The sequence below is a fragment of the Agromyces sp. NPDC058126 genome (genome assembly GCF_042884595.1).
In the GTDB taxonomy this organism is placed as follows: Bacteria; Actinomycetota; Actinomycetes; order Actinomycetales; family Microbacteriaceae; genus Agromyces.
Window position 1 is genome coordinate 671,459 of the sequence record NZ_JBHVTS010000001.1, and the last position, 57,671, is coordinate 729,129.

General features: G+C 70.1%; 34 protein-coding genes and 1 riboswitch (2 of these 35 running past the window's edge). Of the genes, 21 read left to right on the forward strand and 13 right to left on the reverse strand.

The window, feature by feature from the left end:
• Positions 1 to 30 carry the 5' end (the start) of a bifunctional diaminohydroxyphosphoribosylaminopyrimidine deaminase/5-amino-6-(5-phosphoribosylamino)uracil reductase RibD gene (gene ribD / locus ACFVTR_RS03080; protein ID WP_387034634.1) on the reverse strand. The gene continues 1,035 nt to the left of window position 1, outside the view, so the window shows 30 of its 1,065 coding nt (coding positions 1-30); its start codon is at positions 28 to 30; its stop codon lies off the left edge, out of view.
• A gap of 87 nt (positions 31 to 117) precedes the next feature.
• Positions 118 to 263, reverse strand: a riboswitch (FMN riboswitch).
• A gap of 89 nt (positions 264 to 352) precedes the next feature.
• A complete protein-coding gene (locus tag ACFVTR_RS03085) occupies positions 353 to 1,354 on the reverse strand; it encodes a sugar-binding transcriptional regulator (RefSeq protein WP_387034636.1) in 1,002 nt (333 codons plus the stop codon).
• A gap of 116 nt (positions 1,355 to 1,470) precedes the next feature.
• Here ACFVTR_RS03085 and ACFVTR_RS03090 point away from each other — a divergent pair, with 116 nt between their 5' ends.
• The 3 genes from ACFVTR_RS03090 (at position 1,471) to glpK (ending at position 5,750) form a co-directional block, all read left to right on the forward strand.
• Positions 1,471 to 3,237 carry an FAD-dependent oxidoreductase gene (locus ACFVTR_RS03090; protein ID WP_387034638.1) on the forward strand — a complete coding sequence of 589 codons (1,767 nt, stop codon included), beginning with the start codon at positions 1,471 to 1,473 and terminating at the stop codon, positions 3,235 to 3,237.
• Between the two features lie 224 nt (positions 3,238 to 3,461).
• The gene (locus tag ACFVTR_RS03095) at positions 3,462 to 4,178 is read left to right on the forward strand and encodes an MIP/aquaporin family protein (RefSeq protein WP_376942460.1); all 717 of its coding nucleotides are present in this window, start codon (positions 3,462 to 3,464) and stop codon (positions 4,176 to 4,178) included.
• 57 nt (positions 4,179 to 4,235) lie between these two features.
• A complete protein-coding gene (gene glpK / locus ACFVTR_RS03100; protein ID WP_387034639.1) occupies positions 4,236 to 5,750 on the forward strand; it encodes a glycerol kinase GlpK in 1,515 nt (504 codons plus the stop codon).
• Between the two features lie 145 nt (positions 5,751 to 5,895).
• On the opposite strand, the gene ACFVTR_RS03105 is transcribed toward glpK, so the two are convergent.
• The 5 genes from ACFVTR_RS03105 to ACFVTR_RS03125 are packed head-to-tail and all read right to left on the reverse strand — an operon-like array spanning position 5,896 to position 10,449.
• Positions 5,896 to 6,696 (reverse strand): HAD family hydrolase, encoded by an 801-nt coding sequence (locus ACFVTR_RS03105; protein WP_387034641.1) that lies wholly within the window; start codon positions 6,694 to 6,696, stop codon positions 5,896 to 5,898.
• Entirely contained in the window at positions 6,693 to 7,259 is a 567-nt protein-coding gene (locus ACFVTR_RS03110) for a GNAT family N-acetyltransferase (protein ID WP_387034643.1), read from the reverse strand. Before ACFVTR_RS03110 ends, ACFVTR_RS03105 begins: the two co-directional genes overlap by 4 nt.
• A gap of 11 nt (positions 7,260 to 7,270) precedes the next feature.
• On the reverse strand, positions 7,271 to 8,284 hold the full coding sequence (gene trpS / locus ACFVTR_RS03115; RefSeq protein ID WP_387034644.1) for a tryptophan--tRNA ligase: 1,014 nt from the start codon (positions 8,282 to 8,284) through the stop codon (positions 7,271 to 7,273).
• A 40-nt stretch (positions 8,285 to 8,324) separates the two neighbouring features.
• On the reverse strand, positions 8,325 to 9,164 hold the full coding sequence (locus ACFVTR_RS03120) for an exodeoxyribonuclease III (RefSeq protein ID WP_387034646.1): 840 nt from the start codon (positions 9,162 to 9,164) through the stop codon (positions 8,325 to 8,327).
• 10 nt (positions 9,165 to 9,174) lie between these two features.
• Positions 9,175 to 10,449 carry a YhjD/YihY/BrkB family envelope integrity protein gene (locus ACFVTR_RS03125; RefSeq protein ID WP_387034648.1) on the reverse strand — a complete coding sequence of 425 codons (1,275 nt, stop codon included), beginning with the start codon at positions 10,447 to 10,449 and terminating at the stop codon, positions 9,175 to 9,177.
• Positions 10,450 to 10,928: 479 nt separating this feature from the next.
• Between ACFVTR_RS03125 and ACFVTR_RS03130 the strand changes: the two genes are divergently transcribed.
• From ACFVTR_RS03130 to ACFVTR_RS03145, 4 genes are all read left to right on the forward strand, one after another.
• Positions 10,929 to 15,110 carry a hypothetical protein gene (locus tag ACFVTR_RS03130; protein ID WP_387034650.1) on the forward strand — a complete coding sequence of 1,394 codons (4,182 nt, stop codon included), beginning with the start codon at positions 10,929 to 10,931 and terminating at the stop codon, positions 15,108 to 15,110.
• 208 nt (positions 15,111 to 15,318) lie between these two features.
• The gene (locus ACFVTR_RS03135) at positions 15,319 to 17,784 is read left to right on the forward strand and encodes a hypothetical protein (RefSeq protein ID WP_387034652.1); all 2,466 of its coding nucleotides are present in this window, start codon (positions 15,319 to 15,321) and stop codon (positions 17,782 to 17,784) included.
• Positions 17,785 to 18,156: 372 nt separating this feature from the next.
• Positions 18,157 to 25,308, forward strand: coding sequence for a DUF5979 domain-containing protein (locus tag ACFVTR_RS03140; RefSeq protein WP_387034654.1), 7,152 nt, complete (start codon positions 18,157 to 18,159; stop codon positions 25,306 to 25,308).
• Positions 25,309 to 25,594: 286 nt separating this feature from the next.
• Entirely contained in the window at positions 25,595 to 35,476 is a 9,882-nt protein-coding gene (locus ACFVTR_RS03145) for a hypothetical protein (protein WP_387034656.1), read from the forward strand.
• Between the two features lie 124 nt (positions 35,477 to 35,600).
• Here ACFVTR_RS03145 and ACFVTR_RS03150 read toward each other — a convergent pair whose 3' ends face one another.
• Genes ACFVTR_RS03150 through sdhC form a run of 4 tightly spaced genes read right to left on the reverse strand, consistent with a single transcriptional unit; the run spans position 35,601 to position 39,050 of the window.
• Positions 35,601 to 36,362: a succinate dehydrogenase iron-sulfur subunit gene (locus ACFVTR_RS03150; RefSeq protein WP_387034658.1), complete on the reverse strand. Its 762-nt coding sequence runs from the start codon at positions 36,360 to 36,362 to the stop codon at positions 35,601 to 35,603.
• A 2-nt stretch (positions 36,363 to 36,364) separates the two neighbouring features.
• Positions 36,365 to 38,176 (reverse strand): succinate dehydrogenase flavoprotein subunit, encoded by a 1,812-nt coding sequence (sdhA, locus tag ACFVTR_RS03155; protein ID WP_376941128.1) that lies wholly within the window; start codon positions 38,174 to 38,176, stop codon positions 36,365 to 36,367.
• A gap of 7 nt (positions 38,177 to 38,183) precedes the next feature.
• A complete protein-coding gene (locus ACFVTR_RS03160) occupies positions 38,184 to 38,615 on the reverse strand; it encodes a succinate dehydrogenase hydrophobic membrane anchor subunit (RefSeq protein WP_157422406.1) in 432 nt (143 codons plus the stop codon).
• Between the two features lie 12 nt (positions 38,616 to 38,627).
• A complete protein-coding gene (sdhC, locus tag ACFVTR_RS03165; RefSeq protein ID WP_022888266.1) occupies positions 38,628 to 39,050 on the reverse strand; it encodes a succinate dehydrogenase, cytochrome b556 subunit in 423 nt (140 codons plus the stop codon).
• A 173-nt stretch (positions 39,051 to 39,223) separates the two neighbouring features.
• Between sdhC and ACFVTR_RS03170 the strand changes: the two genes are divergently transcribed.
• From ACFVTR_RS03170 to ACFVTR_RS03220, 11 genes are all read left to right on the forward strand, one after another.
• Entirely contained in the window at positions 39,224 to 40,342 is a 1,119-nt protein-coding gene (locus ACFVTR_RS03170; RefSeq protein WP_387034661.1) for a mannose-1-phosphate guanylyltransferase, read from the forward strand.
• A gap of 21 nt (positions 40,343 to 40,363) precedes the next feature.
• Positions 40,364 to 41,422, forward strand: a complete 1,059-nt coding sequence (locus ACFVTR_RS03175) for a BMP family protein (protein ID WP_387034663.1) — start codon at positions 40,364 to 40,366, stop codon at positions 41,420 to 41,422.
• Between the two features lie 188 nt (positions 41,423 to 41,610).
• Positions 41,611 to 42,696, forward strand: a complete 1,086-nt coding sequence (locus ACFVTR_RS03180; RefSeq protein ID WP_387034665.1) for a BMP family protein — start codon at positions 41,611 to 41,613, stop codon at positions 42,694 to 42,696.
• Between the two features lie 161 nt (positions 42,697 to 42,857).
• A complete protein-coding gene (locus ACFVTR_RS03185) occupies positions 42,858 to 44,375 on the forward strand; it encodes an ABC transporter ATP-binding protein (RefSeq protein WP_387034667.1) in 1,518 nt (505 codons plus the stop codon).
• Positions 44,372 to 45,709 (forward strand): ABC transporter permease, encoded by a 1,338-nt coding sequence (locus ACFVTR_RS03190; protein WP_387034669.1) that lies wholly within the window; start codon positions 44,372 to 44,374, stop codon positions 45,707 to 45,709. The genes ACFVTR_RS03185 and ACFVTR_RS03190 overlap by 4 nt, the downstream gene beginning before the upstream one ends.
• 5 nt (positions 45,710 to 45,714) lie before the next feature.
• Positions 45,715 to 47,013 (forward strand): ABC transporter permease, encoded by a 1,299-nt coding sequence (locus tag ACFVTR_RS03195; protein ID WP_387035373.1) that lies wholly within the window; start codon positions 45,715 to 45,717, stop codon positions 47,011 to 47,013.
• 60 nt (positions 47,014 to 47,073) lie between these two features.
• Positions 47,074 to 47,490 (forward strand): cytidine deaminase, encoded by a 417-nt coding sequence (locus ACFVTR_RS03200; RefSeq protein WP_387034671.1) that lies wholly within the window; start codon positions 47,074 to 47,076, stop codon positions 47,488 to 47,490.
• Complete coding sequence (locus ACFVTR_RS03205; RefSeq protein WP_387034673.1) at positions 47,487 to 48,791, forward strand: thymidine phosphorylase; 1,305 nt, start codon at positions 47,487 to 47,489, stop codon at positions 48,789 to 48,791. Before ACFVTR_RS03200 ends, ACFVTR_RS03205 begins: the two co-directional genes overlap by 4 nt.
• Before the next feature lie 93 nt (positions 48,792 to 48,884).
• Entirely contained in the window at positions 48,885 to 50,006 is a 1,122-nt protein-coding gene (locus tag ACFVTR_RS03210) for an adenosine deaminase (protein ID WP_387034675.1), read from the forward strand.
• A gap of 67 nt (positions 50,007 to 50,073) precedes the next feature.
• A complete protein-coding gene (locus ACFVTR_RS03215; RefSeq protein ID WP_387034677.1) occupies positions 50,074 to 50,529 on the forward strand; it encodes a PTS sugar transporter subunit IIA in 456 nt (151 codons plus the stop codon).
• Positions 50,526 to 50,810 (forward strand): PTS sugar transporter subunit IIB, encoded by a 285-nt coding sequence (locus tag ACFVTR_RS03220; protein ID WP_387034679.1) that lies wholly within the window; start codon positions 50,526 to 50,528, stop codon positions 50,808 to 50,810. The genes ACFVTR_RS03215 and ACFVTR_RS03220 overlap by 4 nt, the downstream gene beginning before the upstream one ends.
• Positions 50,811 to 50,990: 180 nt before the next feature.
• Here ACFVTR_RS03220 and ACFVTR_RS03225 read toward each other — a convergent pair whose 3' ends face one another.
• Both ACFVTR_RS03225 and ACFVTR_RS03230 read right to left on the reverse strand, forming a co-directional pair.
• Entirely contained in the window at positions 50,991 to 52,715 is a 1,725-nt protein-coding gene (locus tag ACFVTR_RS03225; RefSeq protein ID WP_387034681.1) for a phospho-sugar mutase, read from the reverse strand.
• 26 nt (positions 52,716 to 52,741) lie between these two features.
• Complete coding sequence (locus ACFVTR_RS03230; RefSeq protein ID WP_387034683.1) at positions 52,742 to 53,569, reverse strand: purine-nucleoside phosphorylase; 828 nt, start codon at positions 53,567 to 53,569, stop codon at positions 52,742 to 52,744.
• 84 nt (positions 53,570 to 53,653) lie between these two features.
• Between ACFVTR_RS03230 and ACFVTR_RS03235 the strand changes: the two genes are divergently transcribed.
• From ACFVTR_RS03235 to ACFVTR_RS03245, 3 genes are all read left to right on the forward strand, one after another.
• Entirely contained in the window at positions 53,654 to 55,084 is a 1,431-nt protein-coding gene (locus tag ACFVTR_RS03235) for an NAD(P)H-quinone dehydrogenase (RefSeq protein ID WP_387034684.1), read from the forward strand.
• Between the two features lie 45 nt (positions 55,085 to 55,129).
• The gene (locus tag ACFVTR_RS03240; protein ID WP_387034686.1) at positions 55,130 to 56,629 is read left to right on the forward strand and encodes an APC family permease; all 1,500 of its coding nucleotides are present in this window, start codon (positions 55,130 to 55,132) and stop codon (positions 56,627 to 56,629) included.
• Between the two features lie 130 nt (positions 56,630 to 56,759).
• Positions 56,760 to 57,671: the 5' portion of a flavin monoamine oxidase family protein gene (locus ACFVTR_RS03245; protein WP_387034688.1), read on the forward strand. Its footprint extends 540 nt past the window's final position; only the first 912 of its 1,452 coding nucleotides appear in the window; the start codon lies at positions 56,760 to 56,762; its stop codon lies beyond the right edge, outside the window.

Sequence of the window (57,671 nt, forward strand, 5' to 3'; positions counted from 1 at the left end):
CGCAGCCGCCTGTTCGTCAGCGCTCGCCATTCCTCGTCCTCGTGTCCAAGGCTCCGGGAATGCTCGGCTGGTCCCGCGGTGTCGCCACCGCGTCGTCGGCGGCGCGCAGCGCAGCCGACACGTGCCGCCTCCCATCCGGACTTTCACCGTCGGTACCGGAATTCCACCGGTTCAACCGTGCACATTCGACCTTGCGATCGAACGCGCCCGGCTCGCGGACTGTCACCGCCGGCTCGGAATTACACCGACCCCGGAGCACGTTTCTCGTGTCGATTGTAGGTCAACGCACGGGACGCCGTCCTATTCCCGGTTCACCGGCCTTCGACCACGAGGTGGGATGGCGCGTGGCGGATCAGGCGGCGGGCTGCTCGACGAGGGCCCGGGCGGTGCCCTCGTCGACGATGAGGTCGGTGATGAGCCCGGCGGCGAGCGCCCCGCGGAGGCCGGCGAGCTTCGCGCGGCCCGAGACGACGCAGATGCGTCGCGGCGCACGCCGCAGGGTCGCGAAGTCGGGGCCGGTCGCGCGGGCGTTCAGTGCGATGCCGTCGGTCGAGCCGTCGGCGCGGTAGAACACCGTCGCGACGTCGCCGACCGCACCGTCGCGGCTCAGGTCCTCGTAGTCGGCGCGCTCGAGGTAGCCGCCCTGGTAGACGTGGCTCGGCACCTCGGCGAACGGCGAGCCGATGCCGAAGAGCGCGAGGTCGAGCCGGCCCTGGAGGTCGAGCAGGCGCTGCGTGGAGCGTTCGCGCCAGAACGCCTGCTTCGTGGCCGGCTCGTCGAAGAACGCGGGCACCGGGAACTGCTGCACGCGCGCCCCGAACGCGTCGCCGAACCGGCGCAGCAGCTCGCTCGCGTAGACGATGCCGGTCGTGCGCAGGTTGCCGGCGCCGTTCAGCTGCACGATCTCGGAGTTGTGCGTCGCCTTCGGCACGAGGTGCCGGCTCATCGCACCCATGGTCGATCCCCAGGCGAGGCCGACGGTGAGGTTCGAGTCGATGAAGCGGCCGAGAATCCGTGCAGCCGAGAGCGCGACGCGGTCGAGCCGGTCGACGTCGCTCGCGTGGTCGGGCACCGGGATGACGTGCGCCTGCACCTCGAAGCGCTCGAGGATCTCCTGCTCGATGCGGCTCGGGAGGTCGAGCGGGGAGTGGATCGAGATCTCGACGAGCCCGCTCGCGCGGGCGTGGCTGAGCAGCCGCGACACCGAGGAACGCGAGGTGTGCAGCTCGTGCGCGATGGCGTCCATCGTGAGGTCCTGCATGTAGTACAGGTGCGCTGCGCGCAGCGCGTCACGGGTCTTTCCCGGCACCGCCTCGTCGACGTCGATCGTCGCGAGGATCTCCTTGTCGATCATGGCTCCCACTCTGCACATATGTTCACGCGGCTTGCAAGTTCGTGCTGCCGTGTTCACGATGTATTCATCCACACCCGGCAGGCTCACGCAAGCCCGCCTTCTCCGAGAGGACAGCGATGTCAACGCAATCGACGAACCAGCACCGCCAGGAGCACCACGGCGGAGCACCGTCGACCCGGGAGGAGATCGCAGCCCTCCGCGCCCGCCCCGAGGCATCCGTGCTCGTGATCGGCGCCGGCATCAACGGCATCGCGACCTTCCGCGACCTCGCCCTGCAGGGCGTCGACGTCGTGCTCGTCGAGCGCGGCGACTTCGTCTCCGGCGCCTCCTCGGCCTCGTCGCACATGATCCACGGCGGCATCCGGTACCTCGAGAACGGCGAGTTCCGCCTCGTCAAGGAGTCGGTGGAGGAGCGCAACAGCCTCATCCGCATCGCGCCGCACTACGTCAAGCCGCTCGAGACGACCGTGCCGATCTTCTCGACCTTCTCCGGCATCCTCTCCGCGCCCCTGCGCTTCCTCACGCACAAGTCGGGCAAGCCCACCGAGCGCGGCGCCGCGCTCATCAAGGCCGGCCTCACGATCTACGACGCCTTCTCCCGCGACGGCGGCTCGGTGCCGCGCCACCGCTTCCACGGCCGGAAGCGCTCGCTCGCCGAGCTCCCCGCGCTGAACCCGGGCGTGAAGTACACCGCCACCTACTACGACGCGAGCATGCACGACCCCGAGCGCCTCGCCCTCGACGTGCTCTTCGACGGACTCGCGGCAGGGCCGCACGCCCGGGCCGCGAACTACCTCGAGGCGATCGGCCACGACGCCGCAGGCGTCCGCCTCCGCGACACGACCACAGGCGAGGAGTTCTCGATCGCGGCCGACGTCGTCGTGAACACCTCGGGCCCCTGGACCGACCTCACGAACGCCGAGCTCGGCCACGAGACCCGATACATGGGCGGCACCAAGGGCTCGCACATCGTGCTCGACCACCCCGAGCTGCACGCCGCCACCGCCGGACGCGAGATCTTCTTCGAGCACGAGGACGGGCGCATCGTGCTGATCTACCCGCTCAAGGGCAAGGTCATGGTCGGCACCACCGACCTCGAGCACGACATGCGCGAGCCCGCGATCTGCACCGAGGAGGAGGTCGACTACTTCTTCGACCTCATCGCGCACGTTTTCCCAGCGATCGCCGTCGACCGTTCGCAGATCGTCTACCGCTTCTCGGGCGTGCGCCCGCTGCCGCACCACGACGAGACGCAGCCGGGCTTCGTCTCGCGCGACTACCGCATCGAACGGGCGGATGCCACGGGCCGCCCCGGCACCACGGTGCTGAGCCTCGTCGGGGGCAAATGGACCACCTTCCGCGCGCTCGCCGAGCACCTCTCGGACGAGGTGCTCGCGCTCCTCGGCGCGGAGCGCACCGTGTCGACGAAGGGCCTCGCGATCGGCGGCGGAGCGGGCTACCCCGCGAACGACGACGCCCGTCGCGTCTGGCTCGTGTCGCACGGCGACGAGGTCGGCCGCCTCCGCGCCGACGAGCTGCTCGAACGCTACGGCACCCGCGCCGCCGCCTTCCTCGCCGAGGTCGAGGGCGAGCAGGACGAGCCGCTCGCGCACCACACCGGCTACAGCCGCCGCGAGATCGCCTGGCTCGCGCGGGGCGAGCGCGTCGTGCACCTGCAGGACCTGGTGCTGCGGCGCACGAGCATCGCGTTCACGGGTGCGCTGACCGCCGAGCTCCTCGCCGAACTCGGCGAGCTCGCGGGCGCCGTGCTCGGGTGGAGCGCCGAGCGTCGCGCCGAGGAGATCGCGGCGACCCGCACCCTGCTGGCCGAGCGCCACGGGGTCGCGATCGGCGAGCTCGCCGGCCTCGCGCCGGTCGAGTAGCTCCGCGTCTCGGACCCACCGTCGGTCGCGGCAGGGTGCGGTCGCGCCCGTGCGGCGGCCGATGGGGGCGGATCGAATCTGCACGGATGTGCACCCGGAAACGCCGTGCATCGGCCATTTCGGCGGATACGTTTCATCGGGGCCGATCGGCTCGCTCTCTCAGAAAGAAGGTCAACGTGGACAATCTCGGTCTCGTGTTCCTGTCGGAAGTCGTCGGCACGGCGATGCTGGTCCTGCTCGGCTGCGGCGTCGTCGCGAACGTCGCCCTCGCGAAGAACAAGGGCTTCGGCGGCGGGTTCCTCATGGTCAACATCGGCTGGGGCCTCGCGGTCTTCGCCGGCGTGATCGTGTCGTACGCCTCGGGCGCCCACCTCAACCCGGCCGTCACCCTCGGTCTCGTCGCGAACGGCGCCACCGAGTTCGGCAACGCCGCGGCGGGCATCCAGGTGCCCGTCGGCGCCGTCTCGGTGCTCACCTACATCGGCGCCCAGATGATCGGTGCCTTCCTCGGTGCGATCTTCTGCTGGCTCGCGTACAAGCAGCACTTCGACGCCGAGCCCGAGGCCGCCAACAAGCTCGGCGTGTTCTCGACCGGCCCCGCCATCCGCTCGTACGGCTGGAACCTCGTCACCGAGATCATCGGCACCTTCGTGCTCGTGTTCGTCATCATCGGCTTCACGAACGGCGGCACCCCCGCCGAGCTCGGCGCGATCCCCGTGGCCTTCCTCGTGATCGCGATCGGCGCCTCCCTCGGCGGCCCGACCGGCTATGCGATCAACCCGGCCCGTGACCTCGGCCCGCGCATCGCGCACGCCATCCTGCCGATCAAGGGCAAGGGCGGCAGTGACTGGTCGTACTCGTGGGTGCCGGTCGTCGGCCCGATCATCGGCGGCGTGCTCGCCGGCCTCGCCGCGGTTCCGCTGCTCCCGATCCTCGGCTGAGCCCGAGGCATCCACCCCTCACCCCTCACCATTCACTGACAGCAACGGAGTTCTCAGATGGCTGACTACGTACTCGCGATCGACCAGGGCACGACCTCGTCGCGCGCGATCATCTTCGACAAGGCCGGATCGATCGTCTCGACCGGGCAACTGGAGCACGAGCAGATCTTCCCCAAGGCGGGCTGGGTCGAGCACGACGCCGCCGAGATCTGGCGCAACACGGGCGAGGTGATCGGCCAGGCCCTCGGCAAGGCGAACCTCACCCGTCACGACATCGCCGCGGTCGGCATCACCAACCAGCGCGAGACCACCGTCGTGTGGGACAAGACGACCGGCGAGCCGGTCTACAACGCGATCGTCTGGCAGGACACCCGCACGCAGTCGATCGTCGACCGCCTCGCGGCCGACGGCGGCGTCGAGCGCTTCAAGGCGAAGGTGGGCCTGCCGCTCGCGACCTACTTCTCGGGCACCAAGGTCGTCTGGATCCTCGAGAACGTGCCGGGCGCGCGTGAGAAGGCCGAGGCCGGCGACCTGCTCTTCGGCACGACCGACAGCTGGGTGCTCTGGAACCTGACCGGCGGTGTCGACGGCGGCGTGCACGCGACGGATGTCACGAACGCGAGCCGCACGATGTTCATGGACCTCGAGACCCTGCAGTGGGACGACGAGATCCTCGGCATCTTCGGGGTTCCCCGCTCGATGCTCCCCGAGATCAAGTCGTCGTCGGAGGTCTACGGCACCGCGAACGAGCACTCGCTGCTGCGGGAGACCCCCATCTCCGGCATCCTCGGCGACCAGCAGGCCGCGACCTTCGGCCAGGCGGCGTTCGCGACCGGCGAGGCGAAGAACACCTACGGCACCGGCAACTTCCTCATCTTCAACACGGGCGAGGAGATCGTCCACTCGAAGAACGGCCTGCTCACGACCGTCGGCTACAAGCTCGGCGACCAGCCGGTGCACTACGCGCTCGAGGGCTCGATCGCCGTCACCGGTTCGCTGATCCAGTGGCTGCGCGACAACCTCGGGCTCATCTCCTCGGCCGCCGAGGTCGAGGAGCTCGCGAAGTCGGTCGAGGACAACGGCGGCGCGTACTTCGTGCCCGCCTTCTCGGGCCTGTTCGCGCCGTACTGGCGGCCCGACGCCCGCGGCGCCCTCGTCGGCCTCACTCGCTTCGTGAACAAGGGCCACATCGCCCGCGCCGCGCTCGAGGCGATCGCGTTCCAGACGCGCGACGTGATCGAGGCCGTGAACGCCGACGCCGGCGTCGACCTGACCGAGCTGCGCGTCGACGGCGGCGCCACCGCGAACGACACCCTGCTGCAGTTCCAGGCCGACATCCTCGGGGTGCCGGTCGTGCGCCCGGTCGTCGCCGAGACGACCGCGCTCGGCGCGGCGTACGCGGCCGGCCTCGCGGTCGGCTTCTGGTCGAGCCTCGACGAGCTCGCCCAGAACTGGCAGGAGGACAAGCGCTGGACCCCGTCGATGGACGAGGCCGAGCGTGCGCGACTCGACCGCAACTGGAAGAAGGCCGTCTCGAAGACCCTCGACTGGGTCGACGAGGACGTCCTCTGATCTGAAGCACGTCCACCGCGGGTTACGGTGGATTCACGGGCCGGGCGCATGGGGGTGCGCTCGGCCCGTCTTCGTCGTGCGGGTCGCTGATGCGGCCCGAGCCCGCGGGCGAGGGTCGCTCGGGCGCGTCGCCGTCTCCGGCGCTTCAGCCTCGCAGGCGCGGCGCGAGCGCCGCGGGAAGCTCGTCGAGCGAGGCGATCTCGATGACGCCGGCCGCCGCGGCCTCGGCAGCCTCGTCGGCGCTCGGCTCCACGCCGAACCGGTTCAGCCAGACACCGACGAGTCCGGCCCGTGCCGCACCGATCGCGTCGGTCGCCAGGCGATCACCGACGTAGGCGGCCCGGGAGACCGGACGCTCCGCGGCGAACCGGGCGACCGCGAGCTCGAAGATCTCGGAGTCGGGCTTCGTGACGCCGACGGCGCCGGAGGCGATCACGTGCCCGAAGCGCTCGCGGATGCCGAGGCGGTCGAGCTTGGCGAGCTGGAAGTCGAGTTCGCCGTTCGTGATGATGCCGATGCGCACCTCGGGGATCTCGTCGCCGAGGCGATCGATGGCCGGCAGCGCATCGGCGTGCAGGGTCCACGACTCGCGGTAGCGCTCGAAGTAGCGGTCGAACCACGCCCCGGCCGCGAGTTCGTCGAGCTCGTCGCCGTGCGCGAGGGCGAAGTCGCGGGCGCGGGCCCGCCGCTGCCCCTCGAAGGTCAGTCGCCCGGCGAGGTACTCGTGGTAGTGCTCCTCTTCGAGCTCGTGCCAGAGCTGCTGCGCGGGTGCATCGTCGCCGACGTATGCGCGCTCGCGCATGTGGAGGGCGATGCCGGTCGCGACCGCCTCGCGATGGGCCATCAGCGTGTCGTCGAGGTCGAACAGCACGAGGGGCGATGCTGGGCTCACCGTCGGCGTCGCGGCCGTCTCCGCAGGGTCGGCGGCGTCGTCGGACGAGGTCATGCCGCGCCGCCGAGGAGCGGCGCCCAGCTCTCGAGGGCGTTGGCCGCAGGGATGCGGCCGCGCTCGGCGGACCAACCCTCGAGGTCGGTTCCGTCACGCCCCGGCACGGTCGTCGCGGCCGTCGTCGTGTTGCGGAATCCGCCGGCCCGGGCGACCATCGCCGAGGCGACGTTGCCCGCGTTCGCGCGCCAGGTGACCGTCTCGGTGCGGGGCAGCTCGGCGAAGGCCCACTCGCACACCGCGGCGAGGGCTTCGGCCGTGTACGCCGACCCGCGATGCTCGGCACCGAGCCAGAAGCCCACCTCGCGGCCGTCGGCACGGAGACTGATCACGCCGAGCAGCGGGCCACCCGATTCGGTGCGGATCGCCCAGGTGAGCTCGCTGCCCGTCTGCCACGCCGAGGGCACATGCTCCGTGAGGAATCCTCTCGCATGCGTCTCGGTGTACGGCCACGGCGTGGTGAGGAACTGCTCGAAGAGCGGGTCCGTGCAGTACTCGGCGACGCGCACGACATCGCCCTCGACCGGGAGGTCGAGCACGAGTCGTGCGGTACGCAGGACCACGGGCTGCATGGTCAGCGCACGCGCCGGAGGAAGCCGATGCGGTCGTAAACCGTCGCGAGCGTTGCCTCGGCGACCTCGCTCGCGCGGTCGGCATTGACGCCGAGCAGGCGGTCGAGCTCGGCGGGGTCGTCGAGCAGTTCGAGCGCCCGTGCCCGGATGGGTTCGAACTCGGCGACGACGACCTCGGCGAGCGCCTTCTTGAAGTCGCCGTAGCCGCGGCCCGCGAACTCCTGCTCGAGCTCGGGGATGCTGCGGCCCGAGAGCACGGAGAAGATCGTGAGCAGGTTCGAGACGCCGGGCTTGTGCTCGCGGTCGAAGCGGACCTCGCCGTCGGTGTCGGTGACGGCGCGCATGATCTTCTTCGCGGTGACCGAGGGCTCGTCGAGCATCCACAGGATGCCCGCCGGCGTGTCGCCCGACTTCGACATCTTCGACGTCGGGTTCTGCAGGTCGTAGATGCGTGCGGTCTCGCGCTGGATCGCCGGCTCGGGCAGCACGAAGGTGCCGGCGCCGAAGCGGGCGTTGAACCGGGTCGCGAGGTCGCGGGTGAGTTCGACGTGCTGCTTCTGGTCGTCGCCGACCGGGACGATCTCGGTCTGGTAGAGGAGGATGTCGGCCGCCATGAGGACGGGGTAGGCGAAGAGGCCGACGCTGGTCGCGTCAGCACCCTGCTTCTGCGACTTGTCCTTGAACTGGGTCATGCGCCCGGCCTCGCCGAAGCCCGTGATGGTGTTGAGCACCCATGCCAGCTCGGCATGCGCGGGCACGTGCGACTGCACGTACAGGGTCGAGCTCGACGGGTCGATGCCGGCGGCGATGTACTGCGCCGCGGTGCGGCGGGTCTTCTCGCGGAGCTCGGCAGGGTCCTGCGCCACGGTGATGGCGTGCATGTCGACGACCGAGAAGAAGGCGTCGTGCGTGGACTGCAGCTCCTTCCACTGGAGGAGGGCGCCGATGTAGTTGCCGGCGTGAAGCGAGTCGGCGGAAGGCTGCATGCCCGAGTAGAGGCGGGGCTTCTGCGTCATGGGGAGTTCCTTCGAAGTTTGCGGCCGCGGTGCGGCAGGGTCAGATGGCGTAGTCGACGACGACGGGGGCGTGGTCGGACCATCGCTGGTCGTACGCGGCCGCCCGGTCGATCGTGTAGCGCTGCACCGTCGCCGCGAGCGCGGGCGTCGCGAGCTGGTAGTCGATGCGCCAGCCGGTGTCGGTGTCGAACGCCTTGCCTCGCTGCGACCACCAGGTGTACGGCCCGGGCACCTCGCCCGCGTCGCGGCGGCCGAGGTCGACCCAGCCGAGCCCGGCGCCCGCGTTGTAGGCCTCGTCGCCCTCGGCGCCGACGAAGCGGTCGAAGTACGCGCGCTCCTCGGGCAGGAAGCCGGCGCGCTTGACGTTGCCCTTCCAGTTCTTGATGTCGAGGGTGCGGTGACCGACGTTGAGGTCGCCCACGACGACCGCGAGCTCGGAGTGCTCGGCGAGCTTCGGCAGGCGCTCGACCATCGCGTCGAGGAACTTGAACTTCTCGACCTGCTTCGGCGTGTCGACCTCGCCCGAGTGCACGTAGGCCGAGACGACGGTGATGACGCGGTCGCCGACCTCGTAGTCGGCCTCGAGCCAGCGCCCGGCGGTGTCGAAGTCGGTGGCGCCGAGCTCGACGCGGTGGATGTGGGCGCGGCGTCGGCTGGCGATCGCGACCCCGGCGCGACCCTTCGCGGTCGCCGGGTCGTGCAGGATGTCCCATTCGTCGCCGAGCAGGCCCTGCAGGTCTTCGGTCGAGGCGCGGACCTCTTGAAGGGCGAGAATGTCGACGTCGCGGCCGGCGAGCCACTCGCCCATGCCCTTGCGGAATGCGGCTCGCACTCCGTTCACGTTGACGCTGGCGAGACGGAGGGGCTTCGCGGAGGGCATGCCCTCGATCCTACGGGAGCCCCCCGACACCGTTCGTCGTCCCAGGGCCGCCGTCCGCTTCGAGCTCGGCGAGCTCCTGCTCGGCCCGCGCCAGCCGGCGCTTGGCCGGCAGACGGTCGAACCAGTTCGCCGCGGCGAGCTCGTTGCGGGCCTCCCGCACCCGCACGCGCGCCGCGGTCAGGATCGCCTCCCGCTCGCGCTCCCTCGCCTCCTGGGCGAGCTGCTCGGGAGTCACCTTCCGGAGCGTCTCGTGCGCATCCGCGGCCTCGACGGCGATCCAACTCGCGGCGACGAGGATCACGATGCTCGCGAGGTGGAACCAGAGGAGCAGCGCGATGAAGACGGCGAACGTCGCGAGCAGCGGGTTGCGACTCGCGCTCGACACGAGAAGCCCGCTGAGCATCTGCATCGCGGAGAGCGCACCGGAGCCGAGGAGCGAGCCGACCCACATCCGGCGCCACGGCATCGCCGCACCCGAGAGGAACCGGAACATCACCGCGAGGGCGAGCGTGTCGATCACGAACACGACGACGATCGCGCCCGCCTGCACGAGGAACGCCTCCCAGCCGCCCGCGTCCTCGATGCCGAGCGAACTGAACACCCATGAGATGAACGAGGTGGTCGCCACCGACAGCACGGAGGCGAAGATGAGCACGGCGCCGAAGCCGAATCCGGCCAGGAAGTCCCTCGCCTTGAGCAGCACGTACGCCCGGGTGTCCTTCGGCAGCCCGAAGATCGAGCGCACCGAGAGCCTGGCGTAGGTGATCCAGCCGATGGCCGTCCAGATGAGGCCGATGACGGCGATGGCACCGGTCCACCCGAGCACGCCTGCGCTCGCCTGCGCGATCTGGGTGAGCTCGTCGTCGGAGATGACGGCCTCGTCGCCGGAACCGACGAGCCCGGGCGCATAGGTGTTCACCAGCGTGATGAACGCATCCATCGTCTCCTGGTTGCTCGTGAGCCAGATGCCGGCGACGGCGAACACGACGTAGATCGCGGCGAAGCTCGCGAACAGCGCCTGGTAGCTCAGCCCGGCCGAGAGGATGAAGCCGTTCCGCGCGAGGAAGTGCCGCCACACCCGGACCGGGAAGAGCGCCATCGTCTTCTGGGTGAGCGTGTTGACCCTGCTGATCGGCTCCTCGAAGCGTTCGAGGATGGGCTGGCTCACGGCGTCGAAGCGCTCCTTCGCGGAGGGCGGGCGGCCGTCGAGATCGAGCGGGTCGGCCGCCGACTGCACGTCGGACTTCGCCGCTCCGTGTGGAGGTCTCGACCCGCGCTCGCTCACGCTCCAACCCTAGCGATCGGGGCGGGGACCGAGGCGGAGGCGCTCGAGGGTCGGTCCGCGCCCGGAAGCCCTCGCCCCGGGCGACGGTCTTCGCCTGTCGTCACGGCCTCGAACCCCCGGTCGCCGGATCGCGGGATCGCCGGATCGCGGGCGAAGCATGTCGGCCTTTCGGGGGACATCGCCACCGCGATCCCGTCGGTGCGTCATCGCCGAGAACGGCGCCGAGAAGCGGGACGGAGCGGATCGGCGGAGACCTGCGCGGCTCGTGCCGTACCCCGCGAACTGGGGGACACCAGGTGGTGAGAATTCCTTGAAATCGGCCGAAACGTGCGAGGAGACTGGTGCCGCCGAGTTGAGAGATTCTCGATTCGGCCTGACCGCACCCGAACGTGGAGTCTGAAATGCACCGCAAACTGCGCACTCGTTCCGCTGCTCGAACCGAAGAATCGGCGGCCCCGCCGCCACCGCGGATCAGGGCGATGCTCGCGGCGCTGACGGTCGGTGCGCTGGTTGTCTTCAGCGCTCCGACGCTCGCCGCGGCCGACGAACTCGCGACGCCGCCGGCGGCGGGCGACGAGGCGGTCGTGCAGGCCGAGGAGGCGACGGCGGAACCCGAGGCCCCGCCCGCGGAGACCGCGCCGCCGACGGAGGAGGCGCCCCCCGCCGAGGAGGAGACGCCCCCCGCCGAGGAGGCCGCGCCCCCCGCTGAGGAGACCGCCCCGCCCGAGGAGCAGCCCGTGGAGGAGCCGCCCGCTGAGCAACCGGTCGCAGCCCCCGAGGCGGCCCCGGCGCCCGCGCCCGTCGACTGCATGGCGATCCCGATCGGCAACGACGACCGGAGCGCGCGCGACGCGTGCCTGGCCGAGCAGCAGGCGGGCCTGCGGAGCCTCGCCGCCACTGACTCGCCGGAGCCGGCGTCCAACCCGGATCTGCCCGACAGCTGCGGACTCGACTTCGCCCTCGTGCTCGACAAGTCGGGCTCGATCGGCGACGGCGGCATCGCGGACCTGAAGGACGCCGCCGACGCGTTCACCGAGGCGTTGAAGGACACGGGCTCCGAGGTCTCGGTCACGGCGTTCGACCAGGACGCGAACCTGCTGCAGTCGGCGATCGCGCTCACGAGTGCGAACCTCGCGACGATCCAGGGCTCCTACAGCGGACTGGGCTCCGACGGCTGGACGAACTGGAAGCGCGGCCTCGAGGTCGGCCTCGGCTCGTTCGGCGGGTTCAGCGACCCGCCCGTCGAGCTCACCATCGTGATCACCGACGGCAATCCGAACACGGTCGACCCCGACAACGGGGGCGAGTTCCCCGACGGCTCCCCGGGGGCGCTCGACCCGGCGATCCTCCAGGCCAACGCCATCAAGGGCACCCCGTCGCACGTCTTCGTCGTCGCGGTCGGGCCCAACGTCTCACTCGGTCCGATCGAGTCGATCTCGGGCGGAACCGAGTTCGACGGATCGAACATCGCGACGGCCGACTACATGACGTCGACGAACTACTCGAGCCTCGCCGATGACCTCCAGCTCGTCGCCAAGGCGCTCTGCGGCGGCAACGTCGTCATCCACAAGCAGGTCGGGGCGGCGTTCCCCGGCGTCGCAGGCGGGGCGGGCTGGGAGTTCTCGACCGCCACCTCCGACGTCGACCCGACGAGCGACACCACGGATGCCTCCAGCCAGACCGACCCCTACGAGGTGACCGGTTTCGCGGTGGAGCCCGACCCGCCGGCGCGCCAGGTCGTGTTCTCCGAGACGGCGAACGGCGGCAGCGTCCTGACGGGCGCCCGATGCGGCACCTCGCCGAATCTCGAGGACGCGGTCGCGGTGCCGTTCGACACGGGCGCCCGGACCTTCACGGCCACCGTCGAGAAGGAGGAGACGACCCACTGCTGGGTGCTGAACACCTTCGCGCCGAGGTGGCTCGCGTGGAAGACGGTCGATCCGGCCGACGGTTCGACCGTCGAACCGGGGCAGGACGTCACCTACACCCTGCACGCGCAGAACGACGGCGTCGTGCCGGTGACGGGCGCGGAGCTCGTCGACGACCTGAGCGACGTGCTCGATGACGCGACAATCCAATTGCCGCTCCCGGCTGGTGCCGATCTCGTGGGGACCGCGCTGACCTGGTCGATCCCGGATCTCGGTCCGGGCGACACCGCAACCCTCTCGTTCACCGTGCAGGTCCACGATGACGCCTTCAACAGGGTGCTCGTGAACGTGGTCACGCCCGGCGACAACGGGCGATGCCCCGAGGACGTGAAGTCGGCGGCGCCCGTCGACGACTGCACCACGCACAACCCGACGCCCGACATCGCGATCGACAAGAACGTCGTGCAGACCGACCTCGATGTGGCGACCGGCGAGTGGACGCTCGGCTACACGCTCGACGTCGAGAACACGGGGCACGTCGACACGGCCTACGACCTGTCGGATGCCACGGACTTCGGCGCCGGCATGACGATCTCGGCCATCGAGTACTGGGAGCCGGGTGAGGATCCGACCCTTCCGGGGCATTCGCTGACCGGCCCGTTCGATCCGGTCGCCGAGTACCTGCTGGCCACCGACGTGCCCATCGCGGTCGGCGCCACCGACAGCTGGCTCATCCGCGTCACCGCGACCATCGACGACGACGGCATGCCCGAGTACGGCTGCGACGGCGAAGATGGCGGCGGATTCTCGAACACCGGCATCGTCACGATCGGCACGGGGTCGAAGGAGGACACCGCCTGCGACGCCCCCGGGCGCCTGACGCTCATCAAGACCGTCGACAACGAGCAGGTCCAGGACATCCCGGACTTCCCGCTCGCGGTGCCGAGCGACTGGCTGCTGAAGGCCGAGGGCCCGGTCACCGTCGAGGACCCTGGCGCCGACGAGCCCGGCACGAGCTACCTCGTGCCGACCGGATGGTACGACCTCAGTGAGCGGCCGAACCCCGACTCCGACAACCCCTACATCGACGACGGCACCTACGTGCCCGGCGAGTGGGTGTGCGACGACGAGGGCGGGAACGAGGAGCTCCAGAAGGCGGAGTCCGACGGCGAGGTCTTCGTGCCCGCCGGCGGCGAGGCAACGTGCAGCATCGTGAACACCGCGGATCCGGCCGACCTCGGCATCGTGAAGGACTACGAGCTGCCGGAGGGCGTCGAGGCGATCGACAACACCGACCCCGAGGCATCCGAGTTCTGGTTCACCCTGACGGTGACGAACCACGGACCCGACGTGCCGGGCGCGCTCGTGACCGACACGCTGCCCGACACGCTCGAGGTGATCAGCGGCATCGAGATCGACCCCGTCGATCCGAACTGGACCGCGTCCTTCGCGGGCAACGAGTTCTCGGCCGAGTACAGCGGCGTGTACGCCGCCGGTTCGGTCACCGAGTTCCGGTTCCAGGTGCGGTTCCTCGGCGAGCCGATCGGGCCGCTGCCCGAGAACCCGGAGGTGCCGCCCGAGCCGGTGCCGGCCGAGCCCGTCGTGAACGAGGCGTGCGTCGCCATCGTCGTGCCGGACACCGAGCCGCCGGCGGACGCCGCCGCGCTCGCCGCAGTCGACGACCCGGTGCTGCCGGTCACCGACGCGAACCCCGCCAACGACTGCGACGACACCACGGTGCCGACGAAGGCCATGCAGGCGAACGCCTACGTGCAGTGCATCAACGACGTGCCGTGGCTCTACCACAACGTCATGACGGCCGGACCCGTGACCCCGTCGGACATCACCGTCACGTGGACGCCCGACCCGGTGTTTTACCCCGACGCGGAGCCGATCGTCATGACGATCCCGTGGGAGGAGCGCAACGGCCGGCTCCTGTGGCCGTACGGCGAGGTGAACGACGAGGGCATCTCGATCGGCTGGCCGGGATGGCGCCTGGCCGAGCCGGGGGACGTCGTCGGAGAGGGCACGATCGTCGACTCGTGGGAGAACATGGTGAAGGACTCGTCGCTTCCGAGCTACGCGTTCGCCGACCAGCTCCACCCGATGACGATCACCTTCGAGATCAACCCGAGCCAGTCGGTGCTCGCGGTCTACCCGCAGGCGACCCCCGCCTGCGCGGTGACCCGAGAGGCCGGGCCGTTGATCGAGAAGACCTCGAGCGTGACCACGGCGAAGCCGGGCGACACGTTCGACTACACCCTGTCGGTCACCAACCCGGGCCTCGGCTCGACCAAGGCGATGGAGCTCTTCGACGAGATCCCGGCCGACCTCAAGGTGAACTCGATCACCACGCCGCCGGCCCCCGCGTTCCCCCGTTGGGACGACTGCGAGGTCACCGGCAAGGACTCGGCCGGCTACGGCGGCACGCTGCACTGCATCCTGAACGGGCAGATCGGCGGTACGAGGCCGGATGCCCCTGATGTGGTGCTCTCCGTCACGCTGAATCCGAAGTCGAACTCGTCGAGCATCGTCAACACCGGTGAGATCTGCTGGAACGACCTGCCCGACGACCAGACGGCGGCGGCAGCCGAGGGTGCGATCCCGCTCGATCCGGCGGAGCCGATCCTCTGCGACGACTCCTCGGTCACGGTGACCGTGCCCGGCTCGTCGATCGCGAGCACCGGCTTCGCGGGCGGCCCGTTCGTCTGGATCGCGACCGGAATGCTCCTCGTGGGCGGCGTCGCCGTCGCCTGGGTCGTGATCCGGCGCCGCCGCGCCGGGGGAGTGTAGGCGGTTCGGGTCGAACGGGGGATGCCGCGGCGCGACGTGCGCCGCGGCATCCCCCGTTTCTCGGCGGAACCCGCTTCGAACGGGGTACCCCGCGTTCAGGGGTGATAGCTGAGAAATCCTTGTTTCGCGCCCGCGGCGCGGCGCAGACTGGCAGTGCTGACCCGGTTTTCACCCGAGCCGGCTCCCACCTCGAGGTCTGGAGCTTGTCATGCACCGTCATCAACCTGCCCATCGCGCCGAGCGTCCGGCTCACGGCCTCCGCGCCGGGCTCGCCGGACTCACGGTCGGCGCACTCGTGCTCTTCGGGGCGCCCGCGCTCGCCGCGGCGGACGAGCTGCCGCCGAGCGCGGAGGTCACGGCCACGGAGCCGGCAGCCGAGCCGGTCGCGGAACCTCCCGCCGAACCGGTCGCCGAGCCCGAGCCGGTCGAGGAGCCCGCAGCCGAGCCCGCCGAGCCGGCGGCCCCCGCACCCGAGCCCGCGGCGGCGGCCGAGCCGCCCGCGGCCGAGGCGGCGGCACCCGCACCGGCCGCGCGAACGGTGGCGCCGACGGGTGACGAGAACGGCGGACCCCCGGTCACCACCATCCCCGAGTGGAAGGACCATGTGGCCATCTGCCACGCGACGAGCAGCGAGTCGAACCCGTACGTGTTCATCTCACCGAGCGTGCGGTCGATCATCGACCCCAACGGCGACCCCGACGACCCGACCGATCCCACGCACGCGCACTCCGAGCATCAGGACGGTCGCGACATCATCCCGGTGTTCGACTACTTCGACAAAGAAGGGGTCCAGCATCACTTCCCGGGGCTCAACACCACCAAGACCGAGATCACCGAGGAGGACTGCAACCCCGCGCCGCCGACGATGAAGCTGAGCGCGGAGATCTGCACCGAGGCCGGAGGGACCCCGCCGCCGGTGAAGGTCGCGCTCCTCGGGCTGCTGCTCGGATTCGACTACACGCTGAGCGTGTACAAGTCGGGCACCGATGAAGTCATCGACTCGGTCACGTTCAGCGACGTCCTCGATCACGACTTCGCGCTGGGGGCGGGCAGCTACGACGTCGTCCTCCATCGAGTCGGCGACGATACCGAGAACGACCTCGTGAAGACGATCACCGTGCAGCCGTGCCCCCGGGTCCCGGTGCCGCACTGGTTCCTGCAGAAGTGGTCGACGCCCACCGACGGCGCGGTCGTCGAACCCGGCGACCTCATCGTGTACACGCTCCAGGCCTACAACGACTCGGACGCCACGGTGACCGGGGCGACGGCGTTCGACGATGTCAGCGACGTGCTCGACAACGGCAGCATCGTCGACCTCGGCGCGGGACTCTCGGGCCCGGTGGGCGACGTGCTCACCTGGGCGGTGCCCGATCTCGGGCCCGGTGACGTCGCCATGGTCTCGTACACCATCGAGGTGGGCGAGGATGTATTCGGCGAACTGCTGCACAACGTCGTCACGCCCGGCCCCGGCGGCGAGTGCCCGAGCGAGGAGGAACCCGCGCTCGCCGCGAACGCGGTCGCCGTGGACGACGACGTCTGCGTCGTCGACCACCCCGTGGTCGACATCGACCTCGTGCTCGAGAAGGACGAGGCGACCGAGGGCGACGAGCCCGTCGACTCCGGCGAGGACGACGTCATCACCTACACGCTGACGATCACGAACAAGGGCACCGACCCGGCGTACCGCAGCCTCGTCACCGACCTCCTGCCCGACGGGGTGACGTACGTCGACGGCTCGGCGGTGATCTCGCCGAACCCGGGCGAGTGGGACCCGGTCGAGGTGGCGGACGGTGTGCTCACCGTGCAGCACAACGGCTGGATCTTCCCGGGGGACCAGATCACGATCACGTTCGAGGTCACGGTCGGCGAGTTGGCGCAACCCGCGCCCGACCAGCCGATCCCCGATCTCGTGAACGGCGCCTGCGTCGCGAGCGAGGCGTACCCCGAACCCGAGGCGCCGTCGATCGCCGCTGCCGAGGTCGAGGCGGCCGAGCCCGGGTTCGACTCGAATCCCGACAACAACTGCGACGACGCCGAGACCCCGGTGAAGGCGATCGGACTCGTCGGACTCGCGCAGTGCGTCAACGACACCCCGTGGTTCACCTACTCGATCACGCCGTTCAACATCAGCGACCCGGGAGCCAATCCCATCTCGCTGATCTGGTGGACGCCCGAGGCCTTCGCGAATCGCGACCCCTCGATCCCGGCCGATGACGTCGCGGCGCTCCTCGCCGACGGTGCCTCCCAGGTCGATCCGATCGCCTACCCGGCCGGGTGGGTGAGCGGCGACACCATCTCCGGACAGCAGCTCTGGCCGGGGGCGGAGGTCGACGCGGACGGCAACCCGACCGACTGGCCGGGGTGGACGCTGCTGCCCGACGGCACCTGGATCCTCGATCCGAGTGCGCCGTTCTACGACCTGCGGGCCGAGGCGGTCGTCGAGATCCGGATCAACCCGTCGAACGACGCCGACGTGGTGTACCCGCCGCCGACGCCGAACTGCAACGCGGCGCCGGACCAGCCGTCGCCGCCGCCGTCGACGCCGTCGTCGACGCCGGCTGGCCTCGCCGAGAGCGGAGTCCGGACCTCCGCGATGCTGCCCCTCGGTGCGATGCTCGTGCTCCTCGGAGCTGCGGCGATCGTGCGCGGGCTTCGGCGTCCTCGCGAGAACTGAGTCGATGAGTCGGATGCCCCGCCGGGAGCGATCCCGGCGGGGCATCCGTCGTGCTGGCGGTCGGGTGCCCCGGCCGAGGGCGTGAACGGGTCCGAGGCAGGGGAGCATTCGAACGCATCGGCTTTGTCCCCCATTTTGCGCTCATCAGGGGAATAATCTGTCCCCCAAACCTGAGGATCCCCCCGTTTTGGTGCCAGTGGGCCCCTGTTTCGGGCCCGTGCCCCGATGCGAGGATGAGCGCGAACTCGTACCCGCGTGTTCACCGGTTCGCGGAAGCGGACCACCGGGGATGCGTGCCCGCGCACCCCAGGCCCGGTCGCCCGGGCCGGAACAGCCGGAAGCTCACCCGCTTCCGAAACCCGAAGGCTGATGATGAACGTCACGCGATCCCACCGCACCCGTTCCACCGACCAGGCGACCGGACGTCGCTCGTTGAGGCACCAGGCGAGGCGGGCGAGACAGCGTCTCATCAGCGCGCTCGCGATCACCGGGCTGCTCGCGACGGGCGGTGCCGTCTTCATGGCGATCGCGCCGGCGACCTCGGCCGCGGCGGCGACGCTCGGGTCGATCTCGACGAGCTTCGAGATCGACGGCAACACGGCCGGGGCGAACGACTGGGGCGGGGTGGTGGGATCGACGCCGAAGCCCGCGTACACGACCGCATCCGGGCACCAGTCGAGCGGGATCCTCGCCGCGCAGCGCTCCGCGGACAGCGGGGCGACCCTCGGCTCTCCCGGCACCTGCGGCGCCACCGAGACGCTGAGCGTGTTCCCGGGCGGCGCGAAGATCGACGACAACCCGTGGAAGAACCTCATCACCAACTCGGCGAACGCGAAGGGCGACGCCTGCACCGGCGGCTCGGCGTACGAGGTCGTCACGGTCAACGGGGTTCAGCACACCATCTTCTACGCCTACTGGACGCGCCTCTCGGGCAACGGCGACATGACCTCCTACGAGGTCTTCCAGGGGCCGGCCGCCGGACGGTCCGACGACTACCTGGTCGAGTTCAACTACGACCCCTCGGGCAGCCCGACCACCTCCATCCGCGTGCTCTCGTGGGACGGCAACAGCTGGGAGCCCATCGGCAGCCCGGTCGTCTACCAGGCCGCGGTCGGCGGCAACACCGACACCAACACGAGCGGCACCGACGCGACCTTCGGTGAGATGGCGGTCGACCTCACGGCCTCCGGGCTGCTGCCGCCCGACGGCACCTGTCGTTCGTTCCTCGACTCGGGCTTCATCACCCGCACCGGCAACAGCGACACCGCCACCCTGCAGGACCAGCTCGTGTCGTCGAACCCGATCACCCTCACGAACTGCGGCAGCCTCGTCGTGAAGAAGGCCGGCACCCCGCAGGGGGCGCCGAACGCCTCCTTCAACTACGCGGTCACCCGAACCGGCGGCGGGCAGGTGCACGACGCCACGCTGACCGGCCCGACCGACACGGTCGCCGGCAACAACGGCCTCGGTGCGGCGATCGGCCTGGGCGACACCCACAACTGGGGCAACGTGTTCGCCGGCAACGACTACAAGCTCACCGAGGCGACGCCGCCGTCGCCGTGGGCGTTCAAGCAGACCACGTGTTCGGTCACCAACCCCGCGAACGGGCAGGTCGAGTCGACGACCGACGGCAGCTTCAAGCTGTACATCGGCGCCACGACCACCTGCACGATCGAGAACGTCACCTCGGGCGTGAAGATCACGAAGGCCGCCGCGGGCGACCCGGCGACCTTCGACTTCACCGTGACCGGGCAGCAGGGCAACGTGCAGGTTCCGGGCGGGCAGAGCTCGCAGGTCTTCTACTACACGCCCGGCAGCAACGTCGACATCACGGAGATCGCCGAGCCGGGCACGCCCCAGTGGAACCTCAAGTCGATCGTCTGCGACGCCGACGGCGACGGTGACGGCGACGTGTTCCTCGCGACCGCGACCGCGAAGCTGAAGACGATCGCCGGCCAGGTGCTCAACTGCACGTTCACCAACGAGCAGGACGGCCAGATCAAGATCATCAAGAACGTCGCCGGCGACAACGGCACGTTCAGCTTCACCACGACCGGCGCCGACCTCTCGGGCTTCGACCTCACCACCGTCGGCGGCACCGCGACGAAGCTCTTCGACAGCGTCGCTCCCGGCGCCTACACCGTCACCGAGACCACCCCGGCTCCGTTCTACGACCTCACCAACCTGACGTGCGTCGAAGACGTCACGGGCGACTCGGTCGTCTCGATCGCCCAGGGCAAGGCCACGATCACGGTGCAGCCGGGTGAGCTCGTGACCTGCACCTACACGAACACGCAGCGCGGCAACATCATCGTCACGAAGCAGACGAACCCCGACGGCTCCGCCCAGGAGTTCGACTTCACCCTCACCGGGCAGAGCGGCTTCGTGCTGAAGGACGGCCAGTCGAAGGCGTTCAACAACATCGTCCCCGGCGCGTACACGCTCGCCGAGCTCGCCGAGGCCGGCTGGGACGTCACGAGCATGACCTGCTCGGGCGAGACGCCCACCGCCGACTCGCCGATCGGCATCACGCTCTCGCCGGGTGAGACCGTCGAGTGCACGGTGCTCAACACGGCGACGAAGGGCAGCGTGACCGTCGAGAAGAAGGTCGACGGCGTGCCCGACGGCTACGACTGGTCGTTCCCCATCTCGATCAGCCCGGTGCCCGGCGGCCAGCAGGGAACCATCAACGCCACGGACGACGACCCGATCGTCGAGTGGAAGGACCTCGACGTCGGCACGACGTACACCCTCACCGAGGGCGACCTCGCCGGCTGGGACGAGGGGACGATCACCTGCGAGGGCATCGACGACGAGTCGGATGACCCGGGCTTCCAGTTCACCGTCACCCCGGGCCTCTCGCTCGAGTGCGAGGTGAAGAACGTCGCCGAACCCGGCGAGGTGAAGGTCACGAAGACGGTCGACGGCGTCGCCGACGACACCGAATGGGAGTTCGACCTCACGATCGACCCCGCCGACGGCGTGAAGCCGAGCGCGACGCAGACCGTGTCGGGCACCGGCAACACGAGCGACACCGTCACCTGGACCGACCTCGTCGTCGGCGAGGAGTACACGATCACCGAGGACCTGCCCGCTGGCTGGACCGGCGGCGTCGTCGAGTGCGGCCCCGACTCGAACCCCGGCAAGCCGGGCGACCAGTTCGTGGTCACGCCGGGCTTCTCGCTCGAGTGCACGGTGAAGAACGAGGCGGAGCCCGCCTCGGCGAAGGTCACGAAGACCTCGGTCGGCGCGGCCGGCAGCTTCACCTTCGTGCTGACCCCGATCGACCCGGCCGGCGCCCCGATCGAGCAGATCGTCACCACCCCCGCCGGCGGCGGCGTCGGCGACACGACGTTCACCGACCTCGTGCCCGGCACCACCTACTCGCTCGCCGAGAAGGACCCGGGCGCCGGATGGGTCGTGGGCGAGCTCGTCTGCGAAGTCACCCACGCCGGCGACGACACCGCGGAGTCCGTCGACGAGTCGGGCTTCACGGTCGAGCCGGGCGACGTGTTCGAGTGCGACATCACGAACACGGCCAAGGGCAAGATCATCATCGTCAAGAACATCGACGGAGCCGACGGCACCTTCCAGTTCACGGGCACGTGGCCGTGGGCCGGCAACCCGTCGATCGGATCCTTCGGCGTGACGACCGCGAACGGCACCGGCGCCAGCAGCTACGACAACGTCGTGGCGGGCAGCTACAGCGTGACCGAGCTGCTGACGAACACGCACGTCGGTGAACTCGTCGGCTGCGTCGAGTCCCGTGTCGGGGGCGCCGACAACGGCTCGTCGATCGACCAGGTGAACCCGCTCAAGGGTCGCATCGACCTCGATCCGGGCGAGACCGTCGTCTGCACCTACTCGAACACCGAGCTGTCGACGATCATCGTCGACAAGGTGGTGCCGGGCGTCGGAGAGATCCCGGGCGGCGCGACCCAGGCGTTCCCCTTCACCTTCGCGGGTGACGGCGACGACCAGGAGTTCTCGCTCACCGACGGCGACGACCCGCAGGCCTTCGGCTCGCTCCTCCCCGGCGGCTACACGGTCACCGAGGGCGACACGGCGAACTGGGACCTCACCGGTCTCGAGTGCACGCCGCCGGACGGCGTCGACACCGAGGGCGCGACGGCGAGCATCGAGCTCGCGGCCGGGCAGACGGTGGTCTGCACGTACACGAACGCCCCGGAGACGGGCGACGTGACGGTGCGCAAGATCGTGAAGGGCGTGCCGCAGGGCTACCCCTTCGACTTCGAGATCACGATCTCGCCCGCGGTCGGCGCGCAGCCGGCGACCCAGCACGTGACCGAGGCGGACTCCAGCGTGAGCTGGACCGACCTCGTGGTCGGCGAAACCTACACGCTCACGGAGGGTGACGAGTCGGGCTGGAACGAGGGCGACTTCATCTGCAACGGCGGCGACCTCGAGGATGCCGACGACGAGCTCGCCGGCTTCCAGTTCGAAGTCACGCCCGGCCTGTCCATCAGCTGCACGATCACGAACGAGGCGGTGCCCGGCGAGGTCACCGTGACCAAGCACGTGACCGGCGTCCCCGACGGCTTCGAGTGGTCGTTCCCGCTCACGATCGCCCCCGCCGACGGCGTGCTGCCGCAGGCCGAGCAGACGGTGACCGGAGTGGGCAACGTGACCGACAGCGTCACGTGGACGAACCTGAAGATCGGCACCGTCTACACGGTGACCGAGGGCGAACTGCCGGCGGGCTGGTCGGGCGGCACGGTGACGTGCACCGACTCCGACCCGCAGACGGCGGGCAACCAGTTCGTCGCGACGCCGGGCGCCACGCTCAGCTGCGACGTGACGAACGACGTGGTCCCGCCGACCGGACTCATCACGAAGGAGCTCGTCTCCATCGGGCAGAACGCCGAGGGCACGTGGGACCTCGTCTACGAGGTGAAGGTGACCAACCAGAGCCCGGTCGCGCCGCTCGTCTACGACCTGCAGGACCAGCCCTTCTTCGGGGTCGGCATCGTGATCAACGACGCCGAGGCCGAGGGGCCGAGCGACGACGCCGCCGACTGGGATCCGACGGCATCGAACTACGTGCTCGCCGATGACGAGTCGGTGCCGGCCTCCGGGACGGACACCTACACGATCACGATCAACGCGACCGCGGGCGAGGAGGTCTACGAGACCTCGCAGGACCAGTGCCAGGAGGGCGAGACCACCCAGGGCGGCTTCCGCAACACCGCGTTCCTGATCGTCGGCGACGGCGAACCGCAGCCGGCCACCGACTGCGACGAGCCCGGCCGCACGACGGTCACGAAGGAGCTCGTCGGCAGCCCGGTGCGCGGCGACGACGGCGACTGGACCGTGACCTACGAGGTGGTCGTCACCAACGAGAGCGCCACGCAGGACCAGTACTACGACCTCGAGGACGACCTCGGGTTCCCGGCGGGCGTCGAGATCGTCTCGGCGACCGCGACGAACGACGCGGGCTTCGACACGTCGGCCTGGAACGGCGACTCCGTGACGACGCTCGCCGACGACGCGGTGATCCTGAAGTCGGCGGTCCACACCTACACGGTCGTGGTCGTGGCCGACGTCGACGAGATCACGGTGATCGATCACGTCACCTGCGAGGCGTCGACCAGCGGTCGCGGCTTCTTCAACGAGGCGGTGCTCGACAACGGCACGATCGTGACGAAGGTCGACGACTGCGACACCATCCCGGTCGGCCGGCTCACGCTCGAGAAGCACGTCGACCTCTCGGCGTTCGACGGCATCGACCTCGCCGACCTCGGGCTCGGCGACCTCGAGCAGCTCGCACCGAAGGACTGGCTGCTCACGGGCACCGGCGCCGACGAGAGCGTCGCGGTGCTCGGGCACGTCGGCACCGTGTTCACCCTTCCCACGGGCGAGTACGGCCTCTCGGAGGAGCCGACGGCCGAGGCATCCACCCACCCGCTGCTGAAGTACTTCTTCAGCCAGGGCTGGATCTGCGACCGCGACGGCGAGGGAGACGACACGGCGCTCGTCGAGGTCGGCGAGCTCACGAGCTGCGACCTCACCAACAAGGCCGAACTCGTGGACGTCGGGATCGAGAAGAACTACGACCTCAGCGGTCTGCCCGACGACGCGATCGAGGGCGGTGACGAGTTCGACTACGTGCTCACCGTGACCAACCACTCGAGCATCGACGTCGAGGAGCTCGACGTCACCGACCTGGTCGACCCCGAGCTCGAGGTCGCGGGCCCCGCGACCTTCGAGGGCGTCGGCACCTGGACCGAGCAGCCGACGGTCGGTGACAACGAGTTCGCCGCACACGGCGTCGGACCGTTCGAGCCGGGCGATGTGGCCACCATCACGATTCCGGTGCGGCTGCCCGAGCCCGAGCCCGTCGAGACCGACGTCGTCGGCCCCGACGACCCGGCGCCGCCGACGCCCGAGATCGAGATCGGCGACGTGCCGAACGAGGCGTGCGTCGCGATCACGGGCGGCGAGGGCGTGCTCGAGGATCTGATCGAGGCGAACAACTGCGACGACGTCGAGGTGCCGCGGAAGGCCATCGACCCGGCCGCGTTCGTGCGATGCATCGCGGATGTCCCGTGGCTGTACTTCAACGTCGCGGCGAGCGAGCACGTCGAGCCCGGCGACATCACAGTCACCTGGACGAGCGCCGACGGCACGCTGACCAAGGTGCAGACGGTGCCCTGGGAGAAGCGCAACGACCGGCTCCTCTGGCCGGGTGCCGCGGTCGACGAGAACGGCGTGCCGTTCGAGTTCCCCGGATGGCGCCCGATCACCGAGGAGGACCTCACGAACCCGCCCACGCCGGGCACCCGGTTCGGCGACCTGATCCTCGACGAGACGGTGCCGACCTACCCCTGGCGCGACATGGAGAACCCGGCGACGATCACGTTCTCGGTGAACCCCTCGCAGTCGGTGCTCGCGGTGTACCCGCAGGCGCTGCCCACCTGCGCGATCGATCGCGAGCCCGAGGTCGACATCCTGAAGACCGCGAGCGTCGAGGAGGCCAAGCCCGGCACGAACTTCGAGTACACGCTCGAGGTCACCGCGACGGGCACCGGCTCGGCCGAGCCGGTGGAGATCTTCGACGAGATCCCGTCGCACCTCCGGGTTGACGACATCACGACGGCACCCGCTCCCGCCTTCCCGCGCTGGGAGGACTGCCAGGTGACCGGTCAGGACGCCGAGGGCTATGGCGGACTGCTGCACTGCGACCTGCTCGGGGTGCTCGGTCCGAACTACCCCGAAGCCCCGCCCATCGTGCTCGACGTGCACGTCGACCCGGCGACGAAGGCGACGAGCGTCGTGAACACGGGAGAGGTGTGCTGGCAGAACGCCGACGACACCTCCGAGGATCCTGTGGTCGTCTGCGACGACTCGACGGTGACCGTGCGGATCCCGCAGCCCATGGCCGCCACCGGATTCGGCGGTGAGCCCGTCGTCTGGGGCGCTGCAGGACTGGTGCTCCTCGGCGGACTGCTCGTCGCCGCCGGCATGGTGATCCGCCGGCGCAGGCAGGGCGCACACGTCGCGTGAGTCGGTGAGGGCGCACTGAAGCCCTGGCGAACGGGGGTCGGACCATCGAGGTCCGACCCCCGTTGGTGTGTCCCCCGAATGGGGGAAGTCGAGTGATCGTCGAGTACCCCGCTTTCGGGTGACACTTCTCTTGAATCCCTGATCAACAGCGATATAGCACAGGAGGATGCCCCCCGTTTTGGTGTCATTGTCCCCCTATTTGTCCCCCGAATCCTCTGGTTGACTCGGCGCAATTGCGCGATCTGTGCCACCGTGCGCATCACCCGATCACGAAGGTTCGAGAACCATGGACAGCTTGCTCGACCCGTTCCGCTCCGACCGCAAGCCCGGAGGACGTCGCGCCCGACGCCGCCGCCAGGAGCGACGAAGCCGATCGCTCCGCGCGACCATCGCCGCCGTCACCGCCGGTGCGATGCTCGCGATCGGGCTGCCCACGATGGCCTTCGCAGCAGGCGAGGCATCGGACGGGACGGCGCCCGAGTCGGCGCAGGTCGCGAGCGAGTCGGTCGAGCCCGGGACGGGGGAGAGCACGGCGCCGAGCGAGGAGCCCGCGGCCGAGGAGCCGCCGGCCGAGGAGCCTACGGCGGAGGAGCCGCCGGCCGAGGAACCGCCGGCCGAGGAACCGCCCGCAGAGGAGCCGCCGGCCGAGGCACCGCCCGCCAAGCCGGCGCCGGCCGAGCCGGCGCCCGCTCCCGAGGCCGCCGAGCAGCTCGTCGCGCCGATGGCGGTCTTCCCGGCCGACACGGCGGACTGTACGACGAACTGCGGCAACCTCACCATCACCAACGTCGTCTCCGGAGGACCGGCGACGGCGAGCCAGTGGACGCTGCACGCCGTCCGCTCGAGCAACAGCGACAACTACAACTTCACCTCGGGGCAGACCCGGCCGGTGCCGCGCAACAACACCTACACGCTGTTCGCCGACAACGGACCTGCCAACTACACGACGACGTTCGAGTGCACCACGGGCGGATCGGGCAACAACGACCCCGACTGGGACGAGGGTGACCGAACGGTCACCTTCAGCAACACGAACGGCAGCCCGACCCAGAAGTTCGCGAACTGCACGTTCACCCAGACGTACTCGGGTCCCGCGACCATCAACGTCCAGGTCGGTGGGGCACGTACCGGCATCTCGAGCGTCGGCGGTCTCGGCGGAGTGACCCTGCAGCTCTACACCGACAATGGCGGCTCGTTCGGCTCGATCATCAACCAGCCGTGGGCGACCTGCACCTCGACCGCCGCCGGCGTCTGCAGCTTCGTCGTGCCGAACGCCAACAACTCCAACTTCTGGGTCGCGCAGGCGACTCCGGGCGTCCCGGCCGGCTGGTTCTCGAACGACACGCTCGCGACCGGCACCTCGCCCACCTCCGCGGACTACCGATTCCGCATCGCCGACGTCGACGCAGGCGAGACCCTCAGCTCGCTGAGCGACTTCATGATCGCCACGGGCAACACCGCGAACAACGCCTCCGGCGGCATCTGGCAGAACTCGCTCGCGAATCCGACCAGGGCCCAGCAGTGTGGCGTGCGAATCGCGCTCGTCATCGACCTCTCCGGCTCCGTGGAGCCCAACTTCGCCGACCTGAAGGACGCCGCCAAGGGCTTCGTCACCGCCCTGCAGGGCACGCCCTCACAGGTCGGCATCTTCACCTTCAACAACGTCGCGCCCGCGAGCGTCGGCGGCAACCTGGGCATCACGCCGGTCTCGACGGTCGGCGGTGCGAACACGGTGCGCAACCACATCGACAGCTTCGGCACCCCCAGCGGGGCGACGAACTGGGACCGCGGCATCTACCAGGTCGCAACGAGCGGTACTCAGTACGACATCGCACTCGTGCTCACCGACGGTAACCCCACGGTCTACGCGAACAACGAGGGCCCGGGCAACCGCACTCGATTCCGCGAGGTCGAGAACGGCGTGTTCTCGGCGAATGCCGTGAAGGCGCTCGGCACACGTGTCATCGCCTTCGGCGTCGGCAGCGGCGTCGGGGGCTCGCCCGACAACCTCGTGGCCATTTCCGGCAGCCAGCTGAACTCCGACTACTTCCAGTCCGCGAGCTACGACCAGGCTGGAACCATCCTCCGCAACCTCGCGCTCGGCGCCTGCCAGGGATCGGTCTCGGTCGTCAAGCAGGTCGTCTCGAACACGAGCACGGGCGAGCAGAAGACGGGCCAGACTCCGGCGGGCGGCTGGACCTTCACCGCTGAGCCCACGACCGGCGGCATCACTCCCGCATCGCAGTCGGGCGTGACGGCTGCCGGCACCGGAGCCGTGAACCTCCCGCTCACCTTCGCGGGCGGCACGACCTCGGGCACCGTCAAGGTCACCGAGGACCCGCAGGGCCACAGCATCGTCACATCGGGCGGCAAGAACGCCGTCTGCACGGACGTCGCGACCGGGAACGCGATCACCGTGACGAACGAGACGAACGGCTTCTCGGTCCCCGTCAGCTCGACGCAGGCCGTCACCTGCACAGTCTGGAACCGGCCACCGCTGCCGCAGTCGACGTACAGCGTCAACAAGGTCTGGGTCGTGAACGGCGTGACCTACCAGAACGGTCAGCAGCCGATCGGCCTGACGGCGCAGCTCACCGTCGGCGGCGCGAACGCACCGTGGGTGACGCCGCAGGGGCCGGTCCCGGCCAACACCGTCGTGTCGCTGAACGAGACGACGAGCGTCGGTTCGCGGGATCTCTGCCGCATCACCGACAGCAAGGTGACCCTCGCGAACGGCAGCGCACCGGCCAACGGGGCCCTGCCGTACAGCGCCACGCTGCAGCCGGGTGACAACACGTACACCATCACGAACACCGTCACCTGCGACTCGCAGCTGACGCTGAAGAAGACCGTCTCGAACGGCCCGGTCGCAGCGTCGGCGTGGAACCTCGACGCAGTGGCCCCTGGCGGGGCACTCGCCGGACCGAACGGCGCCACCGGCAGCCCCGGTGCGACGGCATTCGTGACCCCGAACGTCACCTACCCGCTCGTGGAGACGGGTGACCCGCGCTACGTGCAGACGCTCGGCCTGAACGCCGTGCCGATCCCGCCCGCCACGGGCAGCTGGGACTGCGTGCAGGTGAACGCGGGCGGCACGGTCGTCCCCGGCTTCGCCGACGGCCTCAACGGCGGCGTCACGGTTCCGCTGGGCTTCCGGGTGCAGTGCACCGCGGTCAACCAGACCGCGTCCCTCACGCTCATCAAGAACGTCGACAACGACCTCGGCATCGATGCCGATCCGAGCGACTGGACGCTCACCGCGACCCCGAACGCGCCCGCGATCCCGGGCCTCGACGCCCAGGACGCGACCACGGGCGAGACCGTGTACCTGCGCCCCGGCAAGGCGTACACGGTCTCGGAGAGCGGCGGGCCCGACGGCTGGACCCAGACGAGCGTCATGTGCCGCACGTCGCCGAACGGCCAGTACGTCGAGACCGACCAGATCACGCTCCCCGCGCTCGGGCAGGGCACCTGCGTCATCTCCAACGACCCGATCGCCCCGACGCTCGAGCTCACGAAGATCGTGACCGGCGACGTCGCCCCCGCGAACGAGTGGACGCTGAGCGCGAGCCGCGCCGACGACGACCAGGTCGTCGCGAGCGGTGACGGCACCACGGGCGTCGTGGCGGTTCCCGCAGGCGTCGCCTTCGAGCTCGCGGAGAGCACCGATCTGCCGAATGCCGACCAGTTCGGCCCCGGCGCGTGGCTCTGCTCGCTGAACGGCGGCCCGGACATCCCCGGCCCGAACGTAGCCGCGCTCGGCGCCGGCGACGCGGTCGAGTGCACGGTCACCAACACGCTGAAGCCGTTCACCCCGTCGATCACGAAGACGGCGGCCGTGCCGACGCCCAACGCGGACGGCTCGTGGACGATCGCCTACGACATCGTCGTGACGAACCCGAGCGCCTTCCAGCCGATCGACTACATCCTCTCCGACCAGCTCGACTTCGGCTCCGAGGTGACGGTGAACAGCGCGAGCTACCAGCGCGTGCAGCCGCTGCCCGCCGGCGCCGTCGAGGACTGGACGGTCGGGTTCGACGCCGTGCAGCCGTTCGACGACGAACCGCAGCTCGCCGCGGGGACCTCGCACACCTGGCGGGTCACCGTGAACGCGACGGTCGACGCCGACGCGGACTTCACCGGATCGACCCAGGGCGCATGCGACGACCTGGAGCCCGGCACCATCGGCTTCCTCAACACGGCGACGATGTACGTGGGTCAGGTGCCCTACGAGGCATCCGACTGCGAGCTGCCCGTGAAGCCGACCATCGCCAAGCAGGGCGGCACCGCCGTCGACAACGGCGACGGAACCTGGACGCTTCCGTACACGATCACCGTGACGAACCCGTCCGCGACCACGAGCGTCGTCTACGACCTCGTCGACGAGCTCGACCTGCCGACGGGCGTCACCGCCACCGGGCCGGCGACCGTCGTCGTCCAGCCCGTGCCGACCGAGGCCTCGTGGACCGGATTCGCGCCGAACACGCTCCTCGCCGACGACGTGACCCTCGCGGGCACGGCGGGCGTCGACCAGCACGTCTACCAGGTGCAGGTCATCGTCGAGATCGGTGCCGACCAGGCCGGCTTCCGGTGCCCGGGCGACGGCGGACTCAACAACGTCGCGACCGTCGAGTCGGGCAACCAGTCCGACGACGCCACCGGCTGCGTCACGGTCGACCCGCCGGTCATCGAGCACGACAAGACGGTCGTTCCCGGCTCGGTGAGCCAGGGTGCCGACGGACTCTGGACGATCCAGTACCGCATCGACGTCGACAACACCGGCGCCGTCGGCGGCACGTACTCGCTCGAGGACGAGCTGCACTTCGGTGCCGGCGTCGACCTCTCGGGTGCGGGCTACGCGGTCACCCGCGACGGGTCGCCGGCCGCGGCCGGCTGGGCCGGCACCGGATCACTCGTCGCCGACGCGTACCTCGCCGGCGGGGCATCCGACGTCTGGATCATCACCGTCACGGGCATCGCGCTCGAGGGACCGACCCTGACGCCCGCCCAGACCGCCTGCCCGCAGGACGACGCCGATGGGGCGTTCAACAACGCGGCGGTGCTCACCGTCGGCGGAATCGCCGAGACCGACACGGCCTGCGACAGCCCCAGCGCGCCCGACGTGCTGAAGAGCGGTGCGACCGCCAGCCAGCAGCTCGACGCGACCTGGGACGTCAGCTACCTGCTGACGGTCTCGAACACCGCGCCGGGCGCGAAGGCGGGCTACTACTCGCTCGACGACGTTCCGGGCTTCCCGGCGTCGGTGACGCTGAACTCGTACACCGTCGAGGAGGTCTCGCCGGTGGCGGGTCCGATCACGACCGACGCGTCGCCGGTCCCGGCGACCATCCCGGTCGTGGCCGACGAGCCGATCGCGGCCGGAGCGGTGCACGTCTACCGCATCACCCTCAACGCGACCGTTCCCTCGGGCCTGCCCGAGAACGAGCGGCTCTGCGTCGACGGGCAGTCGGGCGTCGGCTTCTTCAACGAGGCCCGGCTCACGAGCGGCGAGATCGTCGACACCTCCGACGACTGCACCCCGGTTGAGCCGGGCGGCCGTCCCACGGTGGAGAAGTCCGACCCGACCGTCACCCAGGACGGCGAGGGCGTCTGGACCGTCGAGTACGACGTGACGGTGACCGGCAACGGCGACTACATCTCGACGTACACGCTCGAGGACACGCTGCACTTCGGCTCCTCGGTCGAGATCCTCACCGCCGAGTGGGCGGGCCAGGGCACGGACGGCGAATGGGAGGACCCCGAGGCGAACCCCACCGAGACGATCGTCGCCACCCCCGAGGTGATCGACATCGACGAGGTGCACAGCTACACGGTCACGGTGACCGCGAAGGTCGACGAGGTGGCGTTCACCGACCCGACGACGAACACCTGCGACCCGAGCGATGAGGAGCCGAACGTCGGATTCCTCAACACCGCGACGCTGACGAGCGACGGCGTGCCCCAGTCGGACGACGGCTGCGGCCTGCCCGCCGAGCCCGAGGTGACGAAGACCGCGGTCGGCACCGAGGCCGTCAAGGTGGGCGACCACTGGGAGGCCACCTACGAGATCACGGTCGAGAACCTGAGCACGAGCCAGTCGCTCGTCTACGACCTCGCCGACACCCCCGACTTCGCCGACGGCGTCACGATCACCGATCGTGCGGTCACGAGCGCGGATGTCACGGTGAATCCCGCGTGGAACGGCGCGAGCCCGGCGACCGACGTGATCGTCGAGGACCAGGAACTCGCCGGTGGCGCGACCCACACCTTCACCGTCACGGTGTCGTTCACGGTCGACGACGCGGACGGGTCGCCGGCGCTCCTCTGCGAGGGCGACGACGGGCAGGGACTCCTGAACGGTGCGGTCGTCACCTCCGGGGGCACCTGGACCGACGACGACTGCCTCGACGTGCCCGTGATCGTGATCGTCGACAAGGCGTGGGTGATCGACGGCGGCGAGCCGATCGCATGGGACAGCGACGAACTGCCCGACGGCTTCACCGCACAGGGCCAGCTCGACGGCACCGACGTCGACTGGGATGCCGAGAACGGCCCGTACTCGCTCGGCGACGAGGTCGCCATCGGTGAGACCGACGTGGTCGTGCCCGAGGGCTGCGAGATCGTCGACGCCGTCGGGAACGGCACGGGGGAGTACACGCTCGACGCCACGGTGAACAACTATCTCGTGACGAACGAGGTCGACTGCGTCCAGACGGTGAACCTCGAGAAGATCGTGACGAATGCGCACGGCGGCGACGCCGTGGCATCCGACTGGACCGTGTCGGCGAGCACGCCCGAGGACGGCTTCGGGGGACCGGGCGAGGCGAGCGGACCCGTCGATCTCAACGTCGGGTACACCCTCAACGAGGTCTCGGTCGTGTGGGAGGACGGCGTCGCGTACGAGGTCGCCGCGACGTGGAGCTGCAGCTCCGAGCAGGGCGCCGACGCGTTCACACTCGTCAGCACGCCCGGCTCGACCGAGGCGACGCTCACCGTCACGGAGCTCGGCGCGACGGTCGACTGCGAGATCGAGAACATCGACATCGCACCGACCCTGACACTCGTGAAGGACGTCGCCCCCGACTCGGTCGAGGCGGAGTTCCCGCCGACGCTGTGGACGGTCTCGGCGACCGAGGAGGGCGAGGCGGCCGTCGTCACCGGCGACGGCACCGCGACCGGTGAAGTCGAGTCGAACGTCGACTACGTGCTCGCCGAGCTCGCGAGCGACTTCGAGGGCGCCGACGAGTTCGAGGCCGGTGCGTGGAGCTGCGACGTCCCCGGTGTCCTCACCGGCGACACCGCGAACCTCGAACCCGGCGACGACGTGACGTGCACCATCGTCAACACGGCGAAGCCGGCGAGCTACCTGTTCGACAAGGAGGTCACCGGGGTCGTGCAGGAGGACGACGGCACCTGGACGATCGCCTACACCGTGACGGTGACGAACGAGAGCGTCGTCTCGCCCGTCACCTACGACCTGGTCGACTCCCTGGCGGGCTTCGGCGAGGGCATCGAGATCGACGAGGCCTCGTGGACCGGCCCCGACGGCTCGGGCGACGTCTGGGAGGACCCCGCGACCGAACCGGTCGAGGAACTCGCGAACGACGTCGTCCTGACGGCCGCCGTCGGCACCCACGAGTACCTCGTGACGGTGCACGCCACCGTCACCGGTGACGCGGTCTGGGACGAGGGCGAGGGCGAGGGCGACGGCTCGACGGGCTGCGTGCCCGGCGAGCAGGGAGGATTCGCGAACTCCGCGACCCTCACCGTCGACGGTCTGCCGACCGACGACGAGGCGTGCGACGAGCCCGGCCGTACCACCGCGGTCAAGGTCGCGCACCCCGCGACGTACCTCGGCCTCGGCGACTGGGAGGTCACCTACGACATCACGGTCGACACGGTCGGCGACCACGACCTCGTCTACGACCTCGGCGACACGCTCGTCTTCCCCGACGGCGTGACCATCGAGGAGGCCACGGCCGAGGACCCCGACGGGAACCCGGTCGCGGGCTGGAACGGCGAGGATGCCACGACGCTCGCCACGGCGCATCCGATCACCGCGGGCGACACCCACGTGTGGACCATCACGGTCCGTGCGAACGTCGCCTCGATCGAGTCGATCGACCTCGCGAAGTGCGAGGCGACCGAGACGGGCGGCGGGTTCCTCAACACCGCCGAGATGGTGAACGGCACCGTGGTCACCGAGCTCGAGGGATGCACCGACATCCCGGTCGGCAAGCTGAAGCTGACGAAGACCGTCGACAACACGGCGCTGCTCGACCTCGGCTTCACGCCGGACGAGCTGCTCGCGGCGACCGACTGGAACCTGAGCGCCGATTCGGGCACGCACTTCGCCGAGTACCTGAACGGCGGCGGCACCTCGCTCGTCGTGCCGACCGGCTCGTACGAACTCGGCGAGGAGCTGCAGACCGAGCAGGAGGACCACGAGTTCGCCGACTACTACACCGCGGACGCATGGCTCTGCGGTGAGGCGGCGGTGACCCACGCGCAGGTGCAGCCGGGCGGCGTCACCGAGTGCACGGTGAAGAACGTCGCCGACTCGTTCGACGTGGGCATCGAGAAGACCTACCTGCTGCCCGACGGCGTGACCGCCGTCGAAGCCGGCGATGCCTTCGAGTACGAGCTCACCGTGACGAACCACGGCACGCTCGACGTGACGGGCCTCGAAGTGACCGATCTCCTCCCCGACGACCTCGTCGTCACCGGGGCGGCGACCTTCACTCCCGCGGCTGCCCCCGTGCAGCCCGGCACCTGGACGCAGACCTCGGGTGACACCGACAACGCGTTCTCGGCGACGTACTCGGGTTCGTACCCGTCCGGGGCGGTGACCACCATCACCATCCCGGTGCAGGTCGCGGTGCCCGCGCCGCTGCCTCCGGTGCCGCCGGTCGGGCCGAACGACCCGCCGCCGGTGCTGCCGGTCATCGACCTCGACGACATCCACAACGAGGCGTGCGTCGCGATCCCGGTGCCCGCGCCCGAGGAGGCCGACCGTGCCGCAGCCGCGGCGGAGACGATGCCCGACATGGTGCCCGCCAACGACTGCGACGACGTCGACGTGCCCACGAAGGCGATCGACCCGTCCGCGTACACGCGCTGCGTGGCCGACGTGCCGTACCTCTATCACAACGTCGCTGTGTCCGAGAATGTCGAGCCCGGGCCGATCACGGTGACGTGGACGCCCGACCCGACGGTCTACCCCGACGCGGTGCCGGTCGTGATGGAGATCCCGTGGGACGAGCGCGACGGGCGGCTGCTCTGGCCCTACGGCGTCGTGAACGACGAGGGCATCTCGATCGGATGGCCCGGATGGCGACTGATCCAGGAGGGCGACGTCGTCGGCGAGAACGGCATCGTCGACATCTGGGAGAACATGGTCAAGGACTCGAAGCTCGAGAGCTACGCGTTCGCCGACCAGGTGAACCCGATGACGGTGACCTTCTCGGTCAACCCGAGCCAGTCGATCCTCGCGGTGTACCCGCAGGCGACCCCCGCGTGCGAGGTCGTCCGCGACCCTGCGGTCGACATCGTGAAGACCGCGAGCGTCGAGGAGGTGAAGCCCGGCGGCGCGTTCGACTACACGCTGTCGGTCACCAACTCCGGGCTCGGCGCGATCGAGAACATGGAGCTCTTCGACGAGATCCCGGCCGACCTCAAGGTCACGGAGATCACAACCGATGAGGCGCCCGCGTTCCCGCGCTGGGACGACTGCGAGGTCACCGGGGCCGACTCCGACGGATACGGCGGTCTGCTCCACTGCGTGCTCAACGGCATGATCGGCGGCACGCAGCCCGACGCGCCCGACGTGGTGCTCTCGGTGGTGCTCGATCCCGCGACGAAGGTCGACCGGGTCGAGAACACCGGCGAGGTCTGCTGGAACGACCCCGACGACGCACCCGTCGAGCCGCAGCTCGAGCCGGGAACGGTGGCCCCGGCCGCGGTCCTCGATCCCGAGCTGCCCATCCTCTGCGACGACTCGACCGTCACGGTCCGAGTGCCGCAGCCGCCGGCTCCTGGCATCGCCTCGACCGGCTTCGCAGGCGGGCCCCTCCTGTGGGGCGCCGCCGGGCTCCTGCTGGTCGGTGCGCTGCTGGTGTCGGTGACGATCGTCCGTCGCCGCCGCCCGGGTGAACAGCACACCTCGTAGGGGTCGCGTGAGCGAGGGGCCGGTGCTTCGGATGCGCCGGCCCCTCGTGCGTGCGAGGGGCTCTCGCAACGCGAACGGGGCCGGTGCCATCCGGCACCGGCCCCGTTCGGGGTTGGATCTCTGCTTACGGCTTGCCGCGCATGATCGCCTGCTTGACCTCGGCGATGGCCTTCGTGACCTCGATGCCGCGGGGGCAGGCCTCGGTGCAGTTGAAGGTCGTGCGGCAGCGCCACACGCCCTCCTTGTCGTTGAGGATGTCGAGGCGGGTCTGCGCGTTCTCGTCGCGCGAGTCGAAGATGAAGCGGTGGGCGTTCACGATCGCCGCGGGGCCGAAGTACTGGCCGTCGGTCCAGAACACGGGGCACGACGACGTGCACGCGGCGCAGAGGATGCACTTTGTGGTGTCGTCGAAGATCGCGCGGTTCGCGACCGACTGCACGCGCTCCTTGCCCGGCTCGGGCGTGGAGTTCGCGACGAGGAACGGCTGGACCTCGCGGTAGCTCGCGAAGAACGGCTCCATGTCGACGATGAGGTCCTTCTCGAGGGGCAGGCCCTTGATCGCCTCGACGTAGATCGGCTTCGAGATGTCGAGATCCTTGATCAGGGTCTTGCACGCGAGCCGGTTGCGGCCGTTGATGCGCATCGCGTCGGAGCCGCAGATGCCGTGGGCGCACGAGCGACGGAAGGTCAGCGAGCCGTCCTGCTCCCACTTGATCTTGTGCAGCGCGTCGAGCACGCGGTCGGTCGCGTACATCTCGACGTCGAAGTCCTGCCAGCGCGGCTCGGTGTCCACGTCGGGGTCGAAGCGACGGATCAGGAAGGTGACGGTGAACGACTGGATGGGTGCCTCAGCGGCGGGCGCCTGTTCGAGCGTGGCGGTGCTCACGATCAGTACTTCCTTTCCATCGGCTGGTAGCGCGTGACGGTGACGGGCTTCCAGTCGAGCCGGATGTGGTCGGCCGCGTCGGCCGAGTGGGCGTCGCCCGACAGGTACGCCATGGTGTGCTGCATGTAGTTCTCGTCGTCGCGGTTCGGGAAGTCGTCGCGCATGTGGCCGCCGCGGCTCTCCTTGCGGTTGCGTGCGGAGAAGACGACGACCTCGGCGAGGTCGAGCAGGAATCCGAGCTCGACGGCCTCGAGCAGGTCGGTGTTGAACCGCTTGCCCTTGTCCTGGACGGCGATGTTCTTGTACCGCTCGCGGAGGCCCGCGATGACGTTCGTGACGTGGGCGAGCGACTCGTCGGTGCGGAACACCTGCGCGCCCTTGTCCATCTCGTCCTGGAGCTCCTTGCGGATGGCGGCGATGCGCTCGGTGCCGTTCGAGTCGCGCAGCTGCGCGAGCAGCTCGCGGATGCCGCGGGCCGGGTCGTCGGGCAGCGGGGTGAACTCGACGCCGGAGTTCACGTACTCGACCGCGTTGCGGCCGGCGCGCTTGCCGAAGACGTTGATGTCGAGCAGCGAGTTCGTGCCGAGGCGGTTCGAGCCGTGCACCGAGACGCACGCGCACTCACCGGCGGCGTAGAGGCCGGGCACGACGGTGGTGTTGTCGCGCAGCACCTCGGCGGCGACGTTCGTCGGGATGCCGCCCATCGCGTAGTGCGCGGTCGGCATCACGGGCACCGGCTCGTACACCGGGTCGACGCCGAGGTAGGTGCGGGCGAACTCGGTGATGTCGGGGAGCTTGGTCTCGAGCACCTCGGCACCCAGGTGCGTGCAGTCGAGCAGCACGTAGTCCTTGTGAGGGCCGGCGCCGCGGCCCTCGGCGACCTCCTGCACCATGCAGCGCGCGACGATGTCGCGGGGCGCCAGGTCCTTGATGGTCGGGGCGTAGCGCTCCATGAAGCGCTCGCCCGAGGCGTTGCGGAGGATCGCGCCCTCACCGCGGGCGCCCTCGGTGAGGAGGATGCCGAGGCCGGCGAGACCGGTCGGGTGGAACTGGAAGAACTCCATGTCCTCGAGGGGGAGGCCCTTGCGCCAGACGATGCCGACGCCGTCGCCGGTGAGCGTGTGGGCGTTCGAGGTCGTCTTGTAGATCTTGCCGAAGCCGCCGGTGGCGAAGATCACGGCCTTCGCCTGGAAGACGTGCAGCTCGCCGCTCGCGAGGTCGTACGCGACGACGCCCGAGGGCTGCTCGACGCCGTCGACCTCGGTCATCACGAGGTCGAGCACGTAGTACTCGTTGAAGAAGTTGATGCCGAGCTTGACGCAGTTCTGGAACAGCGTCTGCAGGATCATGTGACCCGTGCGGTCGGCCGCGTAGCAGGCGCGGCGCACGGGCGCCTTGCCGTGGTCGCGGGTGTGCCCGCCGAAGCGCCGCTGGTCGATCTTGCCCTCGGGCGTGCGGTTGAACGGCAGGCCCATGTTCTCGAGGTCGATGACCGCGTCGATCGCCTCCTTGGCGAGGATCTCGGCCGCGTCCTGGTCGACGAGGTAGTCGCCGCCCTTGACGGTGTCGAAGGTGTGCCACTCCCACGAGTCCTCTTCGACGTTCGCGAGCGCCGCGGCCATGCCGCCCTGCGCCGCGCCCGTGTGCGAGCGGGTGGGGTAGAGCTTCGAGATCACGGCGGTCTTCGCACCGGGCCCGGCCTCGATGGCCGCGCGCATGCCGGCGCCGCCCGCGCCCACGATGACGATGTCGAACTGGTGGTAGTGGACGCCGTCGACGATCTTGGTCTCGGCGTCGGAGGTCTGGGTGTTCACGAATCTCCTATGCGGCGCAGAACGAGGGGAGCAGGTCGGCCGGGGCGCCCGCGGGGCACGGCTCGAAGGTGAAGACGACGAGGGTGCCGAGGATGATCAGCACGGCCGCGGCGGCGAACAGGGCGCCCTTGAGCACCTTCTGCACGGTGCCGGGGTTCGTGTAGTCGTTCACGAGGGTCCGCATGCCGTTGGCGCCGTGGATGAGGGCGAGCCAGAGCATCAGGACGTCCCACCACTGCCAGAACGGGTCGGCCCACTTGCCGCCCACGAAGCCGAAGTCGATGGCCTGGATGCCGTCGCCGACCATGAGGTTCATGAAGAGGTGGCCGAAGATCAGCACGAGGAGCACGACGCCGGAGGCGCGCATGTAGATCCAGCCCCACTTCTCGAGGTTGGAGCCGCGCCGGCGGGGTTCGCCGGGGAATTCGATCGCAGTCATGTCGGAGGGCCCCTAGTGGCTGAAGACGTTGATGAGGTGACGCGGGGTGAACGCGAGCATCGTGACGACCCAGAGGGCGATGACGACCCAGAAGAGGACCTTCTGGTGACGCGTGGCCCAGGCCCAGAAGTCCACGAGGATGATGCGCAGCCCGTTGAACGCGTGGAACACGATCGCACCCACGAGGGCGACCTCGCCGAGGCCCATGATCGGGGTCTGATAGGCGCCGATGACCGCGTTGTACGCCTCGGGGCTCACCCGCACGAGTGCCGTGTCGAGGATGTGCACGAGAAGGAAGAAGAAAATCGCGACACCTGTGATGCGGTGCAGCACCCATGACCACATACCCTCGTGGCCGCGATAGAGCGTGCCGCCCGGCTTCTGCTTCGCCGGCTTCTCGGGTGTGGTCAGGGTTCCTGCCGAGGTCTCTGGCATGAACAACCCTCCCTGGCTGTGTGTTTCAGGCCCGGACATGCGGGCGCACGGGCGCGACGGCCCGATCAGAGTCTAGACCCGGCCCGGTCGACGTGCAGGTGAGGTGTGCCTTATCCACTCGCCGCCGCGGCGAATACCGCCCGGGCCCGGCATGCGCCGACTATCCTGAGCGGATGACCTCCGCAGCCCTCGATGGCTTCTACAGCATCATTCCCGCCGGTGGCGTGGGTTCGCGGCTCTGGCCGCTCTCGCGCGCCGATGCGCCGAAGTTCCTGCACGACCTCACCGGCTCCGGACAGACGCTCCTCAAGGACACCTGGGACCGCCTCGCCCCGCTCTCGGGCGAACAGCGCATCATGGTGGTCACCGGACGCGCCCACCGCGCCGCGGTCGAGTCGCAGCTGCCGCTGCTCGCCGACGAGAACATCGTGCTCGAATCCGAGCCGCGCGACTCGACGGCCGCGATCGGCCTCGCCGCGGCCATCCTCGAGCGCCGCGAGCCCGGGGTGGTCATCGGCTCCTTCGCGGCCGACCACGTGATCTCCGGCGACGCGCTGTTCCAGGGCGCCGTCGCCGAGGCGGTCGCGGCGGCGCGGGCCGGGTACATCGCCACGATCGGCATCACCCCCACCGAGCCCGCCGTGGGATTCGGCTACATCGAGTGCGGCGAGCCCCTCGACGTGCCCGGCGCCAGGCACAGCGAGCTCGTCTCGAGCTTCGTCGAGAAGCCCGACCTCGCCACCGCCAAGCGGTACCTCGCCGGCGGTCGCCACCTCTGGAACGCGGGCATGTTCATCGCCCGAGCCGACCAGCTGCTCGCCGAGATCGCCCGGAACAAGCCCGAGCTGCACGCCGGCCTCCTCGAGCTCGCCGAGGCGTGGGACGACCCGTCGACCCGCGGCCCCGCGGTCGATCGCATCTGGCCGCGTCTCGAGAAGATCGCGATCGACTACTCGGTCGCCGAGCCTGCGGCGGCCGCCGGCCGGCTCGCGGTGATCCGCGGCCACTTCCAGTGGGACGACGTCGGCGACTTCGCCTCGCTCGCGAAGCTGAACACGGCGGGGCGCTCCGGCGAGCTCGCCATCCTCGGCGAGAACGCCCGGGTGCTCGCCGACGCGTCGAGCGGCATCGTGGTGAGCCGGTCGAAGCGGGTCATCAGCCTGATCGGCGTGCACGATATCGTCGTCGTCGACACGCCCGATGCGCTCCTCGTCACCACGAGCGAACACGCGCAGCGGGTGAAGGCGGTCGTCGACGCCCTCCGGCTCGGCGGTTCGAGCGACGTGCTCTAGGCACGAGAAGGCAGGTTCAGGATGCCCAGGGCAACGCGCAGTCTCCTCGTCGCCGCGGTGGCCGCGGCATCCCTCGCCCTCGTCTCGTGCGCCTCCGCCCCTGACGCCGGCGGCACGGACGCCGCGGGGGAGGGCTGCGTGCGCATGGTCACGAACTCGGGCGGCCTCGAGGACCGTTCCTTCAACCAGTCGACGTGGGAGGGCCTGCAGCAGGCCGAGGAGGAGTACGGCATCGAGGCCGAGGCGCTCGTCTCGACCGGCGAGACCGACCTGGCCCCGAACGTGGCCCAGGCGGTCGCCTCGGGCTGCGGGCTCGTCGTGACCGTGGGCTGGGAGCTCGCGGAGTCGACGCTCGAGGAGGCCGGGGCGAACCCCGACACGGCATTCGCGATCGTCGACGAGACGGTCGAGGCCGACAACGTGAAGCCCGTCGTGTTCGACACGGCGCAGGCCTCGTTCCTCGCGGGCTACCTCGCCGCGGGCGTGTCGAAGACCGGGGTCGTCGCGACCTTCGGCGGCGGCAACCAGCCGCCCGTCACCCTCTTCATGGACGGCTTCGTCGACGGCGTCGCGAAGTACAACGAGGTGCACGGCACGCAGGTGCGTGCGCTCGGCTGGGACAAGGCCGGGCAGGACGGCTCGTTCACCGGGGACTTCGAGGACGTCAACAAGGGCAAGGTCATGACCGAGGGCTTCATCGACCAGGGCGCCGACGTGATCCTGCCGGTCGCCGGCCAGGTCGGCGAGGGGGCCGCCGCGGCGGCCGTCGAGCGCGGGGCCTCGGTGATCTGGGTCGACAGCGACGGCTACGAGACCCTGTCGGCGGAGTTCCGCCCGGTCATCCTCACGAGCGTGCTGAAGCGCACGCAGGACGCGATGGTCGACATCGTCGGCGACGTCGAGGCCGGCGAGTTCACGAACGAGCCGTTCATCGGCACGCTCGAGAACGGCGGTGTCGAGATCGCCCCGTACCACGACCTCGCCCCGCTCGTCACTCCCGAGCTCGACGCGGAGATCGAGGGCCTGCGGCAGGCGATCATCGACGGCGACCTCGTCGTCGAGTCGCCGAGCGCGCCGTAGGGGGAACGGATCGACCCCGTTCGGGGGATGCCGAGCGCTGCTCATATGAGCAGAAGATTGCGTCTAGATAACCATTGACGCCGATCGCGATCGCGGTCGATGGCGTCCCGCGCAACATTGGGTAACGTTTCTGCACGAGCCTCGCGAAGGTCGGGGCGCAGTCTTTGGAGGACACTGTGAAGGTCACGATGAAGAAGGCCGCTCTCGGCGGCCTCGCGATGTTCGGTGCAGCCGCGCTGCTCGCCGGATGCGCCTCGGCTCCCGAAGAGTCGAACGAGGCGGGCGGCGAGACGCTCGACTACCTGCCCTGCATGGTCTCCGACGAGGGCGGCTTCGACGACAAGTCGTTCAACCAGCTCGGCTTCGAGGGCCTCGTGAAGGCCGCCGACGAGCTCGGCGTCGAGTACACCGAGGTCGAGTCGGCCGCGGAGACCGACTACGCGTCGAACCTGCAGGGCCTCGTCGACCAGGGCTGCAACACGATCGTCACGGTCGGCTTCCTGCTCGCACCGGCCGCGCTCGAGTCGGCCCAGGCGAACGCCGACCTCGAGTACATCTCGATCGACGACACCGTCGACACCGACTTCGACGGCACCACCGACGCCGAGAACATCAAGCCGATCATCTTCGACACCGCGCAGGCCGCGTACCTCGCCGGCTACCTCGCCGCGGGCATGAGCGAGACGGGCGTCGTCGGCACCTACGGCGGCCTCAACATCCCGACCGTCTCGATCTTCATGGACGGCTTCGCCCAGGGCGTCGAGCACTACAACGAGGAGAACGGCACCGCCGTCAAGGTCCTCGGCTGGGACCGCGCCAAGCAGGACGGCTCGTTCACCGGCGGCTTCGCCCCCGATGACAAGGCCAAGCAGGTCGCGCAGGGTCTCATCGACCAGAACGTCGACGTGCTCCTGCCCGTCGGCGGCCCGATCTACCAGCCCGGAGCCGCGGCGATCCGCGACTCGGGCCGTGAGATCGCCCTGATCGGCGTCGACGCCGACGTGTACGAGACCGACCCCTCGGTCGGCGACCTCCTCCTCACCTCGATCCGCAAGGGCATCGACGTCGGCGTCTACGACGCGATCATCGAGGCCGGCAACGGCGAGTTCGACCCGACGCCGTTCGTCGGCACCCTCGAGAACGAGGGCGTCGGCCTGGCGCCGTTCCACGACTGGGAGAGCAAGGTCCCGGCCGAGCTCGCCGACAAGGTCGCCGAGCTGCAGGAAGCGATCATCGCGGGCGACATCACCGTCGAGTCCTACCTCGCCGGATAAGCGGTTCGCCATCACGAAGTCGGGGAGGTCGGCATTGCCGGCCTCCCCGGCTCGTTTCCCCGCCGAGCAGGTTCGGCAGCATCTGAGCAGCACGCTCGGATGCACCTCAACATTCGCGCAGCATCTCCAACGGATGCGGACAGATCACTAGGATCGGGGTCATGAAGCTCGAACTTCGCGGCATCACGAAGCGATTCGGCAGCTTGGTCGCAAACGACCACATCGACCTCACCGTGGAGGCCGGAGAGATCCATTGCCTCCTCGGTGAGAACGGTGCAGGCAAGTCGACGCTCATGAACGTGCTCTACGGCCTGTACCAGGCCGACGAGGGCGAGATCCTCCTCGACGACGTCGTCCAGCACTTCGCCGGCCCCGGCGACGCGATGAAGGCCGGAATCGGCATGGTGCACCAGCACTTCATGCTCATCCCCGTCTTCACGGTCGCCGAGAACGTCATGCTCGGCCACGAGTCGACCAAGGCCGGCGGGTTCCTCGACCTGCAGTCGGCCCGCGCGAAGGTGCGCGAGATCTCCGACCGGTTCGGCTTCGACGTCGATCCCGACGCCCTCGTCGACGACCTGCCCGTCGGCGTGCAGCAGCGCGTCGAGATCATCAAGGCGCTCTCGCGCGACGCGAAGGTGCTCGTCTTCGACGAGCCGACCGCCGTGCTCACGCCGCAGGAGACCGACGAGCTCATGGCGATCATGCGCCAGCTCCGCGAGTCGGGCACCGCGATCGTGTTCATCACCCACAAGCTCCGCGAGGTCCGCGAGGTCGCCGACACCATCACGGTCGTCCGCCTCGGCAAGGTCGTCGGCGAGGCCTCGCCCACGGCCTCGAACGTCGAGCTCGCCTCGCTCATGGTGGGTCGCGCCGTCGAGCTCACCGTGCAGAAGGACCCGCCGAAGCTCGGCGACCCGGCGCTCGTCGTCGACGGGCTCTCGGTCATCGACCACATCGGCCAGCTCGTCGTCAACGACGTCAGCTTCGAGGTGCGTCGCGGCGAGATCCTCGCCGTCGCGGGCGTCCAGGGCAACGGGCAGACCGAGCTCACCGAGGCGCTCGTCGGACTCCAGCCCCGTGTGCAGGGGTCGATCTCGCTCGACGGCGAGAAGCTCAGCGGCGAGAGCGTGCGCAAGATCCTCGACGCGGGCGTCGGCTTCGTCCCCGAGGACCGCAACGAGGACGGCCTCGTCGGCGAGTTCTCGATCGCCGAGAATCTCATGCTCGACCGCTCGAACGGGGCACCGTTCGTGAAGGCGGCCAACGTGCAGCGCGGCGTGCTCGAGCAGTTCGCGACCGAGAAGGTCGCGGAGTTCGACGTGCGCACGCCGGGCATCGAGACCAAGGTCGGCCGGCTCTCGGGCGGCAACCAGCAGAAGGTCGTGCTCGCCCGCGAGCTCAGCCGCGAGCTCCGCCTCCTCGTCGCGGCGCAGCCCACCCGCGGCGTCGACGTCGGCTCGATCGAGTTCATCCACAAGCGCATCGTGGCGGCGCGCGACGCGGGCGTCCCCGTCGTCGTCGTCTCGACCGAGCTCGACGAGGTCACCGCCCTCGCCGACCGGATCATGGTCATGTACCGGGGCCGCATCGTCGGCATCGTGCCCGGCGACACCCCCCGCGACGTCCTCGGCCTGATGATGGCCGGCGAGGTCCCCGCAGAAGGAGCCGCCGCATGAGCGACCCCCAGCAGCCCGCGCAGGGCGCAGAGCCCGTCGAGACGCCCGCACCGCAGGGCGCGGCGACCGACACGGCGCCGCCCCCCGCAGGGCCCTCGACACCCGCTCCCGGCGAGGTCGAGCCGCCCTCGCGGTGGGCCACCGCGTTCCGCGAGATCGTCACCGGCAACGCCATCATCTCGGTGCTGGCCATCGTGCTCGCCCTCATCGTCGGCGCGGTCATGATCGCCTTCACCGACGAGCGGGTGCAGGAGGCGGCGGTCTACTTCTTCGCCCGCCCCGGCGACACCTTCGTGGCGATCTGGGAGTCGGTCTCCGGAGCGTACGTCGCGTTCTTCCAGGGCTCGATCTACAACTTCCGACGGCCTGACTTCATCTCGGGCATCCGACCGCTCACCGAGACCCTCACCTTCGCGACGCCGCTCATCGCGGCCGGCCTCGGCGTCGGGCTCACCTTCCGCGTCGGCATGTTCAACATCGGTGGCCGTGGTCAGATGCTCATCGCGGCCTCGGCCGCCGGCTGGGTCGCCTTCGGGTTCGACCTGCCCTGGGGCATCCACATGATCGTCGCCGTGCTCGCAGGCATGATCGGCGCGGCCCTCTGGGCCGGCATCGCCGGGCTCCTGAAGGCCCGCACCGGCGCGCACGAGGTGATCGTGACGATCATGCTCAACTACGTCGCGCTCTATCTCGTGCAATGGATGCTGCGGACCCCGGGCCTGCTGCAGGCCCCCGGATCGAACAACCCGAAGACGCCGCCGATGAAGGACACGGCGATCCTGCCCGATCTCCTCGGGCCGCAGTTCAACCTGCACTTCGGCTTCATCCTCGCGATCGGCGCCACCGTGCTCGTCTGGTGGATCCTCAACCGCTCGAGCCTCGGCTTCAAGTTCCGGGCCGTCGGCGAGAACCCGAACGCCGCCCGCGTCGCCGGCATCAACGTCAAGTCCATGTACGTGTACGCGATGCTCATCTCGGGCGCGCTCATCGGCCTCGCGGGCGTCAGCCAGGTGCTCGGCACCGTGACGACCGGCTTCTCGAGCGGCATCGACGCCGGCATCGGCTTCGACGCGATCACCGTCGCGCTCCTCGGCCGTTCGACGCCGTGGGGCATCCTCGCCGCCGGCATCCTGTTCGGCGCGTTCAAGGCCGGCGGATTCTCGATGCAGGCCGCCGAGGGCGTGCCGATCGACATCGTGCTCGTCGTGCAGTCGCTCATCGTGCTGTTCATCGCGGCGCCCCCGCTCGTTCGCGCGATCTTCCGCCTGCCCGCCCCGGGCTCGGCCCCGAAGCGACCGCGACCCATCGTGACGAAGGAGGTTGAGGCGAAGTGAGCACCGTGACCACCGACCCCGCCGCGCCCGTGTCGGCCTCGCTCGACAAGACCGTCGTCGTCAGCTGGAAGGCGCCGATCGCGTTCGCGATCTTCACCGTCCTCGCTGCCGTCCTCTTCGTCGCCGCCGGCAGCCACGGCGAGGCCACGTTCAAGCTCTCGCAGGCGAACGACGTCATCCAGCTGCCCGACGTCACGCTCTCGAGCGAGGTCACCTCGTGGGTCTGCGTCGTGCTCATGGCGGCGATCACCGTCGTCTCGGCGCTCCTCGTGCGGGCGAAGCGCAAGGTGGGCATCTGGCTCGTCGTGCTGTTCGCCGCGATCTTCCTGATCGGGTTCCTCACGTGGGCGGCCGCCGGTTCGCGCACCCCCGTCATCCCGCTCCCCGGCCTGCTCGCCGGCGCGCTGAGCCTCTCGGTGCCGCTCATCTTCGGTTCGCTCTGCGGTGTCATCTCCGAGCGTGTCGGCGTCGTCAACATCGCGATCGAGGGTCAGCTGCTCGCGGGCGCCTTCACCTCGGCCGTCGTGGCCTCCGCGGTCGGCAACGCCATCATGGGCCCCGCACTCGGCATGATCGCCGCCTCGATCTCGGGCGTGCTCGTCGCGTTCGTGCTCGCCGCGTTCTCGATCAAGTACTACGTCGACCAGGTCATCGTCGGTGTGGTGCTGAACGTCCTCGTCCTCGGGCTCACGAGCTTCCTGTTCTCGCAGGTGCTCGCGCCGAACGCGGCGGTCCTCAACTCGCCGCCGCGCCTCGAGCGGTTGCCGATCCCGGTGCTCAGCGAGATCCCGCTGATCGGGCCGATGCTGTTCCGCCAGACGATCATCGTCTACCTCATGTACATCGCCGTCGCCGCCGTCTACATCGGCCTGTTCCACACCCGCTGGGGCCTCCGCCTCCGCTCGGTGGGCGAGCACCCGCAGGCTGCCGACACGGTGGGCATCAACGTCACCGGCACCCGCTTCTGGAACGTCTCGCTCGCCGGTGCGATCGCCGGCCTCGGCGGCGCGTTCTTCACGCTGGGCTCGGTCGGCGCCTTCAACAAGGAGATGACCGCGGGCGCGGGCTTCATCGCCCTCGCCGCCGTCATCTTCGGTCAGTGGGATCCGATCAAGGCCACGCTCGCGGCGCTCCTGTTCGGATTCGCCTCGAACCTGCAGAACACCCTCGGCGTCATCGGCTCACCCGTGCCGAGCGAGTTCATGCTGATGCTGCCGTACCTCATCACGATCTTCGCCGTGGCCGGATTCGTGGGCAAGGTGCGCGGCCCGGCGGCGGCCGGAAAGCCCTACATCAAAGCCTGACGGAGGTCCCGGGGCCCGCCCCGGGACATCCACCACCCTCATCTGCAACGGGAGAGCAACATGACCGCGACGGATGCGATCGACTGGCAGGGGCTGCGCGAGCGCGCCCGCGAGGCGATGGCGAAGGCCTACGTGCCGTACTCCGAGTTCCCGGTGGGCGCCGCGGCGATCGTCGACGACGGCCGCGTCGTGAGCGGCTGCAACGTCGAGAACGCCTCGTACGGCGTCACCCTCTGCGCCGAGTGCTCGCTCGTGTCGGCACTCGTCATGTCGGGCGGCGGCAAGCTCGTCGCCTTCACCTGCGTCGACGGCCACGGAGCCACGCTCATGCCGTGCGGGCGGTGCCGCCAGCTGCTGTACGAGCACTCGGCCGAGGGCATGGTGCTCGACACCGTGTCGGGCCTGAAGACCATCGACGAGGTGCTGCCCGACGCGTTCGGCCCGCGCCAGCTCGCAGAATTCCGAGGAGAAGCATGACCACCGCCATCGAGCCCTTCGACGCCGTCGACCTCATCCGCGCGAAGCGCGACCGGCGCGAGCTCACCTCGCCCGAGATCGCCTGGCTCGTCGACGCGTACACGCGCGGCTACGTGGCCGACGAGCAGATGTCGGCCATGACCATGGCGATCTTCCTCAACGGCATGACGCGCCGCGAGATCCGCGACCTCACGATGGCGATGATCGCCTCGGGCGAGCGCATGGACTTCTCCGGGCTCGGCAAGCCGACGAGCGACAAGCACTCGACGGGCGGCGTGGGCGACAAGATCACCCTGCCGCTGATGCCGCTGGTCGCGACCTTCGGCGTCGCGGTGCCGCAGCTCTCGGGGCGCGGGCTCGGCCACACGGGCGGCACGCTCGACAAGCTCGAGTCGATCCCGGGCTGGCGGGCCGACCTCACGAACGACGAGATGTTCGCGCAGCTGCGCGACGTCGGCGGAGTGATCTGCGCCGCGGGCGCGGGCCTCGCGCCGGCCGACAAGAAGCTCTACGCGCTCCGCGACATCACCGGCACGGTCGAGGCGATCCCGCTGATCGCCTCGTCGATCATGTCGAAGAAGATCGCCGAGGGCACCGGGGCGCTCGTGCTCGACGTGAAGTTCGGCTCGGGCGCGTTCCTGCAGGACATCGAGCGTTCGCGCGAGCTCGCCCGCACCATGGTCGAGCTCGGCGAGGACGCCGGGGTCGCGACGAGCGCCCTCATCACGAACATGAACGTGCCGCTCGGCCTCACGATCGGCAACGCCAACGAGGTTCGCGAGTCGGTCGAGGTGCTCGCCGGCGGCGGCCCCGCCGACGTGCGCGAGCTCACGGTCGAGCTCGCCCGCGAGATGCTCGCCCTCGCCGGCCGGCCCGACGTCGACGTCGAGGCCGCCCTCGACGACGGTCGCGCGATGGACACCTGGCGGCGCTCGATCATCGCCCAGGGCGGCGAGCCCGACGCGGCGCTGCCCGTCGCCCGCGAGCAGCACGTCGTGACCGCCGAGCGCGACGGCGTGCTCGTCGAGCAGCAGGCGCTGCCGTTCGGCATCGCCGCCTGGCGCCTCGGCGCGGGCCGCGCTCGCAAGCAGGACCCGGTGCAGCATGCCGCCGGCATCGAACTGCACGCGAAGCCCGGCGACGCCGTGCGCGCCGGTCAGCCGCTGTTCACGCTCCACGCCGACGAACCGGCTCGATTCGAGCGTGCGCTGGAGGCCGTCGCAGGCGCCTGGCGCATCGGCGACGAGGGCGACCCCGTCGAGGACGGCGGCCCGCTCATCGCCGACCGGATCGGCCGCTGACGCGGTCGGGGGTCGGGGTGTAGCGGGTCTCGGGGCGCGCCCGGCTTCGAGATTGCCGAGACTTCGCGGCAGTCGCGCCGCTATCGTTGTCACGTGAACACGATTCCGACGGAGTACCGGCTCGAGGGCGACGGCACGAGCATCCAGTCCCTGCCCAAGATCTCGCTGCACGACCACCTCGACGGCGGCCTGCGCCCGCAGACCCTCATCGAGCTCGCCGACGAGCAGGGGCTCGAGGTTCCGGCGGCCGACGCCGACGGCCTCGCCGCCTGGTTCACCGAGCAGTCGAACTCGGGTTCGCTCGTCGAGTACCTGAAGACGTTCGACCTCACCACGGCGGTCATGCAGACCCGCGCGGGCCTCTCGCGCGTCGCGCGCGAGTTCGTGCAGGACCTCGCCGCCGACGGCGTCATCTACGGCGAGATCCGCTGGGCGCCCGAGCAGCACCTCACGCGCGGGCTCACGCTCGACGAGGCGGTCGAGGCCGTGCAGGAGGGCCTCGAGCAGGGCGCCGACGACGTGCGGCACCAGGGCGGAGGCATCCGCACCGGGCAGTTGATCACCGCGATGCGCCACGCCGACCGCGGGCTCGAGATCGCCGAGCTGGCCGTGCGCCACCGCGACCGCGGCGTCGTCGGCTTCGACATCGCCGGCGCCGAGGCCGGGTTCCCGGCGAGCCGCCACCGCACCGCGTTCGACTACCTCGCCGGCCAGTTCATGCCCGTCACGGTGCACGCGGGCGAGGCCGACGGCCTCGAGTCCATCCGAAGCGCGCTCTTCGACGGCCGTGCACTCCGGCTCGGCCACGGCGTCCGCATCGCCGAGGACCTCCTGATCGAACGCCAGGACGACGAGAACACCTACGTCTCGCTCGGCCCGGTCGCCCAGTGGGTCCGCGACCGCGAGATCGCCCTCGAGACGAGCCCGTCGTCGAACCTCCAGACCGGTGCGATCACGGCGTGGGGCGACGAACTCGTCGACCACCCCTTCGACCTGCTCTACCAGCTCGGCTTCCGCGTGACGGTGAACACCGACAACCGGCTCCAGTCGGGCACGAGTCTCACCCGCGAACTGGCGCTGCTCAGCGACGCCTTCGGCTACGACCTCGACGACCTCGAGACGTTCCAGCTCAATGCGGCGGCCGCGGCGTTCCTGCCGCTCGACGACCGCGACGAGCTCGCCGAGCTCATTCAAGACGGCTTCGACGAAGCCTGACGACGCTGCCGACGGCGGATGCCACGGGCCTCCGCCGTCCGCGCCGCCGCCCCTGAACGGACCCGCAATGAACCTCCCTCCCCTTCCCGACGAGGCCGTCGTCCTCGGCGCGCACGCCGCCGACTGGCGCGGTGCCGTACGCGAGGCCGGGCGGGCGCTGACCCGTTCGGGTGCGACCCGCTCGGACTACGCCGACCGCATGATCGCGGTCATCGAGGAGTTCGGCGCCTACGTCGTCATCGCCCCCGGGCTCGCGCTCGCCCACGCCCGGCCCGGGCGCGACGTGCTCCACGAGGGGCTCGCGGTCGTGACGCTCGCCGAGCCGGTCGCCTTCGGACACCCGCACAACGACCCGGTGAACGTCGTCCTGGGCCTCGCGGTCGCGAACGCGGAGGAGCACGTCGCCTCGGTCGCGAACCTCGCGAACGTCTTCAACGACGCCGGCGCGGTCGGCCGGCTCGCCCGGGCGCGCGACGCGGGGGAGGTCCGGGCTCTCCTCGGCATCGACGGGGGTGCAGCGTGAAGATCATCGCCGTGTGCGGTGTCGGCATCGGCACCTCCGCGATCCTCAAGGTCAATGCCGAACGCGCCCTCGAGCGCCTCGAGCTCGCCGCCGACGTCGACGCGAGCGATCTCGCGGGCATCGCCGCGGCGGCGTCCGACGCGCAGGTGATCCTCACCTCGAGCGAGCTCGCCCCCGCCGTGCGCGAGGCCATCGGGCGGAGCTTCGCCGAGGTGGTCGAGGTGACGAACTACTTCGACGTCGACGAGATCTCGCGGCTCCTCGAACGCTCGCTCGGCTGACGCGTCGCCGCTGCGGGGTCCGCGGGCAGGGCTCGACCGAACCCCGTTCCTGCGACTGAACCCCGATGCACGCGCCTCAGACGCGGAATCGGGGTTCAGTGCTCATGGCGTGCCACCTGCGCGCACCATCGGGGCGTGCGCCCGCCTGACGCTACGCGACGAGCTCGCGCATGCCCGACGCTACGCGACGAGCTCGCGCATGCCCGCCTCGAGCGCGGCGATCGTGGCCGTCGCCGCGGCCCGGCGCTCGGCGACCGTGCCCTGCTCCGAGACGGCGTCGAGGTAGACCTTGAGCTTCGGTTCGGTGCCGCTCGGGCGCACCATCACGCGGGAGCCGCCCTCGAGCACGATGCGGAGGACGTCCGACGGGGGGAGCGAGCCGAAGCCGTCGGCGAGGTCCTCGATGCGCTCGACCCGGATTCCGCCGACCGAGGCCGGCGGCTCGGCGCGCAGCCGCGCCATCACCGCGCCGATGCGCGAGAGGTCGGTGACGCGGATGGAGACCTGGCCGGAGGCGTGGCATCCGAACTTCTCGACGAACTCGTCGAGGTGGTCGGCGACCGTGCGGCCGTCGGCCTTCAGCTCGGCCGCGAGCGAGAGGAACGCGGCCGCGGCCGAGATTCCGTCTTTGTCGCGGACGACGCCGGGGTTCACGAGATAGCCGAGCGCCTCCTCGAATCCGAAGACGAGGCCGGGCGCCCGCGAGATCCACTTGAATCCCGTGAGCGTCGCCTCGAAGTCGAGCCCGTAGGCGCGGGCGACGGCCTCGAGGCCGGGGGAGGAGACGATCGAGCAGGCGAGCGCGCCGTTCGGTCCGCCGTCACCGGTTGCGGCGTCGGCGGCGCGGCGGGCGGCGAGCCAGCCCAGCGTCAGGCCGACCTCGTTGCCCGTGAGCCGACGGTACCCCGCGCCGTCGGGCGCGGTCGCGTCGGGGATCGCGATGGCGAGCCGGTCGGCGTCGGGGTCGTTCGCGACGATCAGCTCGGCGTCGACGTCGCGGGCGCGGGCGAACGACAGGTCCATCGCCCCCGGCTCCTCGGGGTTCGGGAACGAGACCGTCGGGAACGCGGCGTCGGGGGCGATCTGCGCCTCGACGAGCGCGGGCGCGTCGAATCCGGCGGTCTCGAGCACGCGGGCCGCCGTCTCCCAGCCGACGCCGTGCATCGCCGTGTAGACGACCCGGGGCTGCGCCGCCGGGGTGCCGGGGGCGGCGCTCTCGGCGGTGCGGCGCACGTACTCGTCGACGACCTCCTCTCCGGCCGTCTCGAACTCCGCGCGCGGCAGCGCGGGCACGGCTGCCGTCGACGCGACGTGCAGGATGTGCGCCGCGATCTCGGCATCGGCGGGGGCGACGATCTGCGACCCGTGGTGCTCGTCGCCGAGGTACACCTTGTAGCCGTTGTCGTTCGGCGGGTTGTGCGAGGCGGTCACCATGACGCCCGCCGAGGTGTCGAAGTGGCGCACGGCGAACGCCAGCACCGGCGTCGGCAGCAGGCGCGGGAGCAGGATGGCACGGACGCCGGCCCCGGCCATGAGCTCGGCCGAGTCGCGGGCGAAGACCGCCGAGTTCTTGCGCCCGTCGTAGCCGATGACGACCGAGGGCGTCGTGCCCGGCGCGGCGTGCTCGAGGAGGTACGCCGCGAGCCCGGCCGCCGCCTGGGCGACGAGCACCCGGTTCATGCGGTTCGGGCCTGCGGCGATCCCGCCGCGGAGCCCGGCCGTGCCGAAGGCGAGGCGCGAGTCGAAGCGGTCGGCGAGGTCGGCGGACGCCTCGGCGTCACCGCCGCGCACGGACTCGACGATCGAGGCGAGCTCGTCACGGGTCTCGGGGTCGGGGTCCTGCGCGATCCAGGCCTCGGCGAGGGCGACGCGCTCGGCGTCGCGGGCATCGAGTTCGTGCGACATCCGTCGGTCCTTCCTGCGGCGTGCGCTCAGAGCGCGGCGACGATCTTCGCGAGCAGCGCGCTGATCACGGGCTCGGCGGCCTGGCCGGCCTCGATCACCTCGGCATGGCTCAGCGGGGTCTGCTGGATGCCGGCGGCGAGGTTGGTGATGAGCGACATGCCGAGCACCTCCATGCCCGCCTGACGCGCGGCGATCGCCTCGAGCGCGGTCGACATGCCGACGATGTGCCCGCCGATGGCCTTCGCCATCTGCACCTCGGCCGGGGTCTCGTAGTGCGGTCCGCGGAACTGGCAGTACACGCCCTCGTCGAGCCCGGGGTCGATCGAGTGCGCGAGGTCGCGCAGGCGCTGCGAGTACAGGTCGGTGAGGTCGATGAAGGTGGCGCCCTCGAGCGGCGAGTCGGCCGTGAGGTTGATGTGGTCGCTGATCAGCACGGGAGTGCCGGGCGTCCAGTGCTCCTTGATGCCGCCGGCGCCGTTCGTGAGAATCATCGTCGTCGCCCCCGCGGCGGCTGCGGTGCGCACCGAGTGCACGACGCGGCGCACGCCGTGGCCCTCGTAGTAATGGGTGCGGGCGCCGATCACGAGCGCGCGCTTGCCCGAGGGCAGGAGCACCGAGCGCAGGGTGCCCACGTGGCCCTCGAGGGCGGGCTTGGAGAACCCGGGCACGTCGGTCGCGGCGAGGGTGTGGGTCGTCTCGCCGATGAGCTCGGCGGCACGGCCCCAGCCGCTGCCGAGCGTCAGTGCGACGTCGTGGCGGGGAACGCCGGTGAGCTCGGCGATCTTCGCGGCGGCGGCGGCGGCCACCTCGAACGGGTCGGCGGTGGGGTCGTCCAGCGGGTTCGCATCGTGCATCCCACCACTCTAGAACGCGCCGGATGCATCGGCACGAAGCTGCTCATGTGCTGGCCGTGCCCATGGGACTGGCAGAATATGAGCATGTCCTACGAGTTCGAGCGCACGCAACGGATCGCCGTCCTCGGAGGAGGACCCGGCGGGTACGAGGCCGCCCTCGCCGCCGCACAGCTCGGCGCCGAGGTCACCCTGATCGAGCGGGCCGGCGTCGGCGGTTCGGCCGTGCTCACCGATGTCGTGCCCTCGAAGTCGCTCATCGCGACCGCCGAGGCCTCGAACGCCGTGAAGGAGGCCGCCGACCTCGGCGTGCAGTTCTACGCGAAGGGCGACTCCGAGAAGGCCGTGAAGCCGAGCGTCGCGATCAACCTCGCCGCCGTGAACAAGCGCCTCCTCGGCCTCGCGGCGCAGCAGTCGGAGGACATGCGCTCGAACCTCATCGAGGCCGGGGTGCACCTCGTCCACGGCGAGGGGCGCCTCGACGGGCCGAACGCCGTCATCGTCGCCACCGCGAAGGGCGGCACCGACTTCGACCGCATCGAGGCCGACACGCTCGTGCTCTCGGTCGGCGCGACCCCTCGCGTGCTGCCGACCGCCGTCCCCGACGGCGAGCGCATCCTCACCTGGACCCAGCTCTACTCGCTCCAGCAGGTGCCCGAGCACCTCATCGTCGTCGGCTCGGGCGTCACCGGTGCCGAGTTCGCCTCGGCGTACCGCGCGCTCGGTGCCAAGGTCACCCTCATCTCGAGCCGCGACCAGGTCCTTCCGGGTGAAGACGCGGACGCGGCATCCGTGATCGAGAAGGTCTTCAAGCGCAACGGCATGAAGGTCCTCAACAAGTCGCGCGCCGAGTCCGTCGTGCGCGACGGCGACTCCGTCGTCGCGACGCTCGGCGACGGCCGCGAGGTGCGGGGCTCCCACTGCCTGATGGCGGTCGGCTCGGTGCCGAACACCCGCGAGCTCGGCCTCGAGGAGGCCGGCGTCCAGCTGGCCGACTCGGGGCACATCCGGGTCAACCGGGTCGCCCGCACCTCGATCCCGAACATCTACGCTGCGGGCGACTGCACGACCTTCATGCCGCTCGCCTCGGTCGCCTCCATGCAGGGGCGCACGGCCGTGTTCCACGCGATGGGCGACATCGTGAACCCGCCCGAGAACCGCAACATCACCTCGAACATCTTCACGCAGCCCGAGATCGCGACCGTCGGGTGGACGCAGAAGGAGATCGAGGAGGGCGTCGTTCCCGGCGTCGTCTACAAGCTGCCGCTCTCGTCGAACCCGCGCGCGAAGATGATGGGCATCCGGGAGGGCTTCGTGAAGCTCTTCGCCTCGAGCGGTTCGGGGTCGATCATCGGCGGCGTCATCGTCGCGCCGAAGGCCTCCGAGCTCATCTTCCCGCTCGCGCTCGCGGTCGAGCACCGGCTCACCGTCGACCAGTTCGCCGAGGCGTTCCCGGTGTATCCGTCGCTCAGCGGTTCGCTGACGGATGCCGCGAGGGCCATGCACGTCGTACGCTGAGGTGATCGAGTGCCGCGGGGGCGGCGCCGAACCCAGGGGGTAGCGATGAAGCTGCGAGTGAAGTCCGTCGAGGCGTCGATCGCCGACTCCCACGACGAGGAGCGCAGTCTCAAGCGCTCGCTCGGCACGTGGGATCTCGCCCTCATGGGCATCGCGGTCGCTGTGGGCGCCGGCATCTTCTCGGTCGGGGCGCAGGCGGCCGCGAACTTCGCCGGGCCGAGCGTGATCATCTCGTTCGTGCTCGCGGCCGTCACGTGCGGGCTCGCCATCATGTGCTACGCCGAGTTCGCCTCGACCGTGCCGGTCGCCGGCAGCGCGTACACCTTCACCTACGCGACGATGGGCGAGCTCCTCGCCTGGATCATCGGGTGGGATCTCATCCTCGAGCTCTTCACCGCCGCGGCGGTGCTCGCGAAGTACTGGGGCGTCTACCTCGGCGAGGCGCTGCTCGCCTTCGGGCTGCCGTTCCAACCGACCTTCCAGATCGGCGGGCTCGAGGTGAGCTGGCCGGCGTTCCTCATCGTCGCGGTGTTCACGGCGCTCCTCGTCGCCGGCACGAAGCTCACCGCGCGCGTCGGCGCCGTCTTCACGATCATCAAGGTCGCGATCGTGCTGTTCGTGATCGTCGTCGGCTTCTTCTTCGTGAAGGCCGCGAACTTCACCCCCTTCATCCCCGAGGCCGTGCCGACCGAGGGCGGCGCGACCGACGCGTGGACGCAGTCGCTGTTCTCCTGGGCGACCGGCGCCGCGCCCGCGCAGTACGGCGTGTTCGGCATGCTCGCGGCGGCAGCCCTCGTGTTCTTCGCCTTCATCGGCTTCGACGTCGTCGCCACCAGCGCCGAGGAGGTGCGTGAACCCCAGCGGACCCTGCCCCGCGGCATCTTCATCGGCCTCGGCATCGTGACGCTGCTCTACGTGCTCGTCTCGATCGTGATGACCGGCATGGTGTCGTACCAGGAGCTCGCCGAGGAGGAGACGCCGTCGCTCGCGACGGCCTTCCGTCTCGTCGGGCAGGACTGGGCGTCGGCCGTGATCTCGCTGGGGGCGCTCGCCGGCCTGACCACGGTGATCATGATCATCCTGCTCGGGCTCTCGCGCATCGTGTTCGCGCTGAGCCGCGACGGACTGCTGCCGCGGTGGCTGTCGAAGACGACGGAGCACACGAAGACCCCCGCCCGGGTGCAGATCATCGCGGGCACCCTGGTGGCCTTCGTCGCCGCCTTCACCGATGTCGGGCTGCTCGAGGAGATGATCAACATCGGCACGCTCTCGGCGTTCGTGCTCGTGTCGATCGGCATCGTGGTGCTTCGGCGCACCCGGCCCGATCTGCCGCGCGGGTTCCGGGTGCCGTTCTCGCCCGTGCTGCCGATCATCTCGGCGGCGCTCTGCCTCTGGCTGATGTTCAACCTGACGACCCTCACGTGGGTGCGCTTCCTCGTGTGGCTCGCGATCGGCATCGTCATCTACCTGCTCTACGGTCGCCGGCACTCGCGCATGGCCGGCAGCGTCAGCGAGGTCGAGGTGCCGACCGCCCAGGGCACCTGACCGCGCAAGCGTGTCAACAACGTTGACAACCGCGTTTTCGAATCGATAGTCTCCGGGCAATCGGATCGGTCGCATCGAGCAGCGCCGCGACCGACCCCACCGGGTGACGACGAGGTTCCAGGAGGCGGAGATGTCCCATGCGCGCGAGATCGACACGATGACGGAGGCCGGGGGCGGGGGAGCGCGACCCGCACGGCGCACCGTGCTCGGCCTGGGGGCGGCCGGGGCCGCCTCGCTCATGCTGACCGCCGGCGCCCGGCCGCAGGGCGCCACGACCGGCCCCGAGACCACCGGCTCCGACCACCGCATGTGGGACGCGATCGTGCTCGGCGCCGGGGCATCCGGTCTCGGCGCGGCGCGCACCCTCGCCGACGCGGGCCGACGCGTGCTCGTGCTCGAGGCGCGCGACCGCATCGGCGGCCGCATGTGGACCGACCGCACCAGCATGTCCATCCCGGTCGAGCGCGGCGCGGAGCTCGTGCACGGCAGCCGCGCCTCGACCTGGGAGCTCATCCAGGCCGAGGGCATCGCCACGCGGCGCCAGCAGTCGATCCGCGGGCGGCTCGCGCCGACGACGCCGTGGGTCGACGGTTCGACCTACGCCTCGCTGAAGTTCCCGCTCGGAGCGCCCACCGGGCCGCTGCCCGAGCCCGATCCCGGCGAGACGGCACTGGCGTGGTTGACCAGGGCGGGCATCTCGCCCGAGAACCGCCCCATCCTGCTCGCCGCGATCGAGGTCGACTCCGAGCAGTTCGACGTGCTGCCCGCCGAGTGGGTCGTCGACACGGTCGCGTGGGCCATCGCCGAGCAGGACGTACCGGCGGAGACGCCGTTCGCCGAGCCCTACGACGACCACCGCGTGATCGGCGGCTACGACCGGGTGCTCCGCCCGCTCGCCGCCGGGCTGCCGATCCGCCTCGGCACGCGGGTGCACACCGTCGAGCATCGTGCAGGGCGGGTCGACGTGCGCACGAGCCGGGGCGACTACAAGGCGAAGACCCTCGTCGTCGCGCTGCCCGGCGGCGTGCTGAAGCACGGCGAC

Coding starts and splice junctions, on each gene's coding strand:
- ACFVTR_RS03085 (WP_387034636.1), bottom strand. CDS start 1,354: ATGATCGACAAGGAGATCCTCGCGACGATCGACGTCGACGAGGCGGTG.
- ACFVTR_RS03090 (WP_387034638.1), top strand. CDS start 1,471: ATGTCAACGCAATCGACGAACCAGCACCGCCAGGAGCACCACGGCGGA.
- ACFVTR_RS03095 (WP_376942460.1), top strand. CDS start 3,462: ATGCTGGTCCTGCTCGGCTGCGGCGTCGTCGCGAACGTCGCCCTCGCG.
- glpK (WP_387034639.1), top strand. CDS start 4,236: ATGGCTGACTACGTACTCGCGATCGACCAGGGCACGACCTCGTCGCGC.
- ACFVTR_RS03105 (WP_387034641.1), bottom strand. CDS start 6,696: ATGACCTCGTCCGACGACGCCGCCGACCCTGCGGAGACGGCCGCGACG.
- trpS (WP_387034644.1), bottom strand. CDS start 8,284: ATGACGCAGAAGCCCCGCCTCTACTCGGGCATGCAGCCTTCCGCCGAC.
- ACFVTR_RS03120 (WP_387034646.1), bottom strand. CDS start 9,164: ATGCCCTCCGCGAAGCCCCTCCGTCTCGCCAGCGTCAACGTGAACGGA.
- ACFVTR_RS03130 (WP_387034650.1), top strand. CDS start 10,929: ATGCTCGCGGCGCTGACGGTCGGTGCGCTGGTTGTCTTCAGCGCTCCG.
- ACFVTR_RS03135 (WP_387034652.1), top strand. CDS start 15,319: ATGCACCGTCATCAACCTGCCCATCGCGCCGAGCGTCCGGCTCACGGC.
- ACFVTR_RS03140 (WP_387034654.1), top strand. CDS start 18,157: ATGAACGTCACGCGATCCCACCGCACCCGTTCCACCGACCAGGCGACC.
- ACFVTR_RS03145 (WP_387034656.1), top strand. CDS start 25,595: ATGGACAGCTTGCTCGACCCGTTCCGCTCCGACCGCAAGCCCGGAGGA.
- ACFVTR_RS03160 (WP_157422406.1), bottom strand. CDS start 38,615: ATGACTGCGATCGAATTCCCCGGCGAACCCCGCCGGCGCGGCTCCAAC.
- sdhC (WP_022888266.1), bottom strand. CDS start 39,050: ATGCCAGAGACCTCGGCAGGAACCCTGACCACACCCGAGAAGCCGGCG.
- ACFVTR_RS03170 (WP_387034661.1), top strand. CDS start 39,224: ATGACCTCCGCAGCCCTCGATGGCTTCTACAGCATCATTCCCGCCGGT.
- ACFVTR_RS03175 (WP_387034663.1), top strand. CDS start 40,364: ATGCCCAGGGCAACGCGCAGTCTCCTCGTCGCCGCGGTGGCCGCGGCA.
- ACFVTR_RS03180 (WP_387034665.1), top strand. CDS start 41,611: ATGAAGAAGGCCGCTCTCGGCGGCCTCGCGATGTTCGGTGCAGCCGCG.
- ACFVTR_RS03185 (WP_387034667.1), top strand. CDS start 42,858: ATGAAGCTCGAACTTCGCGGCATCACGAAGCGATTCGGCAGCTTGGTC.
- ACFVTR_RS03190 (WP_387034669.1), top strand. CDS start 44,372: ATGAGCGACCCCCAGCAGCCCGCGCAGGGCGCAGAGCCCGTCGAGACG.
- ACFVTR_RS03200 (WP_387034671.1), top strand. CDS start 47,074: ATGACCGCGACGGATGCGATCGACTGGCAGGGGCTGCGCGAGCGCGCC.
- ACFVTR_RS03205 (WP_387034673.1), top strand. CDS start 47,487: ATGACCACCGCCATCGAGCCCTTCGACGCCGTCGACCTCATCCGCGCG.
- ACFVTR_RS03215 (WP_387034677.1), top strand. CDS start 50,074: ATGAACCTCCCTCCCCTTCCCGACGAGGCCGTCGTCCTCGGCGCGCAC.
- ACFVTR_RS03225 (WP_387034681.1), bottom strand. CDS start 52,715: ATGTCGCACGAACTCGATGCCCGCGACGCCGAGCGCGTCGCCCTCGCC.
- ACFVTR_RS03230 (WP_387034683.1), bottom strand. CDS start 53,569: ATGCACGATGCGAACCCGCTGGACGACCCCACCGCCGACCCGTTCGAG.
- ACFVTR_RS03235 (WP_387034684.1), top strand. CDS start 53,654: ATGTCCTACGAGTTCGAGCGCACGCAACGGATCGCCGTCCTCGGAGGA.
- ACFVTR_RS03240 (WP_387034686.1), top strand. CDS start 55,130: ATGAAGCTGCGAGTGAAGTCCGTCGAGGCGTCGATCGCCGACTCCCAC.